The organism is Nocardia inohanensis NBRC 100128, assembly GCF_001612945.1.
Lineage (GTDB): Bacteria > Actinomycetota > Actinomycetes > Mycobacteriales > Mycobacteriaceae > Nocardia > Nocardia inohanensis.
Genome location: NZ_BDBK01000016.1, coordinates 1 through 56,137, shown reverse-complemented (window position 1 = coordinate 56,137; position 56,137 = coordinate 1). Strand labels below are relative to the sequence as shown.

At 67.7% G+C, this 56,137-nt stretch carries 54 protein-coding genes and 2 pseudogenes (1 of these 56 cut by a window edge); 22 read left to right on the top strand and 34 right to left on the bottom strand.

The features are described from left to right. The 4 genes in view from NI1_RS28365 to NI1_RS28350 are tightly spaced (at most 53 nt apart) and all read right to left on the bottom strand, a layout consistent with a single transcriptional unit that may run on beyond the window. Positions 1-673, bottom strand: the 5' portion of a protein-coding gene (locus NI1_RS28365) for an aquaporin (protein WP_067826607.1). The gene continues 107 nt to the left of window position 1, outside the view; only the first 673 of its 780 coding nucleotides appear in the window; it begins with the start codon at positions 671-673; its stop codon lies beyond the left edge, outside the window. 53 nt (positions 674-726) lie between these two features. After that, positions 727-1,569 carry a transglutaminase family protein gene (locus NI1_RS28360; protein ID WP_084523855.1) on the bottom strand — a complete coding sequence of 281 codons (843 nt, stop codon included), beginning with the start codon at positions 1,567-1,569 and terminating at the stop codon, positions 727-729. Next, positions 1,566-2,534, bottom strand: a complete 969-nt coding sequence (locus NI1_RS28355; protein ID WP_067826605.1) for an alpha-E domain-containing protein — start codon at positions 2,532-2,534, stop codon at positions 1,566-1,568. The genes NI1_RS28360 and NI1_RS28355 overlap by 4 nt, the downstream gene beginning before the upstream one ends. A gap of 35 nt (positions 2,535-2,569) precedes the next feature. Continuing rightward, positions 2,570-4,207, bottom strand: coding sequence for a circularly permuted type 2 ATP-grasp protein (locus NI1_RS28350; RefSeq protein WP_084523980.1), 1,638 nt, complete (start codon positions 4,205-4,207; stop codon positions 2,570-2,572). A gap of 211 nt (positions 4,208-4,418) precedes the next feature. On the opposite strand from NI1_RS28350, the gene rpsT reads away from it, so the two are divergent. Next, complete coding sequence (gene rpsT / locus NI1_RS28345; protein WP_067826602.1) at positions 4,419-4,682, top strand: 30S ribosomal protein S20; 264 nt, start codon at positions 4,419-4,421, stop codon at positions 4,680-4,682. Positions 4,683-4,855: 173 nt separating this feature from the next. Then, the gene (locus NI1_RS28340) at positions 4,856-5,605 is read left to right on the top strand and encodes an LGFP repeat-containing protein (protein ID WP_245663445.1); all 750 of its coding nucleotides are present in this window, start codon (positions 4,856-4,858) and stop codon (positions 5,603-5,605) included. A 53-nt stretch (positions 5,606-5,658) separates the two neighbouring features. Here NI1_RS28340 and holA read toward each other — a convergent pair whose 3' ends face one another. The 11 genes from holA to NI1_RS28285 all read right to left on the bottom strand — a co-directional run bounded on the left by holA (position 5,659) and on the right by NI1_RS28285 (position 15,349). Continuing rightward, positions 5,659-6,630: a DNA polymerase III subunit delta gene (holA, locus tag NI1_RS28335; RefSeq protein WP_067826600.1), complete on the bottom strand. Its 972-nt coding sequence runs from the start codon at positions 6,628-6,630 to the stop codon at positions 5,659-5,661. A 10-nt stretch (positions 6,631-6,640) separates the two neighbouring features. Next, positions 6,641-8,056, bottom strand: coding sequence for a ComEC/Rec2 family competence protein (locus tag NI1_RS28330; RefSeq protein ID WP_067826597.1), 1,416 nt, complete (start codon positions 8,054-8,056; stop codon positions 6,641-6,643). Between the two features lie 68 nt (positions 8,057-8,124). Further along, positions 8,125-8,403 (bottom strand): hypothetical protein, encoded by a 279-nt coding sequence (locus NI1_RS38205; RefSeq protein ID WP_157535382.1) that lies wholly within the window; start codon positions 8,401-8,403, stop codon positions 8,125-8,127. 356 nt (positions 8,404-8,759) lie between these two features. Continuing rightward, positions 8,760-9,791 carry a helix-hairpin-helix domain-containing protein gene (locus tag NI1_RS39585; RefSeq protein ID WP_245663444.1) on the bottom strand — a complete coding sequence of 344 codons (1,032 nt, stop codon included), beginning with the start codon at positions 9,789-9,791 and terminating at the stop codon, positions 8,760-8,762. A gap of 105 nt (positions 9,792-9,896) precedes the next feature. Beyond that, on the bottom strand, positions 9,897-10,949 hold the full coding sequence (gene trpS, locus NI1_RS28315; RefSeq protein WP_174564534.1) for a tryptophan--tRNA ligase: 1,053 nt from the start codon (positions 10,947-10,949) through the stop codon (positions 9,897-9,899). A 184-nt stretch (positions 10,950-11,133) separates the two neighbouring features. Then, on the bottom strand, positions 11,134-11,976 hold the full coding sequence (locus NI1_RS28310; protein ID WP_067826592.1) for a DegV family protein: 843 nt from the start codon (positions 11,974-11,976) through the stop codon (positions 11,134-11,136). A gap of 53 nt (positions 11,977-12,029) precedes the next feature. Next, positions 12,030-12,902, bottom strand: coding sequence for a diglucosylglycerate octanoyltransferase (octT, locus tag NI1_RS28305; protein WP_245663443.1), 873 nt, complete (start codon positions 12,900-12,902; stop codon positions 12,030-12,032). After that, the gene (locus NI1_RS28300; protein ID WP_067827647.1) at positions 12,892-13,542 is read right to left on the bottom strand and encodes a histidine phosphatase family protein; all 651 of its coding nucleotides are present in this window, start codon (positions 13,540-13,542) and stop codon (positions 12,892-12,894) included. Before NI1_RS28300 ends, octT begins: the two co-directional genes overlap by 11 nt. An 8-nt stretch (positions 13,543-13,550) precedes the next feature. After that, positions 13,551-13,967: a ribosome silencing factor gene (rsfS, locus tag NI1_RS28295; protein ID WP_067826589.1), complete on the bottom strand. Its 417-nt coding sequence runs from the start codon at positions 13,965-13,967 to the stop codon at positions 13,551-13,553. 4 nt (positions 13,968-13,971) lie between these two features. Beyond that, complete coding sequence (gene nadD / locus NI1_RS28290) at positions 13,972-14,607, bottom strand: nicotinate-nucleotide adenylyltransferase (RefSeq protein ID WP_084523849.1); 636 nt, start codon at positions 14,605-14,607, stop codon at positions 13,972-13,974. A 52-nt stretch (positions 14,608-14,659) separates the two neighbouring features. Continuing rightward, positions 14,660-15,349, bottom strand: coding sequence for an RsiV family protein (locus NI1_RS28285; protein ID WP_169815646.1), 690 nt, complete (start codon positions 15,347-15,349; stop codon positions 14,660-14,662). 202 nt (positions 15,350-15,551) lie between these two features. On the opposite strand from NI1_RS28285, the pseudogene NI1_RS28280 reads away from it, so the two are divergent. The 3 genes and pseudogenes from NI1_RS28280 to NI1_RS39580 form a co-directional block, all read left to right on the top strand. Next, positions 15,552-16,232: pseudogene (locus tag NI1_RS28280) on the top strand (hypothetical protein); the annotation flags it as partial. A 2-nt stretch (positions 16,233-16,234) separates the two neighbouring features. After that, entirely contained in the window at positions 16,235-17,275 is a 1,041-nt protein-coding gene (locus NI1_RS28275; RefSeq protein ID WP_067826578.1) for a hypothetical protein, read from the top strand. Continuing rightward, positions 17,272-18,045 (top strand): annotated as a pseudogene (locus tag NI1_RS39580) (hypothetical protein); the annotation flags it as partial. The gene NI1_RS28275 and the pseudogene NI1_RS39580, both read left to right, overlap by 4 nt. A gap of 861 nt (positions 18,046-18,906) precedes the next feature. On the opposite strand, the gene NI1_RS28265 reads toward NI1_RS39580, so the two are convergent. Beyond that, a complete protein-coding gene (locus NI1_RS28265; protein ID WP_067826576.1) occupies positions 18,907-19,245 on the bottom strand; it encodes an MmcQ/YjbR family DNA-binding protein in 339 nt (112 codons plus the stop codon). A 104-nt stretch (positions 19,246-19,349) separates the two neighbouring features. On the opposite strand from NI1_RS28265, the gene NI1_RS28260 reads away from it, so the two are divergent. Both NI1_RS28260 and NI1_RS28255 read left to right on the top strand, forming a co-directional pair. After that, entirely contained in the window at positions 19,350-19,550 is a 201-nt protein-coding gene (locus tag NI1_RS28260; RefSeq protein ID WP_067826573.1) for a ferredoxin, read from the top strand. Positions 19,551-19,587: 37 nt separating this feature from the next. Then, entirely contained in the window at positions 19,588-20,808 is a 1,221-nt protein-coding gene (locus NI1_RS28255; RefSeq protein WP_067826569.1) for a cytochrome P450, read from the top strand. A gap of 6 nt (positions 20,809-20,814) precedes the next feature. Here the strand turns inward: NI1_RS28255 and NI1_RS28250 are convergent, their stop codons facing one another. From NI1_RS28250 to NI1_RS28240, 3 genes are all read right to left on the bottom strand, one after another. Further along, positions 20,815-22,230 (bottom strand): vWA domain-containing protein, encoded by a 1,416-nt coding sequence (locus NI1_RS28250; RefSeq protein ID WP_067827645.1) that lies wholly within the window; start codon positions 22,228-22,230, stop codon positions 20,815-20,817. Between the two features lie 121 nt (positions 22,231-22,351). Next, complete coding sequence (locus tag NI1_RS28245) at positions 22,352-23,245, bottom strand: AAA family ATPase (RefSeq protein ID WP_067826566.1); 894 nt, start codon at positions 23,243-23,245, stop codon at positions 22,352-22,354. A gap of 64 nt (positions 23,246-23,309) precedes the next feature. Beyond that, the gene (locus tag NI1_RS28240) at positions 23,310-24,578 is read right to left on the bottom strand and encodes a glutamate-5-semialdehyde dehydrogenase (protein WP_067826564.1); all 1,269 of its coding nucleotides are present in this window, start codon (positions 24,576-24,578) and stop codon (positions 23,310-23,312) included. Between the two features lie 83 nt (positions 24,579-24,661). Between NI1_RS28240 and NI1_RS28235 the strand changes: the two genes are divergently transcribed. The 6 genes from NI1_RS28235 (at position 24,662) to NI1_RS28210 (ending at position 29,735) form a co-directional block, all read left to right on the top strand. After that, positions 24,662-26,185 (top strand): MFS transporter, encoded by a 1,524-nt coding sequence (locus NI1_RS28235; protein WP_067826562.1) that lies wholly within the window; start codon positions 24,662-24,664, stop codon positions 26,183-26,185. Further along, on the top strand, positions 26,182-26,514 hold the full coding sequence (locus NI1_RS28230) for a GNAT family N-acetyltransferase (RefSeq protein ID WP_067826559.1): 333 nt from the start codon (positions 26,182-26,184) through the stop codon (positions 26,512-26,514). The genes NI1_RS28235 and NI1_RS28230 overlap by 4 nt, the downstream gene beginning before the upstream one ends. Positions 26,515-26,531: 17 nt before the next feature. Further along, a complete protein-coding gene (locus NI1_RS28225) occupies positions 26,532-27,395 on the top strand; it encodes a ribokinase (protein WP_067826556.1) in 864 nt (287 codons plus the stop codon). A 46-nt stretch (positions 27,396-27,441) separates the two neighbouring features. Then, positions 27,442-27,972, top strand: a complete 531-nt coding sequence (locus NI1_RS28220) for a PadR family transcriptional regulator (protein ID WP_067826553.1) — start codon at positions 27,442-27,444, stop codon at positions 27,970-27,972. A gap of 128 nt (positions 27,973-28,100) precedes the next feature. Next, positions 28,101-28,964: an SDR family oxidoreductase gene (locus tag NI1_RS28215; RefSeq protein WP_067826549.1), complete on the top strand. Its 864-nt coding sequence runs from the start codon at positions 28,101-28,103 to the stop codon at positions 28,962-28,964. 24 nt (positions 28,965-28,988) lie between these two features. Then, positions 28,989-29,735: a short-chain dehydrogenase/reductase gene (locus NI1_RS28210; protein WP_067826546.1), complete on the top strand. Its 747-nt coding sequence runs from the start codon at positions 28,989-28,991 to the stop codon at positions 29,733-29,735. A gap of 1 nt (position 29,736) precedes the next feature. Here NI1_RS28210 and NI1_RS28205 read toward each other — a convergent pair whose 3' ends face one another. After that, positions 29,737-30,318 carry a TetR/AcrR family transcriptional regulator gene (locus NI1_RS28205; protein WP_067826544.1) on the bottom strand — a complete coding sequence of 194 codons (582 nt, stop codon included), beginning with the start codon at positions 30,316-30,318 and terminating at the stop codon, positions 29,737-29,739. 118 nt (positions 30,319-30,436) lie between these two features. Between NI1_RS28205 and NI1_RS28200 the strand changes: the two genes are divergently transcribed. Then, positions 30,437-32,125, top strand: coding sequence for a nitroreductase family deazaflavin-dependent oxidoreductase (locus tag NI1_RS28200; protein ID WP_067826541.1), 1,689 nt, complete (start codon positions 30,437-30,439; stop codon positions 32,123-32,125). Between the two features lie 149 nt (positions 32,126-32,274). On the opposite strand, the gene NI1_RS28195 is transcribed toward NI1_RS28200, so the two are convergent. From NI1_RS28195 to NI1_RS28165, 7 genes are all read right to left on the bottom strand, one after another. Further along, entirely contained in the window at positions 32,275-33,306 is a 1,032-nt protein-coding gene (locus tag NI1_RS28195; RefSeq protein ID WP_067826538.1) for a zinc-binding dehydrogenase, read from the bottom strand. 1 nt (position 33,307) lies between these two features. Next, positions 33,308-34,531 (bottom strand): LLM class flavin-dependent oxidoreductase, encoded by a 1,224-nt coding sequence (locus NI1_RS28190; protein WP_245663441.1) that lies wholly within the window; start codon positions 34,529-34,531, stop codon positions 33,308-33,310. A 122-nt stretch (positions 34,532-34,653) separates the two neighbouring features. Then, entirely contained in the window at positions 34,654-35,532 is an 879-nt protein-coding gene (locus NI1_RS28185; protein WP_067826533.1) for a VOC family protein, read from the bottom strand. A gap of 21 nt (positions 35,533-35,553) precedes the next feature. Then, the gene (locus NI1_RS28180) at positions 35,554-36,636 is read right to left on the bottom strand and encodes a ferredoxin--NADP reductase (RefSeq protein WP_067826530.1); all 1,083 of its coding nucleotides are present in this window, start codon (positions 36,634-36,636) and stop codon (positions 35,554-35,556) included. A gap of 236 nt (positions 36,637-36,872) precedes the next feature. After that, entirely contained in the window at positions 36,873-37,073 is a 201-nt protein-coding gene (locus tag NI1_RS28175) for a hypothetical protein (protein WP_245663440.1), read from the bottom strand. A gap of 62 nt (positions 37,074-37,135) precedes the next feature. Next, positions 37,136-38,278 carry a 3-ketosteroid-9-alpha-monooxygenase, oxygenase component gene (locus NI1_RS28170; protein ID WP_067826525.1) on the bottom strand — a complete coding sequence of 381 codons (1,143 nt, stop codon included), beginning with the start codon at positions 38,276-38,278 and terminating at the stop codon, positions 37,136-37,138. Between the two features lie 85 nt (positions 38,279-38,363). Beyond that, the gene (locus NI1_RS28165; protein WP_245663439.1) at positions 38,364-38,867 is read right to left on the bottom strand and encodes a flavin reductase family protein; all 504 of its coding nucleotides are present in this window, start codon (positions 38,865-38,867) and stop codon (positions 38,364-38,366) included. A gap of 233 nt (positions 38,868-39,100) precedes the next feature. Here NI1_RS28165 and NI1_RS28160 point away from each other — a divergent pair, with 233 nt between their 5' ends. From NI1_RS28160 to NI1_RS28145, 4 genes are all read left to right on the top strand, one after another. Beyond that, positions 39,101-39,934 carry an IclR family transcriptional regulator gene (locus NI1_RS28160; RefSeq protein ID WP_369690156.1) on the top strand — a complete coding sequence of 278 codons (834 nt, stop codon included), beginning with the start codon at positions 39,101-39,103 and terminating at the stop codon, positions 39,932-39,934. 37 nt (positions 39,935-39,971) lie between these two features. Next, positions 39,972-40,604: a PadR family transcriptional regulator gene (locus tag NI1_RS28155; protein WP_067827639.1), complete on the top strand. Its 633-nt coding sequence runs from the start codon at positions 39,972-39,974 to the stop codon at positions 40,602-40,604. Positions 40,605-40,683: 79 nt separating this feature from the next. Then, on the top strand, positions 40,684-42,402 hold the full coding sequence (locus NI1_RS28150) for an MFS transporter (protein ID WP_067826519.1): 1,719 nt from the start codon (positions 40,684-40,686) through the stop codon (positions 42,400-42,402). A 197-nt stretch (positions 42,403-42,599) separates the two neighbouring features. After that, positions 42,600-43,829 (top strand): bifunctional 3,4-dihydroxy-2-butanone-4-phosphate synthase/GTP cyclohydrolase II, encoded by a 1,230-nt coding sequence (locus NI1_RS28145; RefSeq protein WP_067826516.1) that lies wholly within the window; start codon positions 42,600-42,602, stop codon positions 43,827-43,829. 4 nt (positions 43,830-43,833) lie between these two features. Here the strand turns inward: NI1_RS28145 and NI1_RS28140 are convergent, their stop codons facing one another. Beyond that, complete coding sequence (locus NI1_RS28140) at positions 43,834-45,024, bottom strand: lipase family protein (RefSeq protein WP_067826513.1); 1,191 nt, start codon at positions 45,022-45,024, stop codon at positions 43,834-43,836. A 237-nt stretch (positions 45,025-45,261) separates the two neighbouring features. On the opposite strand from NI1_RS28140, the gene NI1_RS28135 reads away from it, so the two are divergent. Continuing rightward, on the top strand, positions 45,262-45,966 hold the full coding sequence (locus NI1_RS28135; protein ID WP_067826510.1) for a carbon-nitrogen hydrolase family protein: 705 nt from the start codon (positions 45,262-45,264) through the stop codon (positions 45,964-45,966). A gap of 1 nt (position 45,967) precedes the next feature. Here the strand turns inward: NI1_RS28135 and NI1_RS28130 are convergent, their stop codons facing one another. Then, positions 45,968-46,333 (bottom strand): MmcQ/YjbR family DNA-binding protein, encoded by a 366-nt coding sequence (locus tag NI1_RS28130; protein WP_067826507.1) that lies wholly within the window; start codon positions 46,331-46,333, stop codon positions 45,968-45,970. 181 nt (positions 46,334-46,514) lie between these two features. Between NI1_RS28130 and NI1_RS28125 the strand changes: the two genes are divergently transcribed. Next, a complete protein-coding gene (locus NI1_RS28125) occupies positions 46,515-48,818 on the top strand; it encodes a LuxR C-terminal-related transcriptional regulator (protein WP_067826504.1) in 2,304 nt (767 codons plus the stop codon). Position 48,819: 1 nt separating this feature from the next. Here NI1_RS28125 and NI1_RS39965 read toward each other — a convergent pair whose 3' ends face one another. Then, positions 48,820-50,799 (bottom strand): dipeptidyl-peptidase 5, encoded by a 1,980-nt coding sequence (locus NI1_RS39965; RefSeq protein ID WP_067826501.1) that lies wholly within the window; start codon positions 50,797-50,799, stop codon positions 48,820-48,822. Between the two features lie 104 nt (positions 50,800-50,903). On the opposite strand from NI1_RS39965, the gene NI1_RS38190 reads away from it, so the two are divergent. Together NI1_RS38190 and NI1_RS28115 are read left to right on the top strand one after the other, a co-directional pair. Then, complete coding sequence (locus NI1_RS38190) at positions 50,904-51,134, top strand: FitA-like ribbon-helix-helix domain-containing protein (RefSeq protein ID WP_157535380.1); 231 nt, start codon at positions 50,904-50,906, stop codon at positions 51,132-51,134. Next, complete coding sequence (locus NI1_RS28115) at positions 51,115-51,579, top strand: type II toxin-antitoxin system VapC family toxin (protein WP_067826498.1); 465 nt, start codon at positions 51,115-51,117, stop codon at positions 51,577-51,579. Before NI1_RS38190 ends, NI1_RS28115 begins: the two co-directional genes overlap by 20 nt. Here NI1_RS28115 and NI1_RS28110 read toward each other — a convergent pair. The 4 genes from NI1_RS28110 to NI1_RS28095 all read right to left on the bottom strand — a co-directional run. Beyond that, entirely contained in the window at positions 51,574-52,095 is a 522-nt protein-coding gene (locus tag NI1_RS28110; protein ID WP_067826495.1) for a DinB family protein, read from the bottom strand. The genes NI1_RS28115 and NI1_RS28110 overlap by 6 nt on opposite strands. Before the next feature lie 18 nt (positions 52,096-52,113). Further along, entirely contained in the window at positions 52,114-52,968 is an 855-nt protein-coding gene (locus tag NI1_RS28105; protein WP_067826492.1) for an alpha/beta fold hydrolase, read from the bottom strand. Then, positions 52,969-54,132, bottom strand: a complete 1,164-nt coding sequence (gene hsaA, locus NI1_RS28100; protein ID WP_067826489.1) for a 3-hydroxy-9,10-secoandrosta-1,3,5(10)-triene-9,17-dione monooxygenase oxygenase subunit — start codon at positions 54,130-54,132, stop codon at positions 52,969-52,971. A 128-nt stretch (positions 54,133-54,260) separates the two neighbouring features. Continuing rightward, positions 54,261-56,137, bottom strand: a 1,877-nt coding sequence (locus NI1_RS28095) for an alpha/beta hydrolase (RefSeq protein WP_439957308.1), incomplete at its 5' end; no start/stop codon positions are given.

Sequence of the window (56,137 nt, the reverse complement as noted above, 5' to 3'; positions counted from 1 at the left end):
CGCCGTCCTGGTAGAAGGCGACGGCGAGGCTGCGGGCGGGGTTGACCGAGGTGTTGTCGATCGGGATCGAGATCAGGTGGATGACCGCCAGGGTGATGCCGATCGACAGGCCCGCGAGGGGCACGTCGGAGAGCTGATCGGTGGAGGCCAGCACCACGAAGACCAGCAGCGCGGTCAGGATCACCTCGACGGTGATGGTCGCGGCGAGCCCGTAGCCGTTGATGACGATGCCGCCGAGCTCCAGCTTGGAGGGGCTGTGCGCGCCCCAGCCGTTCGCGCCCAGGCCATCGCGGGCGCGGTCGTAGGAGGGCAGGTTGTGCGCGACGGCGTAGATGGTCGCGCCCGCGAGCAGCCCGCCCACGAACTGCGCCACCCAGTACATTCCGGCCACCGCCGGCGTCACCCGTCCGAGCAGCAGCTGCCCGACCGTGACCGCCGGATTCACATGGCAGCCCGAGATCGGCCCGATGGCGTACACCAGGAACAACAGCGTGAACCCGAAGGCCAGCGCCACGCCGAGCGCGCCGACCCGGCTCCCGGCCAGCACCGCGGTGCCGACACCGCCGAGCACCAGCACGAATGTGCCCAGAGCTTCGGCGAAGAGCTTGCGTCCGAGGGACGGCGCTTGCAGATCCGCTAGATCCTCCGCGACTTCCTGTGCTGTGGGAGACATCGGTCACCTTCCGCTCAACTGGATACCGCACCGACCGAACACGGCTCGAATCCTCAGGCGAGGCGGGTGATTTCCACGACCACTTCGAGATCGGTCGAGCCGCTACCGGAGAAGATACCTTTGAGCGGTGGCACATCCGCGTAATCACGGCCCACTCCGACTGAAACGTGTTGCTCCGTGACGGGGATGTTGTTGGTCGGGTCGTAGCCCCACCATTCGCCGGTCCAGGCCTCCACCCAGGCGTGCGTCTGCCCGGCGACGGTGTGACCGACCTCGGCGGACGGGTCGGGGTGCAGGTAGCCGGAGACGTAGCGGCCGGGAATCCCCATGGTGCGCAACAGCAGCAGGGTCAGGTGCGCGAAATCCTGGCAGACGCCCTGCCTTTCGGCGAACGCCTCCACCGCGCTGGTGTGCACCGAGGTGGTGCCGGGCAGGTAGGTCATTTCGCGATGCACCCATTCGGCCGCGCGCACAACCGCTTTGGCGGGCGGCACCCCGCGCGCCAGCTGCCGGGCCACCGGGCCGAGGCGGCGTTCGCGCGGCACATACGCGGTGGGAGCGAGCAATTCGTCGAAGCGGTCGCCCACGGCATCGCCGCGCAACTCCTCCCAGGCCAGTTCCTCGGCGGGTCCGGCGAAGGGTTCGGTCTCCACCACCGAGGAGCTGGTCACCTCCAATTCGGTGTGCGGAGCGTGCAGGTCGAACGCGGTGACGATGGTTCCCCAGTAATCCAAGTAGCGGTAGGAGCGGGTCGAGGGCACCGTCTCGACCCGGTTCAGGATGACGTTCTGCCGGCTGTCGGCGCGCGGGGTCAGCCGGGCCTCGTTGAACGACCGGGTGACCGGCCCGTCGTAGACGTATCCGGTGGTGTGCACCACCCGCATGCGCCAGCTCATACCGCCTCCTCGACATGCACGCCGTTGCGGCCGTGCAATCCGGTCCAAGCCACCCAGGATTCGGCGTGGAAATACTGGAGAGCCACCGCCTCGCCGACCTCGCGGCAGGTCTGCTGCAACCACAGCAACCGGCTGGGCAGGTCCTCCAGCAGCACCGCGGCGGGCAGGAATTCGAGTTCGCTGCGGGCGCGGCCGAGCAGCCGGTGGGCTTCGTGGCGGGCGGCGAAACGACTGTTGGGGCGCTGATCCAGTTCTTGCAGACAGGTTTCGGCGACCTTCAGGGAATGGAAGACCGAGCGCGGGAAAAGCCGGTCCAGCAGAATGAAATCGGCGATCTGATTGGCGTCGAGCACGCCGCGATGGGTACGCAGATACGGGTCGTGCGCACCGGCCGAGCGCAATACCGTCACCCAGGCCGGGGAGGAAGTGCGGTCGCCGGCGCGCGAAAGCAGCAGGCGCACGGTCATATCCACGCGTTCGATGGAGCGCCCGAGCAGCAGGAACCGGTAACCGTCGTCGCGGCTGAGGGTGGAATCGGAGAGTCCGGCGAACATGGCGGCGCGGTCGGTGATGTAGTGACAGAATTCGTGCGGGCCCAGGGCGCGGGCGGCGCGTTCCGCGGCCGACAATCCGTTGTAGGTGGCGTTAAGGCATTCCCACATTTCGGTGGAGGTGACTTCTCTTGCGCCCCTGGCATTCTCGCGCGCCCTGGTGACGGCATCCACGATCGATCCGCCATTGCCGCGGCCGAAGGCGACCAGATCGGTCACCGACCAGACATCGAGTTCCCGCTCGGGCGGTTCGATGCCGAGCACCGTCAGCAAAACCCGTGAGGTCCGGTCCGGATCGACGGTGGCGTCCTCGAGCAATTGATGGACCGCGACATCCAGAATGCGCGCCGTGTACTCGGCGCGTTCGATGTACCGGCCGATCCAGTAGAGGGATTCGGCATTGCGCGCCAACATGATCGGACCTGCCTAACGCTGTATTCACCTACCGGCTACTGCTGTTGCTGCTGATTGGATCGAGTGGCGGAGGGTTCCCGGGCCTGATCGTGCTCCCGGGTGATGTGCATTTCGCCGACCAGTTGAGTGCCCGCGAGTTCACGCTCGGCGGCCGAGGTGCGCGGGGCCAGCACCCAGGTGTCCTTACTGCCGCCGCCCTGACTGGAATTGACCACCAGCGAGCCTTCCGGCAATGCCACCCGCGTCAATCCGCCGGGCAGCACGAAGATATCGTCGCCGTCATTGACCGCGAACGGCCGCAGATCCACGTGACGGGGCGCCAGGGTGCCGCCGATTTTCGCTGGGACCGTGGACAATTGGACGACCGGCTGAGCGATCCAGCCGCGCGGATCGGCACGCACCTTGCGGCGCACCGCATCCCGTTCCTTCTGGGTGGCGTCCGGGCCGATCAGGATGCCGTAGCCGCCGGACCCCTCGACCGGTTTCACCACCAGCTCGGCCAGCCGGTCCAGCACCTCCTCGCATTCGGCGGGCTCCCAGCAGCGATACGAATCCACATTGGGCAGCACGGGTTTCTCGCCCAGGTAGTACTCGATGAAAGCGGGCACATAGGTGTAGACGAGTTTGTCGTCGCCCACCCCGTTGCCCACCGCATTGGCCAGCACCACCGTGCCCGCGCGGGCCGCGTTCAGCACGCCCGCCACCCCGAGCATGGAATCCGGGCGGAATTGGATGGGGTCGAGAAAAGTGTCGTCGATGCGGCGGTAGATGACATCCACCTGCCGCTCCCCCGCCGTGGTGCGCATATAGACGACATTGTCGCGGCAGAACAGATCCCGGCCCTCGACCAGTTCCACGCCCATCTGCCGGGCCAGCAGCGAATGCTCGAAATAGGCGGAGTTGTGGACGCCGGGGGTCAGCACCACCACGGTCGGGTCGGCCTCATTGGGTGCGGCGGCGGCGCGCAACGCCTTCAGCAGATGACTCGGATAGTCGCCGACGGCCCGCACCCGATGCGAGGCGAACAGGTCCGGGAAGACGCGCGCCATGGTGCGGCGGTTCTCCATCACATACGAAACCCCGGACGGGGAGCGCAGATTGTCCTCGAGGACACGAAAGTCGCCGTGCTCGTCGCGGATCAGGTCGATGCCGGCCACATGGATACGGACACCGTTGGGCGGGATCAGCCCGGCGGCCTCGCGATGGAAATGCGCGCACGAGGTGACGAGCCGTTTCGGAATCACCTGATCGCGCAGGATGGTCTGCTCGCCGTACACGTCGGCCAGGAACGCCTCCAGGGCGCGCACCCGTTGTTTTATGCCGCGCTCGAGTTTGGTCCATTCCGTGGCGGCTATCACCCTCGGCACCAGGTCCAGCGGGAACGGCCGCTCCTGGCCCGAGAGTGAGAAGGTGATGCCCTGATCCACGAAGGCCCGGGCCAGCGCTTCGGCTCGCGCCGCCAGATCGGATGCGTCGATGGTGGCGAGCGCGGCATGAATGCCCCGATAGGCGGCGCGCGCCCGGCCGGTGGCATCGAACATCTCGTCATATGCCCGGTCGTATCGGCCTGGCCCATATCCCGCGAACACCCCGACCGCCGCATCATCGATGGCGGCGGGGCCGATCGGTGCTGTGACGGCCACGGCCGAACGCGCGGCTGCGGCGGGAGTCATGCAAAAATGGTCCATCACGCAGGGGCAACACGGGCTTCGACCGGGATAAATTTCTGGTTTCGGCCGGGCGTCGGAAGGGGCCGATTTCATACCGCGCGCCGTGTCCTGGTAATCTCGGTCGTCGGTGCTGCGCTGCCCCTCTCGTAGTGCGCACGAACAGACTTTGCATCCTGCATACACACCACTAACGAAGGAACACGAGGAAACAGGCGTGGCCAACATCAAGTCCCAGATGAAGCGGATCCGCACCAACGAGCTGGCGCGTCAGCGCAACCAGTCGGTGAAGTCCGCGCTGCGCACCTCGATCCGCAAGTTCCGCGAGGCCGCTGCGGCGGGCGAGAAGGACAAGGCGCTCGAGCTGATGCAGTCCGCTTCCAAGAGCCTGGACAAGGCCGCCTCCAAGGGTGTCATCCACTCCAACCAGGCCGCCAACAAGAAGTCGGCGCTGTCGCTGGCCTTCAACAAGCTCGGCTGATTCACCCCGGAAGTCATTCCGGACACAATGCTTCGCACAACCGCCGTGGCCACGACGACCACGGCGGTTTTCGCTGTTTCCGCACTCATGAACTTGCCTAGTCGGGGAGTTCGCAGCAGGATGGCTGGCGAACAGTCGGGGGCTGTCGGATATCACCTGCGTTGGGAGAAGTAGTGGCATCGCTGCGTAAGAACCGTTTGTCTTGGGCTCGGGGCGGGGTGGCTGCGGGGGCGGTCGCGCTCGCGCTGACTGCCGGGCTGGGCGTCGCTTCGGCGCGGCCGGTGGGGCCGTTCGAGGTGGGCGGGGCCATCGAGGTCGAGTTCGATCGGGCGGGCGGGGTGGACTTCTTCGGTGATCCGACCGGGCCGGAGCTGGATGCCGCGGGTGGGGGTAAGAAGCAGGAGTTCACCAATAACCAGTCGATCTATTGGACTCCGGCTACCGACGCGCATGCCGTGGGCGGGTTCATTCGGGACAAGTGGCGGAATCTGAGTGCGGAGTCGGGGACTTTGAAGTACCCGCTGGCCGATGAAGGGGCGACCGCCAAGCCCGGGCGGTATCAGCTGTTCCAGGGTGGGTCGATGTACTGGTCGGTGGGGACGGCCGCGCACGCTTTGACCGGTGTGGTGCTGGACAAGTACGGCAAGGTGGGCTGGGAGAACAGCCCGCTCGGGTTCCCGCTCACCGATGTGCAGAAGACCACCAAGGGCGAGGGTTTCTACACGCTGTTCGAAGGCGGGGCCATCTTCTCGACGACCAAGACGGGCACCCATGTGACGTGGGGTTCGATCCGGGACGAGTGGGTGCGCGCGGGTGCGGAGAACGGCTCCTACGGGTTCCCGACCAGCGACGAGTACGACTACCAGAACGGTAAGGCGCAGGACTTCCAAGGCGGGAAGATCACCTGGTCGCCGAACTCCTGAGTTCGTGGTGAACCGCGCACCGGTCAGCCGGTGCGCGGTTTCTCCCGTCCGGATCAGGCCGATTCGCGCAAGTCCAGAATGCGCGAAAGCGCGTGCTCCAGGGCGTAATTGGTGTCCGCGGCCTGGCCCTTCACATCACCGTTCAGCGCCGCCACCACCTGGAGGGCCTGCCCGATGGTGGCCCCGGTCCAGCCGCGTACCTGCTGCTGCGCCTTCTTCACCTTCCACGGCGGCATGCCCAGGTCGCCCGCCATCTTGAACGGATCGCCCCGTCCCGCCGACCCCACCCGCGCGATGGTGTGCACCGAGTCGGCCAGCGCATCGGCCAGCAGCACCGCGGGCACGCCGCGATCGATCGCCCACCGCAGCGCCTCCATGGCGGCCGCCCGGTCTCCCGCCACCGCCAGATCCGCTACTTCGAACCCGGTTACCTCGGCCTTGCCCGAGTAGTACTGCCGCACCGCCGCCACATCGACCTTGCCCCCGGTGTCGGCCGCCAACTGCGAACTGGCCGCGGCCAATTCCCGCAGGTCCGACCCCACGGACTCGATCAGCGCCTGCACCACGTCCGCCGAGACCTTCACATTCGCGGCACGAAACTCGTTGCGCACGAACTCCACCCGCTCGCCGCCCTTGCTCAGCTTCGCGCAGTTGTGCACCACCGCCCCCAGCTTCTGCAAGGCCGGCGCGAGCGCCTTGGCCCGGCCACCGCCGGTATGCAGAATGATCAGCACCACCCCGTCCGGCGGAGCCGAAGCGGCGTCCTGGATAACGGACACCGCATCCTTGCCGGCCTCCGCGGCCGACTCGAGCACGATCACCCGGTCCTCCGCGAACAACGAAGGACTCAACAGCTCCGCCAGTTCCGAAGTACTCGCATCCCCCGCCCGCAACCGATCCACCGGCAACGCATCCGGCTGGCTGCTGGCCGCCCGGGCCTGCGCGGTAACCGCCGCCACCGCCCGCTCGATCAGCAATTCCTCTTCACCGAGCACAAGATGCAATGGCGCAGGTCGCTGGTTCACGCCCCCGATCCTACGAGGCCCCGCCGACACTCCCGCCACCCGTGCCGCGGGGCGCTGCGCGCCGGGTGCCCGGGGACGAACTCGCGGCGCTCCGCGCCTCCGGCGGCGAGTCCGCCGGCACCGCCGACACTGATCGCGGGTGCAGTCCCGCGATGACGAGCACGCACAGCACGGCGGCCAGCATCCCGGTCCCAGGTCCAGTCGGTAGCGTCACCGACGCACCCAGCGCGGCGGCTCGTTCGGAGACGGTCAGCAGCCACCACAACAGCGGTGCGGCGCAATGCAATACGAGCTGGGCCGGCGGTGACCACAGGCAGGACAGCAGCGCACCCACCGCACCGAGCACCGTGATGGGTGCGACCACCGGTTCGACCAGCACGTTCACCGCGATCCCCACCAGGCTGAGATGTCCGGTCACCGCCACCACGACGGGTGTGGTGACGACGAACGCCGCCGTGGCGACCGCGAGCGCGTCCGCCGGGGCCCGCCACCAGCCGTGAGCCTGAAGCCAATCGGACCAGCCGGGGGCCAGCACGATCAGTCCGGTCGTCGCGAGTACGGAGAGGGCGAATCCGACATCGACCGCGAGCTCCGGGGACCAGCCCAGTAATCCGATCACGGCGGTGCACAGCGCGGGTACCGCCTGCTTCCGGCGACCGGTGCACAGTGCCAGCAGGGCCACCGCGCCCATGACGGCCGCGCGCAGCACACTCGGTGACGGTCGCGCCAGGATGACGAACATGATCAGCGCGACCCCCGCCACCACGGCCCCGATCCTCGGATCGACGGTGAGCGCCCGCATCGAAAGCAGCACAGCCCCAAGCAAGATCGTGATGTTCGCACCGCTCACAGCGGTCAAATGAGACAAATCGACCTCTCGAAAATTGTCCCGCACCTCCTCAGGCAGCCGTGCCGTATCGCCGATCACCAAGCCGGGCAACAACCCTGCCGCGTCCGGCGACAGCGCCGCGTCGGCTGCCCTCGCGAAGTCCGCCCGCACCCGCCCGGCGACCCGCTGCCACCACGGCGGCTCCCCCACCGCGACCGGCGCCCCGTCCGCCCGCAATACCGCAACGGTCAGATCCGATCGCCAAGGCCGATCCACCTTCCCCCGAAACGTCACCCGCTGCCCCGGCAGCAAGTCCCGCCACCGCGCCGCCGGCGCGAGCACCAGCACCGCTCCCCCGCCCTCGACAGTTCGCGCCCCCTGCTGAAACTCCACCAGCTCCCCGCGCACCAGCACCTTCCGCCCCCCGAACCCCTTACCGCCCACCGCCTTCGGATCATCCGTCGTCACCAAGGTGACCAGCACCCGCCCTGCCCGCACGTGCTCCCGCAACGGATGCCGCTCCACCCGATACACATCCCACGCCGCCGCCACCGCATACCCACCCCCGACCACCACCGCCGCCAGCAACACGAACACCGTTCCCCGATACCGTCCCAATCCACCCACGCCCGCACGACCCCGGCGCCTCCCCCCGAAACCCACACCTATCGAATCACTCCTGCCGAAACCCGCACCACCTCCGCCTCGCGCGCCGACACCCGCACCGCCGCAGCCGCGCCCGCCGACACCCGCACCGCCGGGGCCTTGCGCGCCCGCACCGGCGCGACCCCGCCCGTCGCGCCCGCGCCGACACGCGACCAGCAGCAATCCACCAGCGACCACACCGCATGTCGCCGCCAGCCACAATCCCGCGCGCCACCCCAGCACGATTCCGACAATCGTTGCGCCCCAACAGCACAACGCCGCCGGTACCAATCGAACATCGAGCGGCTCCGACATATCCAGAGCGCCACGTTCTTTCGCGTCGTTCGCCGACGCCCCTGGTTCGACGTTGTTTCCGCCCATCGCATTCATCGCCTCACCCCGTATGAGTTCGGCGGCGACTCACCGGGCGCGGTCGAACTGCCACATGGCGTGCCGAGTCCGCCGGCAGACGGAGTTCGGCCGTGTCCGCAAACGCCCACCGTGAGATCGGGCCCGAACCGGTGCCAATGGCCGACATCGACTGCACCGGCTGGGCGACAGCGTGATTCGTCCTTCTTCCACGTGGGTTGGCAGGTGGCGACGAGAGGCTGGGCGATCGGCCCGGTGCGCTCTGGAGCCGTGCGGCGAATGCCGGTCATATCGTCACCGCGTTTCGGAGGCGGGCGAGGCGGGTGGGGCCGATGCCGTCTATTTCGGAGAGTTGGTCGATCGAGGTGAAGCGGCCGTGTTTGGTGCGCCATTCGAGGATGGCTTTGGCGGTGACGGGGCCTACGCCGGGGAGGGCGTCGAGTTCGGATTCGGTTGCGGTGTTGAGGTTCGTCTTCGCGGCGGGGCCGGAGGGGCGGGGTTGGGCCGAGCCGGAAACGGCGGATACGGGGGTGGGGCCGTTGACTACGGTGCTGCCGATTTGCTGGACGGTGGGGCGGGATCCGGTGCGGCCGATGACTATTTGGTCGCCGTCGCAGAGGGGTTGGGCGAGGTTGAGGCCGGTGAGGTCGGCTTCGGGTTTCGGGGTGGCGGATTTCAGGGCGTCGGCTATGCGGGCGCCGGGTGGGAAGCGCAGGAGACCGCCGCGTTCGACCAGACCTACGACGCTGACGACTATTTCGGGGGTGGCGGGGTGGCTGCTCGGGGCGGCCGCGGAGCCGCCGGCGGGGTTGCTTCCCGGTGGGGTGATCGTGCCGGCTCCGGCATTCGCGGCCGGCATTCCGGGGGCCGGGCCGCCGGCTTGCGAGTCGTGTGGGCGTGCGACAGCGGGTTGTTGAGCACCGGGCGCGGTGGCCGGAGTTCCTGCTGCCGCAGGGGCTTCCGCGCCGGAGTCGATACTCGCGGCAGGGGTTATCGGTGGGACGGCTCGGACCGTGGGCTGGTCGCGCATTGCCATGGTCGCGGTCAATGCGATGACGAGGCCCGCTATGGCGGTGAGGACCAGGACGCCGCGGGGGCCGGGGTCCCAGCGGGTGCCTCGGAAGCGTTCGGGGACCAGGCGTTCGTGCCAGAGGGACAGGGGGCCGGTGGGTTCGGAGAGCCAGGCGGGTGGGGGTGGGTCGGGGCGGGGGTCGGGTTCGAGGTCGTCGAGGGATTCGTCGTCCCAACGGGGGCGGTGGGGACGGGTCTGGGTGAATTCCGGTGCGGTCGAACCAGGTTCGCGATGGGTGCGGGACATGGGTGCCACGGTAGGGACGCAGCCCTGTCCACTGCTGCGCCGACCTGGGGTTTCAGGAAAGCTGTGGATGGCGTTTCTCCTGTGGAGAAACGCCGTTCGGGCAGGTCAGTAGATGGTTCCCATGGCCGTGCGGACTTCGGTGAGGGTTCGGTCGGCGATGGCGTTGGCACGGTCGTTGCCCGCCCGCAGGATGTCGCTGACCAGGTGGGGATCGCGGGCCAGTTCGGCGCGGCGGGCGCGGTGAGCGGACAGGTAGGTGTTGACGGCTTCGGTGGTGAGTTTCTTGAGCGCGCTCGAGCCTTGGTCGCCGATCTGGTCGGCCAGCACCGTGACATCGGTTCCCGTGCATAGCGATGCGGTGGTGAGCAGGGCGGATACGCCGGGCCGCCCCTCCGGATCGAAGGTGATGCGGCGCTCGGAATCGGTTGGGGTGCGGCGGATCAGGGCCGCGGTCTCGTCGGCGTTCATCGACAGTGAGATGGCGTTGCCGTAGCTCTTGGACATTTTGCGCCCGTCCAGGCCGGGGACTTCGGGGGTGGTGGTGAGCAGGGCTTGCGGTTCGGGAAAGACCGGTCCGTAGCGTTCGTTGAACCGGCGCGCGATCACCCTGGTCAACTCGATGTGCGGAAGATTGTCCTTGCCGACCGGCACCAGATTGCCCTTACAGAACAGGATGTCGGCAGCCTGATGCACCGGATAGGTGAGCAGCAGCGCGCTCAACGCCCGCCCCGCCGCGGCATGCTCCGACTTCACCGTGGGGTTGCGATGCAACTCGGCCTCGGTCACCAGGCTCAGGAAAGGCAGCATCAACTGGTTGAGCGCGGGCACCGCGGAGTGCGTGAAGATGGTCGCCCGCGCCGGATCGATCCCCGCCGCCAGGTAGTCGAGCACCGCCCCGTGCACATTGTCCCGGACCGCCCCGAGCCCGTCCCGGTCGGTGATGACCTGATAGTCGGCGAGGATGACGAAGGTATCGACACCGAGGGCGTGCAGGCGCACCCGCTCGGCGATCGTGCCGAAGTAATGCCCGAGATGCAGTGCCCCGGTGGGCCTTTCGCCGGTGAGCACGCGATACCCGGAGGGATCGGCGGCGATATCGGCGGCCAGCGCGGTGCTGCGTTCGGCGGCTGCTGTGAAGGAATCGGATGGAATGGTCATGGTGCGGCTCTCCTGGAGTGGGGCTGCACGAAACCGGTTCCGCTGGAGTGGCATTCACGGGCTGCGTACAGCCCGCGGACATGAGTGATCGGGCTACCGGAGCAGCCGCCACCATGCCTGTCGAATGCGGATCACCGATCCACCGTAGCAGCGGACCGCCCCGAGAGCACCCGTGATCCGGCGCTCACCCGCAGCCACCGGGCACGACGAGCGCCCCGACCGCTCCCATCCCCAGGTGCACGCCCAGCGTCGGCCCGAATTCGGCCACGATGAGTTCCCGAATGCCCGGAACGAGATCCCGCAGCTGCCCCGCGATGGTGTGCGCGGCCTCCTCGGCCCCCAGATGCTGCACCGCCACCGCCGCGCCGTCCTCCCCGGCCGCGTCCACCGCCGCCGCGACGAGCTTGACGAACGCCTTGGACCGGGTCCGCGCCTTCTCCCGCAGTTCGAGCCGCCCCTCCACCATTTGCAGGATCGGCTTGGTCACCAGTTCGGTCCCGAAAAACGCTGCGGCGGTACTCAATCGCCCGCCTCGCCGCAACTGCTCGGTGCGATTGACCACGATGAACGCCCGCCCGCGCCCCGCCGCCGCGACGGCCGCGTCGTAGACGACATCCAACGCCGCACCGGTGCGGGCCCGCCGCGCCGCGGCCAGCACCGGCAGCCCGGTCCCCAGCCCCGCGCTCAGCGAATCGACCAGCCGCACCCGATCGGAGGCGTCCATATCCCGCACGGCTTGCCGCCCGGCCTCCCAGGTCCCGGAGAGCTGCCGCGAAATATGCACGGCCACAACGCCGTCGCCGCCGCTCAGTTCGAGCGCCCGCTCGTACGCTTCCCGCAGCTCCCCGGGCGACGCCGCCGAGGTGGTGACCTGCGAGGACCCGTAGTCGATATCGCCGGTGTCGATGCCTTCGCGCAGCTCCCGGTCATCGACCAGGATGTGCAGCGGCACCGCGATCACGCCGAGTTCCTCGGTGAGCGCGGCGGGCAGACTGGCCGACGAATCGGTGACAACCACCACGGCCATGGGCTAGCGGACCTCTCCGTGCCGGGGCACGACCGCTGAGAGCGGCGCAGCCCTCATGCAGTCCGGACCTGGCGGGCCGGGAGTTCGGCGAGCACCTTCACCATGGCGCGGGCGACCGCGGTGTGCCCGTCCCAGCCCCAATGGATGCCGTCCGGATTGGCGGGCCCGTTGAACACGTTGTCGTACACGGCTTCACCGATGTTCACCAGCGGCACGGAGTGCGCGTCGGCCCACTGCTGCACGGCCTGCACCATGGGATCGCGCCCACTGTGCACCCGCGCGTACGCATCGCACTGATGCACGGCGGGCAGCGTCCCGACGAACGGCAGTTCGGGCCGCAACTGCGCCAACGCGTTTCGCGCCTGCTCCAGGTAGTCCACGCTCACCGACGGCGGCAGGGCCACCGGCCAGCCGAGCGGGGACAGCCGCGGCTGCAACCAGTTGTAGGCGGTGCGCACCTGCCGCCGCAGCGACGAGGGCCGCACGTAGCGGATCATCTCGCGCAAGGCGGTGGGCAGCGGCGAGGGCAGCGAATCCATTCCACCGGTGGCGAATACGACCGCCCCGGCGCGCGGCACGGTGGCCCAGATGCGCGGATCGTTGATCAGCGCCCAATACCCGTCGCGATTGGTCCACCCGATGCGCGCCACCAGTTCGACATCCCAATCCAGTTCGGCCGCAACCAGGTTGGGCCAGATCCGGGGATGGTCGGCGGGCAGCCCGCCCTTGGGCCCGAAGTAGGAGAGCGAGTCGGCGATGACGAGCAGCACCGGCCGCTCGCCCGAACGCTCCGGCGCCGCTTCGGCTTTCGCCGCGGGCGCGCCGAACAGCGTGTCCGGCAGTTGCCGGACCTGCTTCACCTCGCTCGCCTGCCGCAGCAGCTCGTCGGAGACCTGCCGGTCGTCCGCGGGACTCTCAGAGGACATCAGGGGCAACCTTCGCCAACGCGTTCCACACATCCAAGCGCCAGCCGGGCTGCTCGAAGCTCGGACCGTGGCTGGTGAGCTGCACCCAGCTGGTATTGGCCAGTCCACCCATGGCGGGCCAATTCGCGGGCGGCAGGTCGAGCAGAGCCGCGGTCAGCGCCGCGATCAACCCGCCGTGCGCAACCAGGAGAATGGTACGGCCGGGCCAGTCCTCGCGCTCGGCGAAGAGTTCCTGCACGACGGGCAGCGCTCGCGCGCCGACCTCGAGCTTGGATTCGCCGCCGGGCGGGGTCCAGGTGGGGTCCAGCCGCCAGGCTTTGCGCGCACCGGGGTAGAGCCGGTCGACCTCGTGGTGATCCATGCCCTCCCACTGCCCGAGATCGGTTTCGCGCAGGCGCGGATCGGTGTGCACGGGCAGGGCGGCGTGATCGGCGACGGCGAGCGCGGTGTCGTGCGCGCGCTTGAGATCCGAGGACACGATGTGGATCAGGTCGTTGCACGCCATGTCCGGGGCGCAGTCCTTGGCCTGCCGCCGGCCGATTTCACTGAGTTCGGTGTCGATCTGGCCTTGCATGCGGTCGGAGGCGTTCCATTCGGTCTGCCCGTGCCGCAGCAGGATCAACCGGCGGACGCCGGCCATCTTGCTCACTATTCGTCCCCGGCCTCTTCGTCTCCGGTCTGGGTCTCGTCGGCGGGCCGCGGCGTGCCGAGTCCCTCGACGGGCACCTGCGGGCAGTCCTTCCACAGCCGCTCCAGGCCGTAGAAGTCGCGCTCGTCATTGTGCTGAATGTGGATCACGATCTCGACGTAATCGAGCAGCGCCCAACGCCCTTCGCGGGTGCCCTCGCGGCGCACCGGCTTGTATCCGGCCTCGCGCAGCTTCTCCTCGACATTGTCGACGATGGCGTTGACCTGACGTTCGTTCGGCGCCGACGCGATCACGAAGCAGTCGGTGATCACCAGCTGCTCGGAGACGTCGAGCACGACCACGTCGGAGGCCAGCTTCTCGTCGGCCGCGAGTGCGGCCACCTTCGCCATCTCCAGAGCTTCGACCGATGCGCTCACCCTGCTACACCTTCCCGTTGCGACCCGGCACGTAGAGGTGCCGTTTCGATATGTATTGCACGACCCCGTCGGGGACGAGGTACCACACCGGCCGGCCTTCGCCCGCCCGCCGCCGGCATTCACTCGACGAGATGGCCAGGGCCGGGATCTCGATCATGGTGACGGCGTCGGCGGGGTAGTCGCGAAGGTGGTCGGCCAGGTGGTCGATGTTCAATTCGTACCCCGGACGGCTCACTCCGACGAATTTCGCCAGCTGGAACAGTTCGGACCAATCCTGCCAGGTGAGGATGCTGGCGAGTGCGTCGGCACCGGTGATGAAGTACAGATCCGCGTCCGGATGCAGTTCGGCCAGGTCACGCAGGGTGTCGACGGTGTAGGTCTCCTTGCCGCGGTCCACGTCGGCGCGGCTGACGGAGAAGCGCGGATTGGAGGCGGTGGCGATGACCGTCATGAGATAGCGGTCCTCGGCGGGTGAGACGGACCGATCCGCCTTCTGCCAGGGCTGGCCGGTCGGTACGAAGATCACTTCGTCCAGCTCGAAGCGATGCGCGACCTCGCTGGCCGCGACCAGATGCCCGTGGTGGATGGGATCGAAGGTACCGCCCATCACCCCCAGTTTGCGGCGCCCGTTCGTATGCACGAAACGCGAGCTTACCGGGGGCGATGGGCGGCGTGTCGGAGCGCCGGGCCGGTCAGGCGCCGAGCACGGTCTTCATCTGCGGCTTGAGCAGGTTGCCGAGCTCGGACCACGGGACGGTGACGACGATATTGCCCGCGGCGTGCGAGACGACCTCGCCGAGGTAGATGCGCAGACCATCCTTCGAGACCGTCCAGTTCTGGAAGTTCGATTCGGTGGCCGCGATGCCCGGCGACCAATAGCTGCCCGCGCCGTACTTCGCGTCGAGGGTGGCCTTGGCGTAGTCGGAGAGCTTGTCCAGCCCGCTGTTCAGATCGGTGAACAGATCCGGCAGCGTAATCGCCTGTCCGGTATCGGTACTCGTGTTGTGGGTGACGTACTCCTCGGACGGATGCGCCCCGTGCGTGTACATGAAGTTCACGCCCAGCTTGGCGCTCAGCACGTGAGCGCCGATGTAGACGTAATTGCTGGAGGTATCGCCCCGCAGATCGCTCGCCGTCCGCAACGCGTACACGTCGGCGTAGGCGCGCATGGCGGTATCGAACTCCTCCCGGGCCAGGTAGTACGGCCCGTCCGCGCCGTCGATATCGACGTGCGGGACCTGGATCTTGTAGTGGGCTCCCTCGATGACATAGCTGGTATCACGGAAGCCGTTGGGCGTGGCGCGGGCGATGACGGAACCGGCGGCGGTGGCGAGGATCACCAGCAGGCCGGCGAGGAGTGCGTGGGCGAGCGGACGCTTCATGCCCATGACGATCCGGCTGCGGCCCAACGCTTTTCTAATCGGCGGCTAATGGCCCGTGCGGATCCCGGGATATTCGCTGATTTTCCCGGATTCGATTCACCGTGACCGCAAACGGCGACTTCACCGCCGACTCGAGTTGCCATGTGTGTGCTGTCCGAAAAGTTGGAGTAAATCAGCACCGAATCAATCGAGGGATCACGTCATGGGACGGAATTCGTACCGGTTCGCCGCGACCTTGGCCGCATTGGGCCTCACCGCTTTGACCGCGCCCGCCGCGCAGGCCGACCCCGCGCCGCTCGACGGCCTGTTCGCGCTGTCGCCGGGTGTGTGCGCGAACGGAGCGGTGACCGGGAGTTTCTTCCGGATGATCCTGCCCACCGGCGATGCGAGCGGGCCGTATCTCCAGAACAGCGATTCGGGGTGCAGCGATCAGACCGTCACCCCGTTGTCGGCGGGGAGTGACGGCGGGCTGATCAGCGGCGGTTACCAGCCGCAGCCGGCCGCGGCGTTCGACGGCGCGGGCAATGCGGTCTCGGGCCGGGTCACCACGCCGGTGCGTTTCTACGGCGTCGATTTCGCGACCGCCACCAATCCGACCGATCCGCAGACCGGGTCCGGGACTTCGGTGCCGCGATTGTTCGCCGAGAACGGGCGGCTCTCCGGGGATTTGAGCAGTCTCGGCGTCACCTGGAACAACCAGGTCTTCAATCAGGGAGCACCGAAACCGGGCGGCGGATTCCCGGGCAAGACCGGTCAGATCAATGGAACCATCGACGCGGCAGGCAATTTCGTCATCGAATGGACGAGTCAGATCGTCGGGGGGCCGTTCAATAATTTCACCGGGCGGTGGCATCTGGCCGGGCAATATCGCGGCGGTAGCCCGAGATGACGAGCGCGCCGGTGTCGGGGCTGCCCGCCTACCGCGAATTCGTCTCGAGTATCGAGCAGGTCGAGCTGCCGGTTCGGCGAGTGCGGCGCTGGCCGTTCGCGGCGCTGATCGTGCTCGGGCTGTTGCTCGTGACGGCGCCGATCGTGAGCGGGATGTTCCCGCGAGCGGTCCGGGGCGAGGCCATGATCGATGCTTTTCAGCCGTATGTGACGCAGCAGCGCATCGACGGCTATCGCGATGATCTGCGCGTGCTCGAGGCGGCGCGAGCGAATGTGCTTGCCTTGCAAGCGAACGGGCAGCAGCCGGGGAGCTTCGAGCGGGTGGATCGGTTCGTACGGGAGTATCCGGGCATCCAGACCGATATCTCCGGGATGCTGACCGCCATCGACGGCAATCGCGACAACTACCGGAAGCTCTCGGACACCACGTCTTTCGGAGCCCTGCCGTGGCTGCTCACGCTGCCCGGGCTGGCGTTGCTCGTCGCGGGCGGGCTGGGGCTGCGCGGTGCGGCGCACGGGAAGCGCGGCATCGCCTGGTACGTGGTGGCGGCGCTGGCCGGCGCCGGGCTGCTCGTGGTGCCGTCGACGGGCGGGCTGTTCCAGGCCGCGCCCGCCGCGCAACCACTGCTGGACGGTTTCTCGCCCATCCTCACCCATGACCGAGTGCGCGTGGTGCAAAGCTATTTCGTCACCCTCGTGGCCGCCGACGGCGAGCTGAACAGCCGCTACGTGGGCGCGGTGCGGGCGGCGCACCCGGACGCCGACCTCGCCGGAGTCACCGCACTGGAATCCCGCTGGCAGCCCATGACCGCACGCTTCGCGGGCCTGGTCGGCGTGATGAACGACAATGTCGGCAATTTCGATGCGGTGGTGGCGCTGAACGATTCGACCACCCCGCTCGGCTTCACCGCCTTCCGCGGACTCGGCTGGGGATTCGTGATCCCCGGTGTGCTGAGCCTCGCGATCGCCGCCGCCGGGCTGCGACCCGGCCGAAGTTCTTCCCGTACCGCCGAATCCGTGGCCGGAGAGCCCTCATGAAACTGATCAGATCGACCACCCTCGCCCTTGCGGCGACACTGACGGCCACGGCGGTCCTCGCATCGGGCTGCGGCGATGCCGAATCCGGTGAAACCGGCAGCGCCCCGGAGCAATTGGTGGGCCTGTTGCGGCTGACTCCGGGTGCGGTGCACGGAGATGCCGTGTCCGGCACCTGGTTCCGTATGGTGCAGCCGGGTGGCACGCCGGAGAACGGCCCGTACATGCCCAATGGCGACTCCCCGGCGCAGGGCGGTTCGACCACGCTCCTGGAGCCGGGTACGGCGGGCGGGCTGCGGGTCGGCGGGTATCAGAGCGAACCGGAACCCGGCTTCACCCAGGGCAATTCGCTCGCGGCGTCGGTCACCAAACCGACCAAGTTCTTCGCCGTCGAGTTCGGGGTCTCCACCAATCCCGTCGATCCGCAGACGCGGCGTTCCGTGCCGCCGCCGACGGTGGTGAACGATCACGGCAAGCTCACCGCCGACCTGTCGGCTTGGGCCGCGTCCTGGAACGATCAGGAGTTCAACCAGGGCGCACCGAAACCGCCCGAGAAGCAGGGCGCGCAGATCGCGGGAGCCGAACAGGTGCAACGCGTCTGGGATTGGGTATCCCAGCGCTGGTTCGACCGCCCCGCCGCCGATGCCGCGCAGGGGCCGTCGGCCACCGGCACCTACGACCCGCGGACCCGGGCCTTCACCCTGCAATGGACCAGCCTCATCAACGGCGGCCCGTTCAACGGTTTCACCGGCGTCTGGCATCTGGAGGGCGTGTACGAGCCCGCGGCAGCGGCCCCCGAGGCCGGAGCCGAGCCGGCGACCACCACCGCCCCGGCCGCGAATGGTGTTCCCTCCGCGGCTGTTCCACCCGGCCAGGGTCCCGCGCCTGCCGCCTCGGTCCCCATCGGCCAGGGCCCGGCGCCCTCGGCATCCGTACCGATCGGCGGAGGCGCGGCCCCGGCGGCGTCGGTGCCGATCGGTCGAGGAAGCGGCCCGGCCGCTTCGGTGCCGATCGGTAACGGGACCGGACCGGCCGCGTCGGTCCCCATCGGCAACGGGTCGGGACCGGCTGCGTCGGTCCCGATCGGACCGGGCGCCGCACCCGCGACCTCTGTACCGCTGACCTCGGGTAACCCGTTCACCACGGCGCCCGTGAACACCCAGCCCGCCTGCCCGCTGGGTTGGCCCGCACCGAAACAGCAAGGCGGACTGGCCTCTTTGATCGGCCTGGCTCCGCTGGCGGGTCCGTTCTCCTCGGAGGCGTTCGCGCTCGGCTCGGTCTATCAGCCGATCCTGCAATTGGCCGGGCCGCTGCTGGCCGAGATCTCGCCGGTGATCGCGCGGAACCAGCCCTGGATCGATCCGATCATCGCCCGGGTGCAGGCGGTGGAAGCCGTTGTCCTGGAGGCGATCCTCCCGTATTACGGCCCGTATCGCGCTCAGCTGATCGCGGCCGAAGGGGAGTTCGCCAGGCAGCTCGCGCCGATTCTGAACAGTGTCTACAACAGCGAGGCCGCCTCCTGCCTGGTGGCATGGCAGGGGCAGCTCATCGATCAGGCCGAGGGCGGGCGTATCACCGTCGCCTCGCTGGCGCATCCGGGCACCGTGGTGGAGCTCGGCCCGGAAGAGTGAATCTCAGGACGGCCGTTTGGATTTCGGGAGTTTGCTGACGATCGCATCGTAGGAGAGGTCGATGAGCTCGCGCAGTTCGTCCTCGGGCACCTTGCCTCCGCGCCGGATGCTGTTCCAGCCGTAGCGTCCGATGTAGGCGGAGGCGGAGACGTCCTCGGGGTACACGCGCACCAGCTCGTCGGCCTCTTCGCGGTTCCGCCCGCATTTGAGGCCGATGGACTCCCCGGTGCTGCCGAGGAACGCGAAGATCTTGTCGCCGACCTTGGCGACCACATCGCCTTCCCACGGTTCGTCCTGCCACGCGCCGGGCTTGGCGAGGCAGTAGGCCAGTAGCTCGTCCATGGTTCCTTCCTACCTCGAGCACCCTGATCAGGGCGAACAGGGCGCTGATACCCGTGTCAGGCCGGTGTCAGGTCCGTATCAGCCGACCTCGCGATGGTATTCCCATGAACCGCACCGCAATCGCAGTCGACCGGGACCGCTGCATCGGCGCCGGCATGTGTGTCTGGACCGCCCCCGATGTTTTCGATCAGGACGACGAGGACGGCCGCGTACTGCTGCTGCGCGCCACACCCGGCTCCGATCAGGAGGCGCTGGTCCGGGAGGCCGTGTCGGCCTGCCCTTCCGGCGCGATCTCCTTCGCCTGACCCGTCTGCCAAAGCCTCAGCCCCGAAAGGCAATTCGATGAGCACCACCGTTCCCGTCCCGCACGGCCTGCCCATGCACCGCGATGCCGGCCCGTTCGATCCGCCGCGCGAGATCACCGAGCTGCGCGCGGCACGCCCGGTCAGCCCCCTGATCTTCCCCGATGGTCACGAGGGCTGGCTGGTCACCGGCTACGACGCGGCCCGCCAGGTGCTGTCCGACACCCGGTTCAGCTCCCGCCAGGACATCGGCATCGTGCACGTGCCGTACGAGACGCCCGGCATGCCCGCCGCGACCGAGCCGTCGCCGCAGATCCCCGGCCTGTTCGTCGCGATGGATCCGCCGGACCACACCCGCCTGCGCCGCAAACTGACCGGCGCGTTCACGGTCAAGCGCATGAAGGAGTTGCAGCAGCACATCATCGACATCACCGAACAGCAGCTGGATGCGATGGCCGCCCTGACCCCGCCGGTCGATCTGGTCGAGGAGTTCGCGCTGCCGGTGCCCTCGCTGGTGATCTGTGAGCTGCTCGGCGTCCCCTACGCGGACCGCGCGACCTTCCAGGTCAACTCCGCCAAGTTCCTGGTCAAGGATCAGGAACTGGAGGAGAAGATGGCGGCCTTCGGTGCGATGACCACCTTCCTGGCCGGTCTGGTGATCGCCAAGCGCGCCGAGCCCAGCGAGGACATCCTCTCCGACCTGGCCCAGGACGCGGATCTCAGCATCGAGGAGCTGACCGGCATCGCCTTCCTGCTGCTGCTCGCCGGCCACGAGACGACCGCGAACATGCTGTCACTGGGCACTTTCGCCCTGCTCGAGCATCCGGACCAGCTGGCCGTCCTGCACGCCGATCCGGACCTGATCCCGGACGCCGTCGAGGAGCTCCTGCGCTTCCTGTCGGTCGCCGATATCTTCTACCGCTACGCCACCGAAGACCTCGAGGTCGGCGGCGAACTGATCCCCGAGGGCTCGACCGTGGTCATCTCACTGGCGGCCGCCAACCGCGACCCGCACCGCTTCGCCGACCCGGACGCCCTGGATGTCCAGCGCGGCGCCCGCGGCCTGGTCGCCTTCGGGCACGGCGTACACCAGTGCCTCGGCCAGCAGCTGGCCCGCATCGAAATGCGCGCCGGTTTCGCCGGCCTGCTCCGCCGCTTCCCGACCCTGGAACTGGCGGTCCCCGCCGACCAGGTCCGCCTGCGCACCGATATGAATATCTATGGCGTGCACGAACTCCCGGTCACCTGGACCGCGCGGTAGCGCCGATCACACCGGCAGCAGCCGGCCGACCACGGCCGTCAGCTGTTTGGCGGAGCGGCATTCGTGCATCTCGATGATGTCGGCGTAGCGGTTGGCGGCGGAATCGCCGGTGCCCCACATCTTTTCGGATTCCGGGTTGAGCCAGTGGGCGTGCTTGGCGGTTTCCACCAGGCGTTGCAACGTCTCGAGTGCCGGGTCGCGGTAGTTGGTGCGGGCGTCGCCGAGGATGAGCAGGGAGGTGCGGCTGGTGACGGCGTCGGGGAAGTTCTCGGCGAAGCCTTCCAGGGCCGAGCCGTAGTCGGAATGGCCTTCTATGCCTACGACTTCGGTTTCGGTGAAGATGCGGCGGGTGATCTGATCGAGGGGGGTGACCGAATCGAAGATGGGGGTCACCTCGTCGGTCTGGTCGACGAAGGCGAAGATGCGGACCCGGGAGAACTGTTCGCGCAGGGCATTGACCAGCAGCATGGTGAAGCTGGAGAAGCCGGCAACCGAACCCGAGATATCGCACAGCAGGACGAGATCGGGGCGGCCGGGGCGCGGCTTGCGGGTGACCAGGTGGACGGGGACGCCGCCGGTGGACATGGATTTGCGCATGGTTTTGCGCAGATCGATCTCGCCGCGGCGGGAGCGGCGGCGGCGAGCGGCCAAGCGGGAGGCCAGGATTCGGGCCAGGCGCTGACTGCTGCGGCGGAGTTCGTCGAGTTCGCCCTGGGAGATGCGCAGGAAGTCGGCGTCTTCGGCTTGCCGGGCGACGCCGTAGGTGGCGACGCGTTCGCGGCCGATGCGCTCGGCGACACGGCGGCGGGTTTCGGCTTCGACCGTGCCGCGGAAGGCTTGAATACGTTGCCGGGCAGCGCGTCTGGCGACCTCGGTATCGAAGTCGGAGTTGTCCATGCCCTGCGCGAGACCGGCGAGCAGCTTGCTGACCAGCAGTTCGGGTTGGAGGTCCTTCATGGCCTGATACGCCGAGAAGGACGGTCCGCTGCCGGACTGGTACTGCCCCATCTGTTCGACGATCTGCGCGGCCAGGTCCTGCAACTGCTGGGCCTGTTCACCGGAGGGATCCTGGGCGAGCAAGTCGGCCAGCATCTTTCGCAGTTCGAGGATGTCGACGGTGCCGTCCGCGCGGCGCGGCAACTCGACCTCGTCGGCGCTCACCCGTTCCCCGAGCGCGGCGGGGAACCAAAGATCGAACAGCCCGTCGAAGGTCTTGCGCTGGGTGGTGCGGCGCAGCAGCGAGCAGGCCAGCCCTTCGCGTACGGCTTCGCGGTCCATCAGGTCCAGGACCGTGAGCACCTGTGCGGCGTCCACGGTTTCGGACGGGCCGACCGAAATACCCCGGCTGCGCAGGGCTTCCACGAACCCGACCAGATGCCCGGAGATCCCGTGCTCGGCCGTCGGACTCTGCGGGGCGGGCATACCGGGTCGTGCGGGGCTGCCGCCGCCGGTCACCGCCCGCACGGCCGCCGAGACCAGCCCGCGCGATCCGCGTGCCCCGTCGGAGCCGCCGCGCGGAATATTCGGTCCGCCGCTCATGGCGTCAGGCCAGCTTCAGCTCGGAGAGCGCGCGCACATGATCGGCCTGATGCTTGAGCACCACCCCGAGCGTCGCCTTCACCGTCTTGTCGTCGAGATCCTTTGCGCCCAAAGCCAAGAGCGTGCGCGCCCAGTCGATGGATTCCGCCACCGACGGCAGTTTCTTGAGCTGCATACCGCGCAGCACGTGCACGATCCGCACCAGCTGCGCCGCCACCGCCGGCTTGAGCTCGGGCACCCGGCTGGCCAGGATGCGGCGCTCGAGTTCCTCGTCCGGGAAGTCGATGTGCAGGTAGAGGCAGCGCCGTTTCAACGCCTCCGACAGCTCGCGGGTGGCATTGGAGGTGAGCACCACGAAGGGCTTGCGCGTGGCCTCGATGGTGCCCAATTCCGGCACGGTGACCGAGAAGTCGCTCAACACCTCGAGCAGCAGGCCCTCGATCTCGACGTCGGCCTTGTCGGTCTCGTCGATGAGCAGCACGGTCGGCTCGGTGCGCCGGATGGCGGTCAACAGCGGGCGCTCGAGCAGGAACTCCTCGGTGAAGACGTCGGCTTTGGTTTCGGCCCAATCGTTCTCCGAGGACGCCTGGATGCGCAGGATCTGCTTGGCGTGATTCCACTCGTACAGCGCCCGCGCCTCGTCGACGCCCTCGTAGCACTGCAAGCGCACCAGTTCCGCGCCCGCCACCTGCGCGACGGCCTTGGACAGTTCGGTCTTCCCGACGCCCGCCGGCCCCTCGATGAGCAGCGGCTTGCCCAGCCGATCGGCGAGGAATACCGAAGTGGCGGTGGCCTTGTCGGCCAGGTAGCCGGTTCCGGCGAGACGCTCGATCACGTCGTCGACCGACGAGAAGATCGGCTCCTGAATAGGTGCGGAGCTAGGAGCCACGACCTGCATCCCTTCTTCGGGGGTTCGGGGGTTGTCGGCCCCCGAGACCCCATCTTTACTGGTCCCGGCCGGTTTACACCGGACGGATCTGCCCGTCGCCCCACACGATCCACTTGGTGGAGGTCAGTTCCGGCAGGCCCATGGGCCCGCGCGCGTGCAGCTTCTGGGTGGAGATGCCGATCTCCGCGCCGAAGCCGAACTGCTCACCGTCGGTGAACGCGGTGGAGGCGTTGACCATGACCGCGGCGGCATCCACCCGATTGGTGAATTCCCGGGCGGCCTTCAGATCACCCGTCACGATGGCCTCGGTGTGCCCGGTGCCCCAGTGATTGATGTGCTCGACGGCCGCATCCAGATCATCGACGACCTTCAACGCGATGTCGAGAGACAGATATTCGTCGGCCCAATCGGTCTCGGTGGCGGGCACCAGACCCGGCAGATCGCCGTGGATGGTGACCGACGCGCCCTCCAGGGCCTTGATCAGGCGCGGCACCGCGACATCCGCGACGGCGGCATCGATCAGCACGGTCTCGGCGGTATTGCACACGCTCGGCCGCCGCGTCTTGGCGTTCAGCAGAATCGATTCCGCCATGTCCAGGTCGGCGGCGCTGTGCACGTACACGTGGCAGTTGCCGGTCCCGGTCTCGATGGTCGGCACCGTCGCATCGCGCACCACGGCATTGATCAGCCCGGCCCCGCCGCGCGGAATCACCACGTCCACGAGCCCGCGCGCCTGGATCAGATGGGTGACGCTGGAGCGATCCTCGGCGGGCAGCAACTGCACCGCGTCGGCCGGGATATCCTGCGCCGCAAGAGCTTCCCGCAGCACCTCGACCAGCGCCGCATTGGAGTGCGCCGCCGAGGACGACCCGCGCAGCAGCGCCGCGTTACCCGACTTGAGCGCCAGCCCGAAGGCATCCACGGTGACGTTCGGCCGCGCCTCGTACACCATGCCGACCACGCCCAGCGGCACCCGCACCTGGCGGATCTCGAGGCCGTTCGGCAGCGTCTTGCCGCGCACCACATCGCCCACCGGATCCGGCAGCCCGGCCACCTGCCGCAGCCCCGAGGCGATCCCCTCGATGCGCGATTCGGTCAGCCGCAGCCGATCCAATTGCGCGTCGGCGGTCCCGCCCGAGCTGGCGATCAAGATGTCCTCGGCATTGGCGGCGAGCAGCGCGTCCTTGGCCCCGAGCAGCGCGTCGGCGGCGGCGTGCAGCGCCTGATCCTTCTGCGCGGTGGTGAGCTGGGCGAGCGTGCGCGACGCCACCCGGGCCCGGCGCGCCGCCTCGTGCACCGTCTCGCGGACGTTGTCCAGTTCGGCGGCTGGTGAAGCAGTCATGGGTACAGCCTACTGACCGGTCATAACCCGCCGACGGCGTGGATGCCCTGTCGAATTGTCCCGGTCGGTCTACCGTGAGGCGCATGACTGTCCGGGTGTCGTCCGGTTCCGGGCGTTGGGTTCTGCTGGCGACCGTACTCGGTTCGGGTATGGCCATGCTGGACGCCACCGTGGTGAATGTGGCCCTGCCGCGCATCGCCGAGGATTTCGGGGCGTCCATGGCGGGTCTGCAATGGACCGTCAATGCCTACACGCTGACCCTCGCGGGGTTCATCCTGCTGGGCGGATCGCTCGGCGACCGTTACGGGCGGCGCAAGATATTCCTGATCGGCGTGGTGTGGTTCGCGCTGGCCTCCGCGTTGTGCGGGGTGGCGCAGGACATTTCGATGCTGATCGCGGCGCGGGCGCTCCAAGGCGTCGGCGGTGCGCTGCTGACGCCGGGCTCGCTGGCCATCATCCAGGCTTCGTTCGCGCCGCGGGATCGGGCGCGGGCGGTGGGCGCGTGGTCCGGATTGGGTGGCGTGGCGGGCGCGATCGGCCCGTTCCTGGGCGGCTATCTGGTGGATGTGGCGGGCTGGCGCTGGGTGTTCCTGCTCAACCTCCCGCTGGCCGCGGTGGTCATCCTGGTGACGATCCGGCATGTGCCCGAGACCTTCGACGAGGAAGCACACGGCAAATTCGATGTGCTGGGCGCGGTGCTGGCGGCGCTGTGCCTGGCCGGAATCACCTACGCGCTCACCGAAGCTCCCGAGCGGGGCGCGAACACGCCACTGGTCGTGGGCAGCGCGGTGGCGGGTGTGGCGTGCGCGATCGCCTTCGTGACGGTGGAACGCCGGCGCACCACCGCGACCGACGGCCCCTCGGCCATGGTGCCGGTGGATGTGTTCGCCTCCAAACAATTCAGCTCGATCAACGCCGTCACCTTCGTCATGTACGGGGCGATGAGCGTGGTGTTCTTCCTGCTGGTTCTGACCCTGCAATTGGTCTCCGGCTTCAGCCCGATCGCGGCGGGCACGGCACTGCTCCCGGTGACGCTGCTCATGCTGCTGTTCTCCGCCCGCGCCGGACAGCTGGCCCAGCGCATCGGCCCGCGGCTGCCCATCACCGTCGGCGTGCTGCTCAGCGCCGCGGGCATGCTGCTGATGGCCCGCATCGGCGCCGATGCCTCCTATGTGCGCGACGTCCTGCCCGCCGCAGTGGTTTTCGGCCTGGGGCTGTCGCTGGCGGTGGCCCCGCTGACCGCGACCGTGCTCGCCTCCGCACCCGAGCGGCACGCGGGCGTGGCCAGCGGCGTCAACAATGCGGTGGCGCGCGCGGCGGGTCTGCTCGCCGTGGCGGCGATTCCGCCGCTGGCCGGGCTGACCGGCGACGCCTACAACGATCCGTCGCGCTTCGAGCACGGCTTTCGCATGGCGCTGCTGTCCTGTGTAGTACTGATGGTGGCCGCCGCCGCGCTGGCCTTCGTCACCGTCCGCAACGACACGCTGGCCACCGCACCGCCGGAGGCGACGCCGCAGTGCAAGGTGAACTGCCCGGTCGGCGCGCCGCCGCTGGAACCGGCCACCGCCGCAGCGCATCGACCGAATACAGGAAGTGAGCAGTCATGACCGAACCGATCGTCACCCAGCACACCGAGAAGCTGCCGAACCGCTACGAGATCACCGTGGACGGCACCCTCGCCGGGCAGACCGACTATGTGGACAGCGGCGCGCAACGCATCTTCTTCCACACCGAGATCGACGACGGCTTCGCCGGACAGGGGCTGGCGAGCAAGCTGATTCGCGCCGCCCTCGACGACACCCGCGCGCAGGGCAAGCGCATCGTGCCGGTCTGCCCGTTCGTGAAGGCGTTCGTGGAGAAGAATCACGAGTTCGACGACATTCTCGACAAGGTGACCCCGGAGTCCATCGCCACGGTCGAGGCCGCCCTGAACTGATCGGAGAGCATGCGGCCATGGCGCGAATCGTGGTGGTGGGCAGTATCAATATGGATCTGGTGACGACCGTGGCGGTGCGCCCGGGGCCCGGCGAGACGGTGGCCGGGGAGGGCTTCGCGCTGGTGCCCGGCGGCAAGGGATCCAATCAGGCGATAGCGGCGCGGCGCGCCGGCGCCGAGGTGGATTTCGTGGGCGCGGTGGGCACCGATGTGTTCGCCGACGGGCTGCGCGGCGTGTTATCCGATGCGGGCGTGGGTGTTTCGCGGTTGCGCACCGTCGAGGGCCCGAGCGGGGTGGCCACCATCGTGGTCGACGGCTCCGGTGAGAACACCATCATCGTGGTGGGCGGAGCCAATGCCCGGCTGACCGAACTCGACGACGCCGATCTGGCGGCCATCGCCGCGGCCGATGTGCTCATGTGCCAGTTGGAGATTCCGGTGCGCACCGTCCGCGCCGCCGCCGCACATGCGCGCGCGAGCGGCACCGTGGTCATGCTGAATCCCTCACCGGTGCGCGAACTTCCGGCCGAGATGTGGGCGGATGTCGATGTGGCCGTGGTCAACGAGGGTGAGGCGGCCCGCTTCGGCGCGGCCCTGGCCCCCGTCCCGCATGTGATCACCACGCTCGGTTCGGCGGGTGCGGCGTACCGGGATCCGGACGGGCGCATCCTGACTCAGCTCGGCCTGCCGGTGGAGGTAGTCGACACCACCGGCGCGGGCGACACCTTCACCGGCGCGCTCGCCGCCCACTGGCACGAGGGCCCGGATACCGCGCTGGCCTGGGCTTGCACGGCGGGTGCGCTGGCCACCACCAAACTCGGGGCCAGCGCCGCCATTCCGACCGGGGAGGAGATCCGGGCCGCACTCGCCGGAATCGCCTGAACGCCGGGTGTGATGATGGGGTCCGGGTTCGAGGAAAGGTTCCGACATGTCGCTGCGGCACGGTCTGCTTGGTTTGCTCGCCGAAGGCCCGGCCAGCGGCTACGACCTGGCTCAGCGTTTCCAGGAGGCACTGGGGCCGGTGTGGCCGGCGCGGCACCCCAAGATCTACTCCGAGCTGGCGCGACTGCTGGACGCGGAGCTGATCGAGCTGGAGAGCGAAGGGGCGCGCGGGCGCAAGTCGTATCGGATCACCGCGGCCGGGCTGGCGGAGGTGCGGCGCTGGCTGGGCGAGGACGAGGTGGATCACACGCTGCGGCTGGAACCGCTGTTGCGCTCGTTCTTCTTCTGGTTGATGGAACCTTCGGCGCTGGACGAGCATCTCGAGCGCGAGGCGAAGTTCTTCAGCGATACCGCGGCCATGTACCGCGAGCTGGCCGATGCCAAGGATCGCGGTGATTTCGGCGCCGAACCGCACAACAAGTCCAAGCGGATCGCGATCGAAGCCGGGATCCGGTTGTACGAGGCCCTGGCGGAGTGGGCCGAATGGGCGCGCGACGAAGTCGAGGGGAAGCCGTAAAAGGCTGGTTTCCATGGGGTTTCGCGACCGGTTCGGGCTCACGCTCACCTTGACATGTCCCAAGGGACATGTACCCTGATTCATGTACCCGGGTATGCGTAATGGCACCTACTCGATCCGAGGTTTCCATGACCACAGCCACTCCCCCACGCGCGATCCTGCTCACCGGCGCATCCGGCGGTATCGGCACCGCTTGCGCACAAGCCCTGGCCGACAAGGGTTTTCACGTCTACGCCGGAGTCCGTGCGGCCACGCCCGCACTGGATGCCACCGGCATCACCCAGATCCCCCTCGACGTCACCGATCCGGACAGTGTCGCCACGGCCGCCACGGAAGTGGTGAAACGCCAGGACGGCGCGGGCCTGTACGCGCTGATCAACAATGCCGGAGTACTGATTCAGGGCCCCGCCGAACTGGTTCCGCCGCAGGAATGGCAGCGGCAGTTCGAGGTGAACGTGCACGGCGCGGTGCGCGTGACGCAGGCATTCCTGCCCGCACTGCGCGAAGGCGGCGGGCGGATCGTGAACATCAGCGCGGCCAGCGCCCGGGTGGCGCTGCCCTTCCTCGGACCGATCGCCGCGAGCAAGGCTGCGCTGGAATCGATTTCGGACGCGCTCCGGGTCGAGCTCGCACCGTGGCGGATCCCGGTCTCGGTGATTCAGCCGGGCGCGATGCGGACCACCATCTTCGACAAGGCCAACGCCGCCGCCGAAGCCGCACTGGCACACAGCGATCCGCGCTCCGTCGCGCTGTACGAACAGCAGCGCATCGCCTTCGAGAAAGCGGTCGCCGGGCAGCGTTTCTCGCCCGTCGAGAAGGTCGTGACCGTCATCCGGAAGGCCGTGGAGGCGCGCCGCCCGAAGGCGTACTACACCGCCGGACCCGATGCGCGGCAGGCGGTTTGGCTCGCCCGCATCCCGGCTCGGCTGCGCGATCGCCTGCTCATCGGCGCACTCGGCCTGTCCGGGATCGAACCGGCCCTCGCTCACTGATCTCCCTCGAAGGACAATCGCATCATGGATCTCGGACTCACCGGCCGTACCGCGCTCATCACCGGCGCGTCGGCGGGCATCGGCGCGGCCATCGCGGAGGTGTTCGCGGCCGAGGGCTGCCACCTGCATCTGGCGGCCCGCAGCAAGGAACGACTGGACGAGCTGGCGGGCCGGCTGCGCGCCGCGCACGGCGTCGACATTCACACGCACCCAACGGATCTGCGGCGCGACGACGAGCTGCGGCGGCTGGCCGAGGTGGTCGGCGCACCCGACATCCTGGTCAACAATGCCGGGGATATCCCGGGCGGGTCGATCGAGACCATCGACGATCCGGCCTGGCGGCATGCCTGGGATCTCAAGGTTTTCGGCTATATCAACCTGACCCGGCTGATCTACGCGGCGATGAAGGAGCGCGGGGCCGGCGTCATCGTCAACGATATCGGGGCGGCCGGGCAGCGCCCGGACCCGAATTACATTGCGGGCAGCGCGGGTAACGCCGCACTCATGGCCTTCACCGAAGCGCTGGGCAGTCAGAGCTGGCGGGACGGCATTCGGGTGGTGGGCATCAATCCCGGGCCGGTGGCTACCGCACGCATCAGCCAGCTCATCGACACCAATGAGCGGTTCCGGGCCATGGCGGCCGAATTCCCGTTCGGCCGACCGGCCAGTCCACGCGAAATCGCCGATGCCACAGCATTTCTCGCCTCCGAGCGGTCGGCTTACACCTCAGGCACCATACTCACCATCGACGGCGGCCTGAGCGCCTCCTGAATCAGGCGACAGCGGTCGGCTTCGTCCCCGTGTGCAGGGCGACGAGGTCGGCCATCTGTTTGCCCGCACGTTCCAGGGGCGCGATCGAGCGGGACGCCAGGGACATGACGACCGCGCCCTCCACGGCGGCCACGATGGTGGTGGCCAGCGAGCGCGCGGTTTCCGGTGCGACATCCTCGGCTTCGAGGCGCTCGCTGAGGATGTCTTCCCATTCGCCGAAGGTCTCCCCGGCCACATCCGCGGCCTCGGGGGATTCGGAGCGGCCGAGCGCGGCGGCGACGATCGGGCAGCCGGCGGTGAAGTCGCTCGACACCAGCACCTCACGCCACATACCGGGGAAGGCGGCGATGGCGCTGGCGATATCGGTGGTGCCGGTGACGGCCCGCATGAGCGCGCTCGATGCCTGCCCGGCGGTGCGGGTGGCCTCGGCGACCAGTTCGGATTTACCGCCGGGGAAGTTCAGGTACACCGAGCGCCGGGAGATGCCGCTGTGCTCGAGCAATTGCGCGATACCCGTCCCGGCGATGCCCTGGCAGCGCATGAGTGCGATGGCGCTGTCGATGAGGCGGTCCCGGGCTCCCATGAAGTCTCTCCTCCTTGTCGTATACCGATCGGTGTACTACCGTTTTCGATATACCGATTGGTCTACCTTTGAAGTGTAGCCCGCCGCCCAACCCATCGACGAGGAAACCGGGGCCCAGATGCCGACCCTGCACGATCCCCTGCCCCTGGCCAGCGGTCAGGTCCTGCCCAACCGACTGATGAAATCCGCGCTCAGCGAGGGCCTCGGCAATGCCGACATGGCGCCGGACGAGCGCTTGCAGCGACTGTACGCGCGCTGGAGCAGCGGCGGGTACGGCTTGATCGTCACCGGCAATGTGATGGTCGACCGGCGGCACTGCGGGGAACCGGGCAATGTGGCCATCGAGGACGAACGGCATCTGGATGCGCTGACCCGCTGGGCGAAGATCGCCAAGGAGGGCGGGAGCAAGGTCTGGGTGCAGCTGAACCACCCGGGGCGGCAGGCCAATCCGATGGTGACGCGGAACCGGGCGGTCGGGCCGTCGGCCATCGGGGTGGGCATTCCGGGCTGGCCCGCGCCGCGGGCGCTCACCGAGGACGAGATCCTCGACATCATCCGGCGGTTCGGTACGTCGGCGCGGATCGCGGAGGCGGCCGGGTTCGACGGCGTGCAGATCCATGGCGCGCACGGATATCTGGTGTCGCAGTTCCTGTCTCCGCTCTCCAACCAGCGCACCGATGCGTGGGGCGGCGACGCGGAACGGCGGCGGCGGTTCGTGATCGAGGTGGCGCGCAGCATCCGGGCGTCGGTGAGCCCGGACTTCGGCGTGGGCATCAAGCTGAACTCGGCGGACTTCCAGCGCGGCGGATTCACCGAGGACGAATCGCGCGTGGTGATCGAGAAGCTCTCCGCCGAGCAGGTGGATCTCATCGAAATCAGCGGCGGCAGTTACGAATCCCCGGCGATGTTGAACCGGGCCCAGGTGTCGGAGCGGACCCGGCAGCGGGAGGCGTACTTCCTGGACTACGCGGAGACGGCCCGGCAGGCGGCGGGCGCGGTGCCGATCGCGGTCACCGGCGGATTCCGGTCGCGCACCGGCATGACCGAGGCTGTCACCGGCGGTACCTGCGATGTGGTCGGCCTCGGCCGTCCGACAGCCGTATTCCCCGCCGCCGCGGCCGATCTGCTGAGCGGACGCACCGACGAGCTGCGCCCGCCGCTGGTCACCCTGGGTCTGCCGCCGCGACTGGCGGCCAACAAGAACCTGAAGTCGGTCGAGGGCGCCCTGGACCTGCAATGGCACACCGACCAGCTCGCCCTGCTGGGCGCGGGCGGCGATCCCGATCCGGACCGCTCCCCCTGGCTGACCGCCGCGAACATGCTGCGCCACCATGGAATCGATGCCTTCCGCAGCAAGCGCGGGCAGTCGGGCGCGGAGCGGGACAAGGCCGCCCGCAAGTTCCAGCGCGAACGGGCCGTCGGCCGCTACGTGATGAACCCCTTGGTACGCGGCCTGGACAAGGTCGGCGTGCGCACCGCCTTCGCCACCGAGATCGAGACCATCGGCCGCAAATCCGGGCTGCCGCGGCGGGTTCCGGTGAGCGTGCTCTTCGATGGAGATGGCGCGTGGGCGATCTGCCAGCACGGCACCCGATCGGGGTGGGGGCTGAACCTCACCGCGAATCCGAGTATCCGTGTCCGCCAGGGTGATACCTGGCGCAGCGGGACCGCGGAGTTCCTTCCCGACGACGATGTGGTGGCTCGTTCCCGCACCTTCGCCCCGCATCCGCTGCTGGCGCCCTTGGCCCGCGGGATGTTCGCGGCCTTGGAGACGACCCCCGTCACCGTGCGAATCACCTTCGCTTGAACGAACCGTGGTAGCTTCGCCTGCCGCCCCCGACTGTGGCCCCCAGCTGCATAGGAGACCGTTCGGTCAGTGGGAAATGGTTGCGGGGTTTGACGGCGTGTCGCCGCAACCAAGTCCCACTGACCGTTGGGTCTGTTTTTTTGGGGGTGCTAGAGGTGGGGGCGGACGAGGATTTGGATGTGGTCTTCGGGGTTTCGTAGGGATTCGATGGCTCCGGCTACGCCGTCGAGGCCGACCTCGTCGGTGATCAGGGAGGCCGCGTCCACTGTGCCGTCGGCTATGCGGTGCAGGGTTTTTGCGTACTCCTCGTGGGGGTAGACCATGCACATCTGGAGGGAGATGTCCTTGTAGATGCCTACGATCGGGCGGATGACGTCGTCGGTCATGACGGCGCCGATCTGGAGGATCGCGGTTTCTCGGGGGACCTTGTACATGAGGTCGTTGAGGAGGCCGGGGACGGAGGCGCAGACCCAGACGTGGAGTTTCTGGCCTGGGGAGGCCAGTTCTTGCCAAACCTCCACCGGGTCTTCGGTGTTCGGGTCGACGACGCGGTGGGCGCCTAGGCGGAGGGCGGCTTCGCGGCGCATTTTGGAGGGGTCGGAGGCGACGATGGGGGCGACGCCGCGTTCGGCCAGCGCCGCTACGGCGCCCAATCCGACTGGACCGCAACCGATTACGATGCCGGTGCCCTCGGGGCCGATGCCGGTGCGCGCCACATTGCCGAAGCCGACTGCGAGGGGTTCGGTCATGGCGGCTACGTGCGGGGGTACGTGTTCGGGGATGGGTTCGAGGGCCATGGCCTGCAACACCATTCGTTCCCCGTAACCGCCGGGGAAGTCGTTGGAGTAGCCGACGCCGTGGATGCCGCCGGCCGCGTCCAGTGCCCAGGGCAGGGCTACGACGTTCTGGCCCTCGGTGAAGGGGGTGTCGGGGCCGGCGCCGATGACGCGGGCGGCGAGTTCGTGGCCCATCACCAGGTCGCGGTGGGGATCGAACATGAAGGTGGGGATGCCGCTGTCGCGGGAGGCCTGGAGGAACTCGTCGGTGTAATCCAGGGCCTGTTTGTCGGAGCCGCAGACACCGCAGGCGATGGTTTCGACCAGGACCTGGCCGGGGCCGGGGACCGGTTCGGGGACCTCGTCCACGACCAGCTTCCGGTCGCGCATGACTACCGCGCGCATGTCAGTTTCCTTCCTCGGGGGCGAAGGCGGCCTGGAGGGCGGCGGCGTGGCGCTCGAAGGCGGCTTCCACGCCGGCGCGCATGCCCGACATCAGCCGTTCACTGTTGGCATTGGCCCAGTCGAGCGAGGCGACGCGATTGCGGTTCGCACCGGTGAAGTGCGGGATCACGTGCTCGGCGAAGAGTTTCATGGAGCGCTGGGTGGCGTCCCAGTCGGCGATGTTCAGCGCCAGCACCAGGAAGGTACCGAAGCCGCCGGACTGCTGCGCCAATGCCTCGATGGCGGCGATGGCATCGTCGGGGGTGCCGATGGTGGCGCGGCCGAAGGCCGGGAAGCCGGGACCGGTCCACTGCTCGACGGCTTCGGCGGCGGTGTCGCCCCACGGCACTTCCATGCCGGAGAGGCGCTTGATGTAGTCGACGAGATGCCCGACGCCCCATTCGGCTTCGCGGCGGGCCTGCTCGCGGGTCTCGGCGATGTGCATGGGCGCGACCAGCCGCCACTTGGCGCGATCGACGGTGAAACCGTTGTCGCCCATGGTCTTCTCGTAGATCTTCCAGTTCGGCAGCAGGGCGTCGTAGCCGCTGGGGTCCGAGGCGGCGAGGGACAGCAGCCCCGCACCGTGGCGACCGGCCAGCACCGCGCCCGAGGGCGAAATAGTCGAGGCCACAGCCATTTCCAGGCCGTCTTGCTGATACGGCAGCAGTTGCAGCCGGGCTTCGTTGAGCTCGAACCAATCGGTCTTGGCGCTCACCACGTCGCCGCGCAGCAGTTGCGCGAGCACATCCATGGACTCGTGCATCATGTCGCGCTGGCGCGGTTGCGGAACGCCCATCATGGAGGCGTCGGAGGCCAGCTGGCCGGGGCCGATGCCCATCATGACGCGGCCCTTGGTGAGATGGTCGAGCAGGCACAGTCGGTCGGCCAGCATCATGGGCTGGTGGTAGGGCAGGGAATTGACGCCGGTGCCCAGGCGGATCTGCCGGGTGCGCTCGGCCGCGGCGGCCAGGAACACCTCGGGCGCGGCGATGATCTCCATACCGGCGGAGTGGTGTTCGCCCACCCAGGCTTCGGCATAGCCGAGTTCATCGGCGAGCTCCACCAAGCGCAGATCGCGCTGGATCTGCAAGGTGGGGTTGCCGGTGAGCGGGTGGTACGGGGCGATGAAGAAACCGAAACGGGTCGGTCCGGCGGCCACGTGGGAACTGGGGTCGGGCTGATTCAACTTGGTTCGCTCCTTTGCGGGTTTATTCAGTTGTGCTCCGAGCTGCCGCGCCGCCCCATCGGCTCTGAGTGGCGGCGTGACGCGGCCCGCTGTCGTCGCGTTATGACAGCGGGCCGGTTCTGTCAGCCTCTAGCCCACTCGTGGCCCCAGTAGCTATCGGCTGTCATTTCCTCCGCCACGTAGTCCGCGCCGACCAGCATTCCCTCGCAACCGAATTCGAGGTCCCAGCCGCCGGGGGTACGGACGTAGAAGGAGATCATCTTGTCGTTGGTGTGCCGGCCCAGCGTGGAGGACAGGTGGTAGCCCGCCTTGTTCACGCGATCCAGGGCGCGGCCGACATCGTCGAGCGCGTCCACTTCGACCATGATGTGGACGATGCCGGGGCCGTCCGGACGGCTGCCCGGGATCAGCGCCAGGCTGTGATGGCGCGGGTTCACGCCCATGAAGCGAATCCAGATGGGATGCTCCGGCGGGCCCACGCGGAACGAGCCGCGCGAAGCGAAACCCAGTACCTCGGTGTAGAACCGGCGGGCTTCCTCGATATCGCGCACAGGCAGCACCACGTGCCCGAGACCGAGATCGCCGGTGACGAAACGGTTTCCGAACTTGCCGACGACCGGCGTGTGATCCAGCAGCGGACCGTGGAAGACCTCGATGGTGAAGCCGGACGGGTCGACGAAGCTGATGGCCTCCTCGACGTGCCGGTTCACCGCTTCGGCGACCGACAGGGTGGCGACCGCGACGCCCGCCTTCTCCAGGGTCTCGCGCACCAATTCCAGGGAGTGGCGATCGGCGACCTGCCAGCCCACCGCGATCACTTCGTCGCGTTCGCCGGGCACCAATTCCAGGCGGTAGGTGTGCTCGTCCACCCGCAGATAGATCGAATCGGGGTTCGGGCCCGACCCTTCGGCGAATCCGATGGTGTCGAAGGCGAACTTGCGCCAGGCGTCCACATCGGCGATGCGGGTGCGGACGTAACCGAGCGAAGCGAACGCGGCCATGGTGATACCCCTTCGGAGATTTCAGGAATAGGTGACGGAGACGTCGTCGGTGACCGGAACGGCCTGGCAGGCGAGGACATAGCCGTCGGCGATGTCCTCCTGCTCGAGAATTTCGTTGCGGCGCATGGTGACCTCGCCGGAGACGACCCGGCAGACGCAGGCGCTGCACGCGCCTTCCTTGCACGAGTAGGGAGCATCGAGGCCCTTGGCCAGCAGCACATCCAACAGGGTCTGCTGTCGCGGCCAGGTGACCTCGTGGTTCTCGCCGTCGAGCTCGACCTGGACCGTGGCGTTGTCGCCCGCGGCTGCGGCGGCCTCGATATCGGCTGCGCTGGTGTCGATTTCGAATGGATTGCCCGAGAGCGAGACGAACTTCTCCATATGCACGCGCTTGCGATCCGCGCCGAGCGCCGTCATGGCATTGCCGACGGCGTCCATGAACGGGCCGGGACCGCAGACGAAAACCTCCCGGCCCGCCCACGGGCGTGCCAGCGCGGCCAGCTGTTCCACACTGGGCAGCCCCTGAACCGACTGGAGCCAGTGCAGGACCAGCAGCCGATCAGGGTGTGCGGCAGCCAATTCCGCGAGTTCGGCCGCGAAGATGACCGAGTTCTCGTGCTGATTGGCGTAAATCAGAGTGCAATGCCCAGAGCCCTGCGCGAGCACCGACTTCAGGATGGACAGCACCGGCGTGATGCCACTGCCGCCCGCGAACAGCAGCAGATCGGTATCGAGCGAACCCGGCACGAAAATGCCCGAGGGCGGCAAGACCTGCATGATCAAGCCCTCGGCGGCGTTGTCGCACAACCAGTTCGAGCCGTAACCGTCTACCGTGCGCTTGACCGTGACCTTGAGCGGACCGCCTTCGTGGGGTGCGCTCGAGAGCGAATAACACCGGCTGACCGAGCCGGTCAGATCGCTGGGGATGCGCAGGGTCAGGAACTGACCGGGCTTGTAGCCGAACCGATCCGCGTGCGCCGCTTCGGGGGTCAACTCGATGGAGACCGCGTCGTCGGTCTCACGGACCACACGCACGATGCGCATGATCGCGACGCCTGCGGCGGCGAGTTCCGCCGTATCGGGCTCGATATCTATGACCGTCATCCGTTCCACCAGTCCTGTAGCTCAAAGTCTTTCGGCCCTTCGGGCCGGGGTAGAGGGGGTGGGGGCTAAGCCCCCAAACCCCCTTAGCCCTGCGGGCGGGGCCTCGGTTCGTCGGAGCCGGACCCCGACCCCTACGCCCCGCGGCAGACAGGGCCTCGGTTCGTCGGAGCCGGAGCCCTACGCCCCGCGGCAGGCAGGGCCTCGGTTCGTCGGAGCCGGAGCCCTACGCCCCGCGGCTAGGCGAGGGTTCGCCCGCGGGTGCGGACATCCACGTCGCGGGTGCTGACGCTCACCTTGCCCGCTGCCACTGCCGCATCGATGCTGTCGCGCAGGGCGTGGCAGGTGTGGGCGCCCGCGCGGCCGGACAGTTCAGTGCATGCCGCTCGTGCGGCGGCGTTCCACTGCACGCTGGTGTGCTGGTCGCTGAACTTCTCCACCAGCACACACGTTCCGCACGAGCGGCATGAAACCTTGTCCATCGCAATGCCTCTCAGGCGTTTCAGGGGTTCGCTTCGGCGCGCTTGGCGAGGTTCTCGGCGACCTCGGCCTCCCAGGCGGTGACGGCGCGGGTGGTGTCCACCTCGTATTCGAAGCGGTCGGTCATTTCTTCCTTGACCTCGGCGACGTCGGTGTAGAACTGCTCGTACCAGCGGCGCAGCTGGTAGACGGGGCCGTCCTCTTCGCAGAGGAGCGGGTTGTTGATGCGCGACTTGCGCTTCCAGATGGCCGCGTCCTGCTCGAAGCCCTTGCCCAGGCCGCCCACGAACTTCTCGGCGATCTCCCGCGCCTGTTCGGGCGAGACGCCCTCGGGCTTCTTGGCGATCGCGCCGTACATGAGCACGAACTGGTTCTCGTTGATCGGATAGTGGCAGTTGATCAGGTAGCCCTCGACGACGAGACCGTTCGCGCTCTCGCTCTTCAGGTAATCGATCATGTAGGAGGGGCCGTAGTAGGACGCCTCGGATTGCAGCACGTTCTTGCCGCCCAGCGCTTTCGCGGTCTCGCCCATCATGTCCTCGCGCGAGACGGAGGTCATGAACTGGCTGGCGGTGTGGCCCTCGAAGACGTTCTTGAAGAAGGTCGGGAAGCCGTAGTGCACGTAGAAGAAGTGCGCCATGTCCACCACGTTGTCGACGACCTCGCGGCAGTTGGCATCGACGATCATGGAGTTCCAGGTCCAGTCGGTCCACTGGTCGTCGAAGGCGGCATCCACGCGCGGGATGGCGAGCTCGGCCGGCGGCTGCTTGTTCTCCGGGTCGTGCCAGACGAACAGCTGCTTGTTCTCCTCCATGGTCGGCCACGCCTTGGTGCGGGCCAGCGGGGGAACGCGCCGCGCGTAGGGAATGCCGGTGCACTTGCCCTTGCCGTTCCAGCGCCAATCGTGGAACGGGCAGGCCAGCGAATCGCCCTTGACGGTGCCGTCGGCCAGGTTTCCACCCATGTGCGGGCAGTAGGCGTTCAGCACATTGAGCTGCCCGTCCGCTGCCGCGAAGACCACGATCTCGGTCCCGAAGGCCTTGATGGCGTGGGGTTTTCCGTCACGGAAGGAGTCGGCCAGGCCCAGGCAGTGCCAGCCGCGCGCGAATCGGGTGGGCGGGGCGCCCGCGTCGATGACACGCACTTCGCTCTCCGTGGTGGTCATGTGAATTCCTCTCCCTTGCCTTGCTTCGATGGTTGCGGCCGATGTGACGCCGACGACAATGGCTGTCCCACTGGCCGGGAGGTAGCTACTGGTGTGCGAGACGCCCGAAGGCCGCGCGATAGAACAGCAGCGGGGCGGCCTCGGAGTGCTCGTTCAAACCGCTCACCCGGGCGATCACGATGGTGTGGTCACCACCGTCGACCTCGTCGTAGAGGTAGCAGTCGATGGAGGCCATGGCACCTGTGAGCAGCGGAGACCCGTTCTGCGACGGAGTCCATTCGACGCCGGCGAACTTGTCCGGGCCCGGCCGGCCGAGCTGGCGGCAGATCTCGTTCTGATGATCGGCCAGAATGTTCACGCAGAACTTGCCGACCTCTCGCATGCGCGGCCAGGTGGTCGAGGTCCGCGCCGGGAAGAAGCTCACCAGCGGCGGGTCGATGGAGAGCGAGGCGAAGGACTGGCAGGCGAAGCCGATGGGTTCGCCCTCGTCGATGGCGGTGATCACGGTGACGCCCGACGCGAAGCGCGCGAGGACGGTTTTGAAAGCGGTCTCGTCGATCGCCGGGGCTTGGGTCAGCACCGGTTCCACGGGGCCTCCTTATTTCGATCCGAAATATAGCTGTCAGTCATGACAGCAGGTCGCGGCCGGGAGGCGTCAATATCCGGGTTCGGTGACCGAGACATGGATCCGTAGAACCTACGTAGTTCTCCCGATTTCTCCGGGTGTGGGCCAGGGCACTGTGATGGGTAGCACAAGGTCCGGCTTCGTCACATGCCTAGTCGGAATACTCCTAGACTGGATATGAACCATCGGAGGTACATATGTCCGTCGCTCTACTGCCTTCGGCGGAGACCCGTAAGACCCACACCCCTATGCGCGCCAAAGACTCTCGCGCCGGCGCCGAGGTCCCCGTCTCGATGATCGAGCGAATGACCTTGATCCTGGACGCTTTCGACGCCTCGACCCCCACCCTCACGCTGCTCGGTCTGGTCGAGCGCACCGGGCTGCCGCGCTCCACCGTGCACCGGATCCTGGACCAGATGATCAAGCTGCGCTGGCTGGCCCACACCTCGGGCGGTTACCGCCTGGGCATGCGCGCCCTCGAGCTCGGCGGACTCACCGCCGACCACAACGAGATTCGCGATGCCGTGAGCCCGCTGCTGCACGAGCTGAGCCAGCGCACCGGCATGGTCGGCCACCTGGCGGTGCTCGACGGCCGCGACGTGGTCTACCTGGACAAGGCCGGCGGCCGTTTCGCCGCCAGCCTGCCGACCCGCCTGGGTGGCCGGATGCCCGCGCACGCAACGGGTGTCGGCAAGGCCATGCTCGCCTGTCTGGAGCCCAATATCGCCGAGGCCGCGCTGCGCGTGCGGCTGCCGCGGCTCACCCCGCGCACCATTTGCGAGCCGGAAGCCCTGGCCCGTGAATTGCAGCAGATCCGCATGCGCCAGGGCGTTGCCATCGACCGTGAAGAGGCCGTCGTCGGAATCGCCTGTGTCGCCGCGCCATTGCGTGGTCGCGGCACCGCACCGGCCGCGCTGTCGCTCTCGGGTCGCGCCGACGGCATGAGCTACGACCGCCTCGCGCGGGTCGTGCTCGAGGTCGCGCACGAGGCCGGCCGCACCCTGTTCCCGCGTCGTGCGCACTGGCGTTGAGGAGAGCGGGAATTTGCGGGGGCGATACAGTTCGATGATGACCGATGGTGTCGCTGAATCCGACGCGATTCCGGAGCTGCCCACCACGGCCTGGGCCGTTCTCGGAATGCTCTCGCACGCAGAGGAACTCTCCGGCTACGACCTGAAGAAGTGGGCCGACTGGAGTTTGCAGTTCTTCTATTGGAGCCCGTCGTTCAGCCAGATCTACGCCGAACTCAAGCGGTTGGAGAAGCACGGTTTCGCCATTTCGCGGACCGTGGTCTCCGAGGACGGCATGCGCGGCAAACGCATGTACGCCATTACCGAGAGCGGCCGGGACGCCGCCGCGCACTGGGTGAATCATTCACCGGTGGAGGCGCCGGTGCTGAAACACAGTGTGATGCTGCGGGCCTGGCTGGGGCATCTGGCCGAACCCGAGCGCATGCGCGAGATCCTCACCCAGCACATCGATTACACCGAGAAGATGCGCCGCCGCGCGCAGGCCGACGCCGACGGCGCCGAGGCCAACCCGGACTGGGCGTATCCGAGCGCGGTATTGAAGTGGTGCGTAAAGCACTACGAGGCGGAAAAGGAATTCGCCGAGGACTTGCTCGCCGATATGGAAAGGCTGGCCAGGAAGCGTAGCCGCCGAAAAGCCGTTGGCAAGCAGAATTCGGAAGATTCCCACTGAACGGACATGGTCATAGGCGGCTAAACGTGGTTGTGACACGGTTCACGAATCGTGTTACCTACCACCTGGAGGACGCCACATGTCCACCTCCGTCGATACCTCGCCGCCACCCGGCGTAACTGACGTCGATACCGGCCGGCTCGACGGCGCGTCGAAACTGCGGATCTTCTCCGTGCTCGCCGTGATCGTGCTCTTCACCGAAGTCGCGCCCATGCAGTACGTCATGGTCTCCGCGGCTTTGCGGCAGATCGCGCCGACCTTCCCCAGCCACGGCGCGAACATCAACTGGGCCATCATTATTTTCGGCGTCATCGGCGCCGCGGCCTCCCCGCTGATCGGCAAGCTCTCCGACATCGTCGGCAAGAAGCGCATGTTCCTGGTCTGCGGTGTGCTGTTCATGATCGGCTGCGCCATCTGCGCGGTGACCAGCAACTGGATGTTGTTCCTGGTCGGCCGCGGTTTGCAGGCGACGGCCATCGCGACGGCGGTCATCTCCTACGGTCTGATCCGAGACCTGATGCCGCGCAACCTGGTTCCGGTCGGCCTGGGCATCGCCTCCACCGGTCTGGGCGTCTCCGCGCTGGCGGGTCCGCTGCTCGGCGGCTTCATCGTGGAGCACTACAGCTGGCGGGCCATCTTCTGGTTCCTGTTCGGCTTCACCGTCATCATGATCCCGCTGGTCATCGCGATCGTGCCGGAGTCGAAACTGCGGGTGCCGCAGAAGCTGGACTTCATCGGCGCGGCGCTGCTGGGCGCGGGCCTGGTGCTGACCCTGGTGTACCTGGACAACGGGCAGGCGTGGGGCTGGACCGAACCGTCCTCGATCGCCTACCTGATCGGCGGCCTGGTGCTGCTGGCGCTGTTCCCGGTCGTGGAGATGCGGGTCAAGCAGCCGATCATGGATATGAAGCTGCTGTTCACCCCGCGCGTGAGCGTGGTGCTGTTCATCGCGCTGCTGGCCTCCTTCACCATCGGCTACCAGTCGTACGCGGTCGGTTACATGACCCAGTCGCCGCCCTCCTCCGAGGTGGTCGAGCAGGTCAAGGCCGCCACCTGGGAACAGGTGAAGACCGGTGCGCTGCAACAGGCGCAGGCGCAGGCCGAGGCCGCCGCCAAGGCGCAGTTGCCGCCGGGTGTGCAGCTGCCGCCGGGCGCGGTGAAGGTGCCCGAGGAGATGGTGCTGTCGCAGTTGCCGCCGGACATGGTCAAGGTGGATATGAATCCGGGCTACACCTACGGTGACGGGTTCTCGCTGCTGAAGTTCGCTACGCATATCGCGCTGGTGCAGGCGCTCATCTCGATGGTGATGGGTTTCCTGGGTGGCCTGTGGATCCGGCGCTCCGGCGCTCGCGGACCGCTGGTACTGGCGCTGGTGATCTTCGTCGGATCGAGCATCGCCTACGCGGTGCTGGGCCACACCTGGGGCATGCTGGCGGTGATCAGCGCCGTGTTCGGTATCGCGTTCGGCCTGTACTACGCGGCCACCCCGAACCTCATAGTCGAGGCGGTGCCCGCGGAACAGCAGGGCATCAGCGCGGGCATGCTGGGCGTCATGCAGGCCATGGGCGCGGCGGTCGGGCTCGCGGTGGCCACGGCCTTCCTCAATGCCAATCCGGTCAAGGTGGATGTGTCGGTGACGGGTGCGCCCACGGTCACCAAGGAGATCCCACTCCTGTACGCCGACAAGGGTTATGAGATCAGCTTCTACTTCATCGCCGCGGCCGCGGTGGTGGCGCTGATCGGCTCGATCCTGATGAAGGCCGGCCGCACTCCGGCCACGGGCGGCACCGCCTACTGACCCTCTCGTCATTCCGGCGTGCTTTCAGCCGGAATCCACCGTGAGATCCCGGCTGAAAGCATGCCGGGATGACGGGGAGGGTGAAAAGGCCCGGAAGCTTTGCTTCCGGGCCTTTTCCGTACCGGTGAGCGGGACCCCACCTCGTTGTTCTCCCTCAGTCATATTTCGATTAGAAGTACTGAAGGAGGTGGTCGACGATGACCGGTGAACTCGACGACATCGCAACCGCGGTGGCCGCGATCGCACGCGGCGAGATGGTGCTCGTGGTGGACGACGAGGACCGCGAGAACGAGGGTGATCTGATCCTCGCCGCCGAGCAGGCGACGCCGGAGAACATCGCCTTCCTGGTGCGGTACACCAGCGGCGTGATCTGCGTGCCCATGACGGGCGAGGATTGCGACCGGCTCGGCCTGCCACCCATGACCGCCGTCAACGAGGACCCGAAGGGCACCGCCTACACCGTGTCGGTGGACGCGGTTTCCGGTGTGAGCACCGGCATTTCGGCCGCGGACCGGGCGCGCACCATGCGGGTGCTGGCGGATCCGCGCACCACCTTCGGCGACCTGTCCCGGCCGGGGCATGTGTTCCCGCTGCGCGCCGACGCCCGTGGGGTGCTGGGGCGGCCGGGCCATACTGAGGCCGCCGTCGACCTCATGCGATTGGCCGGACTGCGCCCCGCCGGGGTCATCGCCGAGGTCGTGAACGACGACGGCACCATGGCGCGACTCCCCCGGTTGCAGGTCATGGCGCGTGAGTTCGGGATTCCGCTCATCTCCATCGCCGATCTCATCGAATACCGGAAGCGGTTGGAGCACGGCATTTCCCGCGTGGTCGAGACCAAGCTGCCGACGCGGTTCGGGGAATTCCGGGTGGTCGGGTATTCCGACGAGCACTCGGGGGCGGAGCATCTGGCACTGGTGTACGGCGAACCGTCCGGCGCGGACGTGCTGACGCGGGTGCACTCCGAATGCCTCACCGGCGATGCCTTCGGCTCACTGCGCTGCGATTGCGGCGAACAGCTCGACGCCGCACTGGAAGCCGTTGCGGCGGCAGGCCGCGGCGTGATCGTCTACCTGCGCGGGCAGGAGGGCCGCGGCATCGGACTGCTGAACAAGTTGCGCGCCTACGAACTTCAGGACGACGGGGCCGACACCGTGGACGCCAACGTCCGCCTGGGCCTGCCCATCGACGCCCGCGACTACGGCGCGGCGGCCCGCATCCTGCTGGACCTGGGCGTGAATTCGGTTCGGCTGCTGAGCAACAACCCCGCCAAGCAATCCGGGCTGACGGCGCACGGCGTCACCGTCACCGACCGCGTTCCACTGCTCACCCAGCCCACCGAACACAATGTGCACTATCTGCGCACCAAGCGTGATCGGATGCGGCACGAGCTGACCGAAGTGGAGGTCGCGGTCGGCTTCCGGTGATCGATCAGCAGGTGGTCGGGACCGGATCGCCGCGGAAGCGGGCCTCCACGTACTCCCAGGCTTCCGGGAAGCCCGCGACCGCCGTCGTGAGGTGCTCGGCGATGTCATAGGGGCGGAAGGTGAGCGGCACGCCACCGGCGCAATAGCGTTGCGCCACTTCCTCGACCGGTCCGAAGAAGGTCATGGTGTCGAAGCGGCCCTGCCAGAAGAAGGTGGGCACCGTCGGCAGCAGATCCGAGTAGCGCAGGCTGTTCTCGCGCAGCACGGCGTGGGCTTCGGGGCTGCTCATCATGTCCCGGGAGGCGGCCAGCTGCGCCGCGTTCCGGGTGATGCCATGGAACAGCAGGAAGCGACGGCAGGCGTCCTTGGTGAAATCGCGGAACCAGAGGCCGTCCTCGTTGAGCTGATCGGACACCGGTAGTCGGTCCGGGTATTCGCGTTCCAGGCCCATCGCGGCGGCGAAGGCGAGGCCGAAGCCGGGGTGCGGATCGAAGCCGAGGGCCAGGGCCATTTCCCGCAGATCGGCCGGGATGCCACCCGCGACCACGGCGGTCAGCTTCAGATCGGGCGCGTAGGTCGGTTGCAGCGCACCGGCCCACGCGGTCGCCATGCCGCCGCCGGAGTAGCCGGCCAGCACGGTGGGCACGTCGGTGAGGCCGAGTTCGCTGACCTGTTTGACGGCCTTGACGCTGTCCAGGGTGACCATGCCGCCGAGTTTGGCGGCGCCGTAGGCGACCGTCGGGCCCAGGTAGTCGGGCATGGAGATGGCCCAGCCGCGGCCGATCGGCAGCATCGCGCCCGCCGAATCCTGGAGCTCGCCGTTGAACAGCGAACGCGACGGACTGCATTGGGTGCCCAGGGAATTGATCAGCGCCTGGTAGGTCACCAGCGGCGGATTCTTCACGCCCTGCGGCATGAGCACCGTGGTGATCCCCAGGATCGCATTGCCGGCGGAGTTGGTGGAACGGAAAGCCACCTGCCAGCCGTCGGTGTGAACGTAGAAGCCCGGGTCGATGCGGCGCACCCGCACCACGTCACCCGGCTTCTTCTCGGCCAGATCACTCGGCGCCTGGAAGAACGGGTCCGGATCGGGGGTGGGATAAAGCGGATTCGCGCCGGCGGGCGCGCTCAGCAACCCGGCGGATGCGACAACGGTCATTACCAAGATCAGAATCTTGATAGCGGATCTCAACATGCCAACTCTCGAAAAGAACAGGAACACGTAGGGGGACTAGCGATCCCGCGCACCGAGCGGCAGTGACCGGCGCAACAGGTCGCAGTGAAAATAGCGTTCTTCTCTCAGGAGTCCCAATCCAGGGGGCAAAGCCCGGGCAACAAGACAATGAAAGGCGGGCGACGATGTCATCGTTCACAACGGCACCACGCCGGGAGCCGCCTCGATCGCGCGCGGTGCATCGTCTATCTTTCCTGCATGAGAATCGCAGTAGCCCAATTGTCCTGCGTTCCAGTCGACCTCGACGCCAATGTGGAACGGATGGCGGCCCTGGCCAAGGAGGCGGCGCAGCTCGGGGCCGAGCTGGTCGTCTATCCGGAGCTGGCTCTCACCGGTTACGAGCCCGACGATCTGGCACACGATCCGACGCGATGGACCTATCCGGGCGATCCGCGATTGACGCCGCTGCGCACGGCCGGCATCGCCACCGTCGTCAATGGCGTGGCCGCCTCCGAAAACGGTCCCGCCATCACGAGTTTCGCATTCGGGCCCGAGGGCGATCTGCTGACCACCTATCGCAAACAGCACCTGTACGCGGAAGAGCGCTGGGTGTTCACGCCCGGCGACACCGACGGGCGCTTCGAATTGGGCGGCATCCGTTTCGCTTTGGCGACTTGCTACGACAATCACTTCCCGGAATTGACGGCGCGGGCGCACGAGGACGATTGCGACGTACTGCTGGCCAGCTCGCTGTACGGGTCGGAGGCCGGGGTCGCCGAGCGCGCGAGCATCTATCCCGCCATCGCGGAACGGGATTGGCTGTACGTGGCGCTGGCCAACCACGTCGGCGCGGCCGGGGAATGGATCGGATGCGGGCGTTCGGCCATCTGGGCGGCCGGCGGTGAACTGCTGGCGGAGGCGGATGCCGAGAGCTCGATGGTGGTCGTCGCCGATATCGGCTGAATCAGCGGGCCGGGTGCTCGGCCAGCCACTTGCGGCCGCGGGTGGCCGAGGCGCGCGTCAGCCAGGCATCCTGCACGACCTCGGTCAGCTCGTCGAGGGACACCTGCCCGACGTGCGCGCCGCGCAACAACACCGAGAGGTGGCCGTCGAAGTGCGGGGTGGTGAAGAACGGCGAGTCCGGGTCCTGGGTCAGCGCCAGCTTGTCGGCCTCGGACGGGACCCAGAAAATGATGACGTCGTCCCAGCGTTCGCCGGTGACGGGGTCGGCGGCGTCCTTGCTGGGCGCGCGGAAGTAGACGAAGGACTTGCCGCCGACCTGATAGATGGGATTGCCCTTCGGACCATGCAGCAGCGTCACGTGCGGCATGCCCTCGGCTAGCTCATGCACGTCGTCGAGGCGGGCCCGGCGTGGTCTCGGCACGGTGTCGAGTTTAGGACGACGACGGGTCCGCACCAACGGCCGGTTATAGCCGTCGAGCATTGTTGTAAAGGGCGTTTCGCGCCGAGGCGCTGGCCTGAATCCGGGCAAATCACATAGGTTGGAGCACATGGCGCGGCGTGGCACTGGAAACCTCCCGGAAGAGGTCACTAGCTTCGTCGGCCGCCGTGACGAGCTGGCAACCGCCAAGCGACTCTTGCCGACGACCCGGGTGCTGACCCTGCTGGGGCCCGGCGGCATGGGCAAGACGCGGCTCTCGCGGCAGATCGGGCAACTGGTGTCGCGGGCCTTCCCGGACGGGGTGTGGCTGGTCGAGCTGGCCGATGTGCAGGACCCGAATCTGGTCACCCTGGCCGTGGCCGAGGCGCTGCTGCTGCGCGACGAGTCGACCGCGCCGCTGCCCCGGCTCACCGAATTCCTCGCCGACAAGCGGCTGCTGCTGATTCTGGACAACTGTGAGCATCTGATCGATGCCTGCGCCACGCTAGTCGGGCGCATCATCGCCACCACCCCCGATGTGCGGGTGCTGGCGACCAGCCGTGAAGTGCTCGGCATCCCCGGCGAACAGGTGATGCCGGTGCCGCCGCTGTCGGTGCACGACGCGGCCGCCGGGGAGGACAGCGACGCGCTGCGATTGTTCGTCGAACGCGCCAGCGCCGCCAATCCCGGGTTCACCGCGACCGCCGCGAACAAGGCCACCCTGGACGAGATCTGCCGGCGGCTGGAGGGCATGCCGCTGGCGCTGGAGCTGGCGGCGCTGCGGTTGCGGGTGTTCACGCCCGAGCAGATCGTGGCGCGGCTCGACGACACCATGGACCTGCTCAGCGCCGGGCCGCGCACCGCGCCGCAGCGGCAGCAGACCATCGAGGGCGCGATCCGGTGGAGTTACGACCTCTGCACGCCCGCCGAACAGCAACTGTGGGAGCAGCTTTCGGTCTTCGCGAGCGGTTTCGACATCGACGCCGCCGAAGCCGTCTGTGATCTGGGCGGGGCATCGCTGATGGAGGCGCTCACCGGGCTGGTCGACAAATCGGTGCTGATGGCGCGCTATGACGATGCGGTGGGCCGGTATTCGATGCTGGAGCCCATCCGCCAGTTCGGCGGGGACCGGCTGGCCGAACGCGGGAACGACACCGCCACCCGTGCCCGGCATCACGAGCATTACCGGCAGCTCGCGCTGCGCGGCAATAACGCTTACCCCACCGGCGACGATGTGGTCTGGTTCCGCGATCTGACCCGCGAGCACGCGAATCTGCGTGCGGCACTGCGCTCGGGGCTCGCCGACTCCCCGCTGACCGCCATGGAGATGGCCTCGGTGCTGCGGCCGTTCTGGGAGCACAATCGCTTCCTGTCCGAGGGTTATCGCTGGCTGACCGAAGCTTTGGAACGCAATCCGGAACCGACGGCCGAGCGTGCCCGCGCACTGTCGTCGGCGGCGTCGCTGGCAGCACTGCTCTCGGATGTGGAATCGGCCAGCGCCCTGCTCGTCGAATGCGTGGAACTCGGTGCCTCGGTGGGCAATACCGAGATCATGGCGGAGATGACCCTGGACGAGGCGCTGCTCGCCTTCTCCGAGGACCAGCCGGTTACCGCCTTGGAGCTGACCCGCAATGCCATTCGCTTCGCCGCCGACAACGGGCAGCTGGCCATCGAAATGGACAGTCTCGCTTTCGCTTTCATGTGCGCGCAGATCACCAAGGCCGCCGACGCGCACGAGCTGGCGGAGCGGTTCCTGAAGCTCACCACCGCCTCCGGTTCGCACCTGCTGGGTGGGCTGGCGTTGTGGACGGTCGGCATCGACCATTGGCGGCGCGGTGAGTACGACGTCTCCGCCGACTTCCATACCCGCGCAATAGAACAGCTGGCGTTGTTCGAGCGCTGTATCTGGCTCGCGTCGGCCTTCGAGGGGCTGGGCTGGACCGAGGCCGCGCGCGGTGACCTGGAGCGGGCCGCCCGGTTGATGGGCGCGGCCGAATCCCTGCAACGCAGCACGGTGCGGTTGGCCCACTCCATCACCGGCGTGATCGCCGACAAGGAACGGCAGCGCGTGCGGGAAGCCTTGGGTGAGAAGGCATTCCTCGAAGCCTTCGGCATCGGCGCGAACCTGCGCTTGGAGGAGGCCATCGATTACGCGCTGCGCCGTGAATCGGTCGCCCCCGATCCCGCACCGGCTGCGGCGCGAAAGTCCGTGCGCGCCAAGCAGTCCCTTTCGCCTTCGACCGCGGACGTGCTGACCCGCCGCCAGAAGGATGTGGCCCGGCTGGTGGCCGCCGGGCACTCCAACAAGCGCATAGCCACCGAACTGGTGATCTCGATCCGCACCGCGGAGACCCACGTCGAGCACATTCTCACCAAGCTAGGCCTGACCTCGCGCACCCAGCTGGCCGCCTGGGCGCACGAGCACGACCTCTGATTCAGCGGGCTCCGGTCGCGAGATTCTCGACGGTGACCGGCTCGATCTTCTCCTCGTCCGGCAGTTCGAACCCGAATACCTGTGCGTAGAAGCTCAATTCGGAGTCCAGGGCCGTGCGGATGTTCTCGGCCCGCCGGAACCCGTGCTGCTCACCCGGGAAGAGCAGATAGGCGACCGGGATCCCCCGCTCCCGCAAGGCATCGACGATCATCTCGGATTGATTGGGCGGCACCACGGCATCCTCGCTGCCCTGCAAGACGATCAGCGGACTGCGGAACCGGTCGACGTGATGGATCGGGGACAGCTCGCGGTAGCGGTCCCGCTCGGCCGGGTAGGCGCCGATCAGGCCGTCGAGGTAGCGGCTCTCGAACTTGTGGGTCTCGGCGGCGAGGGCTTCCAGGTCGGCAACGCCGTAATGGTCCGCACCCGCCGCGAAGGGGGTGTCCTCGCGGGCCAGCGCGGCGAGCGTGGTGTAGCCGCCGGCCGAGCCGCCACGGATGGCGAGACGCTTCGGATCGACGCGGCCGTTGTCCGCCAGCCAGCGCGCTGCGGCGATGCAGTCGGCCACGTCCACCACACCCCAGGCGTCGCGCAGCAGTTCACGATAGGCGCGGCCGTAACCGGTGGAACCGCCGTAATTGACGTCCACGACGGCGAATCCACGATTGGTCCAGTACTGGGTGCTCGGGGAGAGCACCGGCACCGCGTGCGCGGTGGGCCCGCCGTGGATCATGACCAGCAGCGGCGGGAGTTCGCCGTCCGGACCGCGATACCGGGTGCTGGTGGGCGGGTAGAACAGCGCGTGCGCGGTCCGGGGTGCACCCGTGCGATCCGTCGACGGGAACGAGATCGGCTCGGGGGCTGAGACATCGGCGGGTTCGATCCCGAGATCGCGTGGCGCGCGCAAGGTTTCGACGGCCGTATCCGAGCCGACGAATTCGATGCGGTAGATGCCTGCCTCAGCGGTGGGCGCGCCCGCCACCACGATCACCGCATTGTCGCCCGCACGCTCGATCGCGGCGATCGCCGAGAAAGGCAGCGCCGGCTCCGCCACCGACCCGTCCGGACGACGCACCGCGAGCCCGTCGTACCCGTCACGCCAGCGCGCGAACACGATGCTCCGATCACCGAGCACCGCATACCGCGAGGAACCCAATTGCCAAGCGGGAACCCCGATCTCGGCCTCCACCTCGATGACCGCCTCGACCTCACCACCCGGCGTCCACCGATACAGATTCCACCACCCGTTCCGATCCGACAGGAACAGCAACGTGCCGTCCTCCTGCCAGCGCGGCTCCCCCACCGACTCCCCCGGCCCGCCCGCGACGACGGTATCCACCCCGGTAGCCAGGTCCCGCACCCGCAGCACGGTGTCATCCCACGGCATCGACGGATGATCCCAAGTGACCACCGCCAGCCGCGCCCCATCCGGACTCACCCGCGGCGAAACAACGAAATCCGTTCCACTGAACAGACTCTCCGGCTCCGAGGATCGATCCGCGGCCAACCGCACAATCTCATTGCGCACATCGATCGCCCCACGCCCACCCTCCGGATGACGCTCCCGCACTGCGACGATCGCCCCATCCGGCCCGAACGCCCCATCCCCATACCGATCCCCCCGCGCCACCACCGGCTCCGGCGTCAACGCGACCGCCGCCCCACCCGCCTCGATCCGATAAACCCGCTGATCCGCCCAATTGACGAAATAAACCACCCCACCCCGCACCCACCAAGCGGCCCCACCATATTCATGCACAGCGGTCCGCGCATCCATCCCCTCCGGCAGCAGATCCACCCGCTCCCCATCCGCCCCGAGCCGCACGATCTGAGTCCGCCCACCTTCACTGGGCCGCCCCTCCGCCCAGTACACCTCGCCCCCATCCACCCGAACCTCGCCCAGCCGCACCGCAGCACTGACAACGCTCTCGGAGGTGATGGAGGTCGGCCACGACCCGAACGGCAACTCGCTGATCGTCATCCGCCCAGGTTAATCGGGTGGGTGACAGCGGGCGAACGACCATAGAACCACGACAACCTCGGATTTCCCTCGCTCGATGGTAGCGATAGCGCTAGCATTAATGCATGGCCGCTATTCATATCCGCAATGTGTCGGAGCCGACGCTACGTGCGCTACGCGAGCGCGCGCATCGGCATGGGCGGTCCATGCAGCAGGAACTCCTCGAGATTATCGAGGCCGCAGCCTCGGAACCCGTCGCCGGAGAAGCGCCCGAACCGATCGAGCTAGCAACAGCGCATACCTCGGGAACTAGCACTTGGCGACGGGAGGAGATTTATGACGAAGACGGGCGCTGATCACGTCATTGTCGATACGAACATTCTGCTGGCCGCCAGCGACACCGGACGCGCCGATTTCACAGCCGCCCGCAGGGTCCTCGAAACATGGCCCGCCGCAGGGGTCACGCTGTATACGAGTGGTCAGATCTTGCGGGAATACCTCTGTGTCGCAACCCGGCCCGCTGATCGGAACGGATTGGGTCTCAGCCGGAGCGACGCAATCGCCAATACCAACGTATTCGGTAGCCGCCTGAGGTTTCTCGATGAGACGGCCCGCGTCCATCACCGTCTCGTCGAACTCGTGAACGAGTCGCCTTGCGCGGGAAAGCAGGTCCACGATGCGAACATCGTCGCGACGATGCTTATCCACGGTGTCGGTACGGTCCTGACCCTCAATATCGGCGACTTCAAGCGATTCGAAGAGCACATCCGCATAGTTGGCCCGTACGACCGAGATTCATAGACCCGTAGCGCCGTCGATGCGTTCGCGGAGCAGGTCGGCGTGCCCGTTGTGCCGGGCGTACTCCTCGATCATGTGCAGGTAGATCCAGCGCAGGGAGAGGTCCAAGCCGCTGCGCGGGTGGATAACGGTGTGGTCGAGCGGGAGGGCGGCGACGGCTTTGTCGCAGAGCCGGATCTCCTCGAGGTACGCCGCGTAGTCGGCTTCGGCGGCGGCCGGGTCGAGATTGTCGAAATCGCCGTCCGGGTCGGCCTCGCTCGTATAGACGTACGGGAGCTGCTCGCCTGCCGCGCGAGAGCGGAACCAGCCGCGTTCGGTTTCCGTGAGGTGCCGAATCAGCCCCAGCAGGGACATCGACGACGGTTCGACGCTGCGGGTGGCGAGCTGAATCCCGTTGAGGCCCTGGCACTTCACGAGCAGGGTGTCCCGGTGGTGGTCCAGGAACGACTGGAGCATGGCGCGCTCGCCGCCGACCAGCATGCGCGGAGTGCGGTCGGGTTCCGGTGCGCGCCAAGTCATTCCTGGACTCTATCCCTCCTAGAGCCCGTGGCCCAGGAAGTCGATCACCGCGCGCTCGAAGGCGTCCTTGCGCTCCACCTGCACCCAGTGGCCACAGCGGGAGAAGATGCGCAGGTCCGCGTTCGGCAGCTGCCGGGCGGGGAAGAGCGAACCCTCCACCGGCGTGACGCGATCGTCACGGCCCCACAGCATCAGGACCTCGTTGGTGAGGCCCTTCAACCGCGCCCACAGCGGGAGCGGTTCGGCGAACTTCGGATTGTAGAACGTCGCGTAGGCGTCCCGCACGGCGGCGATGGCAGCCGGATCCGAAGCGGTACGCAGGCGCTGCTCGACCAGTTCCTCGGTGAGCACCGCCTGATCGAAGACCATGGTCTTCAGCCACGCCAGCACCCGCTCCTTGGTGGGGTCGGCATTGAACTCCATGAGCCGCGAAATGCCTTCGGACGGTTCGGGTCCGAGCACATTCACCCCGACGCCGCCGGGCGCCATGAGCACCAGGCGATTCACCCGGTCCCGATGCTCGAGCGCGGTCAAAGTCGCGACCGCGCCGCCCATCGAATTGCCGAGCAGATGCGCCTTCTCGATACCGAGCTCGTCCAGCACACCGACCACCGCATCGGAGGAGATGCGCAGGTAGTTGCGGTCGTACACCTCGGCGCGACCGCTCTCCCCGAACCCGGGCTGATCCACCACGATGCAGCGGAAATGCTCGGCCAGCACCGGCAGGTTGTTGCCGAAGTTGGCCCAGCCGGTGACACCCGCACCCGAACCATGAAGCAGGACAAGGGTTTCGCCCTGCCCAGCCTCGTGGTAGCGGATCTTGTGACCGCCGACGGTCACGAAGCGGGTGGTGTTCTCGGCGGTGAGGGTCATCTACAGCATCCGATCCGTGACGGTCAGGCCCATCGCGCCCTTGCCGAACATGGCCAGCGCGCGCTCGACATCGTTGATGGCGTGGACGCTACCGGCATGCGCGTCCCGCCAATGCCGTTCGATCGGATTGGGGCGGCGGATGGCATGCCCGCCGGAGTTCTTGAACAGCAGATCGATTGCCTCCAAAGCCCGTTCGGTACCGCGCACCTGATCGCGACGCGCGCGCAGCCGGGACTCGAACGGAATCTCCTCCCCCGCTTCGGCGTAACGCAGCTGCTCGGAGATATTGCGCTCCATTTGGAGGATCGCGGCGTCGATCTCGCTGGCGGCGCGGGCGATTCGCACATGCGCGAACGGATCCTCCGACACCTTCTGCCCGCCGTAGGAGATGCGGACGCGCTCGCGCTGCCGCTCCAGATGCGATTCGTAAGCCCCTTCGGCCGCCCCGATGATGGGCGCGGTGATGGTGTTGGAGAACACGCTGCCGAACGAAATCTTGTACAGCGGAGCGGTATTCACCTCCTGGCCGGGACCCACCAGGTTGGCCTGATCGGAGGCGCTGTAGGTGCGGTAGGCGGGGACGAACGCCTTCTCGATGACGATGTCGTTGGAGCCGGTGCCGGACAGGCCCGACACGTTCCACACGTCCTCGATCACGTAGTCGGTGCGCGGCACCAGGATCGTGTAGTAGTCCATGCCGCCGTTGCCGTTCGGCGTGATGGCGCCCAGGAACACCCACTGGGCGTGATCGCAACCGGAGGAGAAGCTCCAGCGGCCGGTGAGCTCGTAACCGCCCTCGACCACGGTCAGCTTGCCGGTCGGCGCGTACGAGGACGACACCAGGGTGTCGGGGTTCTCGCCCCACACGTCGGCCTGCGCGCGATCGTCGAACAATGCCAGCTGCCACGGGTGCGCCCCCAGCACCGAGGTCACCCACGCGGTGGACGGGCAAGCCGTCGCGACGGCGCGAACCACCTGGTAGAAGTCCACGGGAGAGGCTTCCGCACCGCCGTAGCGGGCCGGCTGCAACATCCGGAACACCCCGGCCTCGGTCAGCTCGGCAATGCTGGCGTCCGGCACCCGCCGCTGCTCTTCGGCCTGTACGGCCCGTTCCCGGATCGCGGGCAGCAGATCCCGAACCCGATCGAGCACCTTGTTAGTCATGCGGGTGTTCCTCCTCTTTGCGGTTGCCCCTGCGTTCGACGCTAGGAGCGTTGGGAGCCCGCGATCCGGAAAAGTCCCGGTCAACGGAATCGCGATCCCACCGCGAGGAGGAAACGAAGGGCGCACGGCTATTTGTGCGCGTACTCCCAGTCGATGTCCTCGTCGAGGGCTTCGCGGATGCGCTCGGCGAGCTCGGGACTCCACTCCGCCGGCTGAGCGACCGCCACCCAGCCGTCGAGCACGAGGGTGCCGTAGCGATGGCCGTGGCCGGACGGCACCTTCTGGGCGTGCGCGAGGTCGGCGCTGACCTGCCAGAAGGTGACGATGGGCCACCAGCGAATCGACTTGGACACATCCGAGCCGCGCGGTTCCCGCAGCCAATCCGGTTGCTCGAACAGCAGATCCGGCGACCACCAGACGATCGGATCGGAGGCGTGCTGAAGGTAGACGATGCGCGGATTCACCCACGGCCGGTCGGGGCGTTGCAGATCCGGTGCGGAACCGGCGAACCGAACGATCAGCCCGTCGGCATAGATGGGCAGGATCTCGGGCGTGCCGGGATCACGCCGCTCCTCCAGCTGAGTCCAGATCCGATTGGAGTTCGGCGGTCCCACCCACAGCACACCGTCGACAAGGGTGCGGATGTCATCGAGCCCCGTGAATGCACCTTCGGACCCCTGCGACCCGAGACTCTCCCCATAAACCAGGAACTTGGGCCGCTGATCAACGGGCAGCGTCGCCCATTTGGCATGGACGGCGTGAATCACCAACCGCCCGGCCTCGGTAGCTTTGGCCTTGTCCGACAGGAACGACAGCACACTGGGCAGATACGAGTACTGCGTCGCCGCGATAGCACTGTCCCCGCCATACATGTATTCGATCGACGCCGCGGTCGTGGAATCCACCCACCCGGTCCCGGTCGTAGTCACCACGACCAGCACCTTCCGCTCGAAAGCGCGGGTACGCTCCAGCTCCCGCACCACCAGATCCGCGATATCCTCCGGCGTCTCGGCCGATTCCAGCCCGGCATACACCCGAATCGGTTCCCGCGCAGGCTTTCCCGTCACCCCCGCGATCCGATCCGCACTCGGCGCATTCGCCACGAACCAGCGCCCCTCCGACCCGAGCGTGTCCCACCCCGCCAAGGACATGGGACTGCCGGACCGCTCCGGAATCTGCGGCTGCACCGCAAACTCCGAGGTCTTCCCGTTCCTGAGGCTGAACGCCGAATTGGCCACGGAGAAGAACGCATTCGCCAGCACACCCTGGAACAGCAGCACCGCCAGCACGACCACCACCACGGCCGCCCCCGGCACCGCGACCACCCGCGGAATCCGCCAATCGATATTGAGCACCCGAATCACGGTGCGCAGCAACCACCGAACCACGCGATAGAGCGCGATGACGAACGCCAGCGTCCCCGCGGCGACCAGCTCCGTCCGCAAATAACTCGACGTCGTATCCGGCACCATCCCCATCAGGATCTCCAGATCCCGCTGCCACCGCGCCGACCGCGCCAGAATGGCCGCCGCCAGCACGGGCAGAGCCACCAGAATCACCAACCGGCTGATCTCCCTGACCCGCAGCGGCGGATGCCAGAACTTCCCGATCGCCCCGGCCTCACGCGGAAACCGCGGCAGCACCCACTTCTGCACCGCCCACGCGATCACACACCCCACGCCGTACCCGATCGCGGCGCTGATCCCACTGACCAACCCCTGGAAAATCCAGCTACGGGGCACCAACGAAGGCGACACCGACCAAGCGAAAAATACCGCCGCGACCAGCAATCCGGGATAGCTGGGCCGCAACTTCCGCTCGGCCCGCAGCACCGCGCCCCATGCCCGCGCGCGCCCCGACAGATGCATGTCGGCGGGTGCGGGTTCCGTGTCGGCGGTGGACTGTGAATCGCCCGGGTGCGGGTCGTTGTTCATGAGCTGAGTGTTATCGGCGGCGTTGGTGAGAGGGGCCAGCGACACGCGTTGATCGTTTGCCTTGCTGGGGG

Coding starts and splice junctions, on each gene's coding strand:
- NI1_RS28360 (WP_084523855.1), bottom strand. CDS start 1,569: ATGAGCTGGCGCATGCGGGTGGTGCACACCACCGGATACGTCTACGAC.
- NI1_RS28355 (WP_067826605.1), bottom strand. CDS start 2,534: ATGTTGGCGCGCAATGCCGAATCCCTCTACTGGATCGGCCGGTACATC.
- NI1_RS28350 (WP_084523980.1), bottom strand. CDS start 4,207: ATGACTCCCGCCGCAGCCGCGCGTTCGGCCGTGGCCGTCACAGCACCG.
- NI1_RS38205 (WP_157535382.1), bottom strand. CDS start 8,403: ATGTTCGATTGGTACCGGCGGCGTTGTGCTGTTGGGGCGCAACGATTG.
- NI1_RS39585 (WP_245663444.1), bottom strand. CDS start 9,791: ATGTCCCGCACCCATCGCGAACCTGGTTCGACCGCACCGGAATTCACC.
- trpS (WP_174564534.1), bottom strand. CDS start 10,949: ATGACCATTCCATCCGATTCCTTCACAGCAGCCGCCGAACGCAGCACC.
- NI1_RS28310 (WP_067826592.1), bottom strand. CDS start 11,976: ATGGCCGTGGTGGTTGTCACCGATTCGTCGGCCAGTCTGCCCGCCGCG.
- octT (WP_245663443.1), bottom strand. CDS start 12,902: ATGTCCTCTGAGAGTCCCGCGGACGACCGGCAGGTCTCCGACGAGCTG.
- NI1_RS28300 (WP_067827647.1), bottom strand. CDS start 13,542: ATGGCCGGCGTCCGCCGGTTGATCCTGCTGCGGCACGGGCAGACCGAA.
- NI1_RS28285 (WP_169815646.1), bottom strand. CDS start 15,349: ATGAAGCGTCCGCTCGCCCACGCACTCCTCGCCGGCCTGCTGGTGATC.
- NI1_RS28275 (WP_067826578.1), top strand. CDS start 16,235: ATGACGAGCGCGCCGGTGTCGGGGCTGCCCGCCTACCGCGAATTCGTC.
- NI1_RS28265 (WP_067826576.1), bottom strand. CDS start 19,245: ATGGACGAGCTACTGGCCTACTGCCTCGCCAAGCCCGGCGCGTGGCAG.
- NI1_RS28260 (WP_067826573.1), top strand. CDS start 19,350: ATGAACCGCACCGCAATCGCAGTCGACCGGGACCGCTGCATCGGCGCC.
- NI1_RS28255 (WP_067826569.1), top strand. CDS start 19,588: ATGAGCACCACCGTTCCCGTCCCGCACGGCCTGCCCATGCACCGCGAT.
- NI1_RS28250 (WP_067827645.1), bottom strand. CDS start 22,230: ATGCCCGCCCCGCAGAGTCCGACGGCCGAGCACGGGATCTCCGGGCAT.
- NI1_RS28245 (WP_067826566.1), bottom strand. CDS start 23,245: ATGCAGGTCGTGGCTCCTAGCTCCGCACCTATTCAGGAGCCGATCTTC.
- NI1_RS28240 (WP_067826564.1), bottom strand. CDS start 24,578: ATGACTGCTTCACCAGCCGCCGAACTGGACAACGTCCGCGAGACGGTG.
- NI1_RS28235 (WP_067826562.1), top strand. CDS start 24,662: ATGACTGTCCGGGTGTCGTCCGGTTCCGGGCGTTGGGTTCTGCTGGCG.
- NI1_RS28230 (WP_067826559.1), top strand. CDS start 26,182: ATGACCGAACCGATCGTCACCCAGCACACCGAGAAGCTGCCGAACCGC.
- NI1_RS28225 (WP_067826556.1), top strand. CDS start 26,532: ATGGCGCGAATCGTGGTGGTGGGCAGTATCAATATGGATCTGGTGACG.
- NI1_RS28220 (WP_067826553.1), top strand. CDS start 27,442: ATGTCGCTGCGGCACGGTCTGCTTGGTTTGCTCGCCGAAGGCCCGGCC.
- NI1_RS28215 (WP_067826549.1), top strand. CDS start 28,101: ATGACCACAGCCACTCCCCCACGCGCGATCCTGCTCACCGGCGCATCC.
- NI1_RS28210 (WP_067826546.1), top strand. CDS start 28,989: ATGGATCTCGGACTCACCGGCCGTACCGCGCTCATCACCGGCGCGTCG.
- NI1_RS28205 (WP_067826544.1), bottom strand. CDS start 30,318: ATGGGAGCCCGGGACCGCCTCATCGACAGCGCCATCGCACTCATGCGC.
- NI1_RS28200 (WP_067826541.1), top strand. CDS start 30,437: ATGCCGACCCTGCACGATCCCCTGCCCCTGGCCAGCGGTCAGGTCCTG.
- NI1_RS28195 (WP_067826538.1), bottom strand. CDS start 33,306: ATGCGCGCGGTAGTCATGCGCGACCGGAAGCTGGTCGTGGACGAGGTC.
- NI1_RS28185 (WP_067826533.1), bottom strand. CDS start 35,532: ATGGCCGCGTTCGCTTCGCTCGGTTACGTCCGCACCCGCATCGCCGAT.
- NI1_RS28180 (WP_067826530.1), bottom strand. CDS start 36,636: ATGACGGTCATAGATATCGAGCCCGATACGGCGGAACTCGCCGCCGCA.
- NI1_RS28170 (WP_067826525.1), bottom strand. CDS start 38,278: ATGACCACCACGGAGAGCGAAGTGCGTGTCATCGACGCGGGCGCCCCG.
- NI1_RS28160 (WP_369690156.1), top strand. CDS start 39,101: ATGTCCGTCGCTCTACTGCCTTCGGCGGAGACCCGTAAGACCCACACC.
- NI1_RS28155 (WP_067827639.1), top strand. CDS start 39,972: ATGACCGATGGTGTCGCTGAATCCGACGCGATTCCGGAGCTGCCCACC.
- NI1_RS28150 (WP_067826519.1), top strand. CDS start 40,684: ATGTCCACCTCCGTCGATACCTCGCCGCCACCCGGCGTAACTGACGTC.
- NI1_RS28145 (WP_067826516.1), top strand. CDS start 42,600: ATGACCGGTGAACTCGACGACATCGCAACCGCGGTGGCCGCGATCGCA.
- NI1_RS28140 (WP_067826513.1), bottom strand. CDS start 45,024: ATGTTGAGATCCGCTATCAAGATTCTGATCTTGGTAATGACCGTTGTC.
- NI1_RS28135 (WP_067826510.1), top strand. CDS start 45,262: ATGAGAATCGCAGTAGCCCAATTGTCCTGCGTTCCAGTCGACCTCGAC.
- NI1_RS28130 (WP_067826507.1), bottom strand. CDS start 46,333: ATGCCGCACGTGACGCTGCTGCATGGTCCGAAGGGCAATCCCATCTAT.
- NI1_RS28125 (WP_067826504.1), top strand. CDS start 46,515: ATGGCGCGGCGTGGCACTGGAAACCTCCCGGAAGAGGTCACTAGCTTC.
- NI1_RS39965 (WP_067826501.1), bottom strand. CDS start 50,799: ATGACGATCAGCGAGTTGCCGTTCGGGTCGTGGCCGACCTCCATCACC.
- NI1_RS38190 (WP_157535380.1), top strand. CDS start 50,904: ATGGCCGCTATTCATATCCGCAATGTGTCGGAGCCGACGCTACGTGCG.
- NI1_RS28115 (WP_067826498.1), top strand. CDS start 51,115: ATGACGAAGACGGGCGCTGATCACGTCATTGTCGATACGAACATTCTG.
- NI1_RS28110 (WP_067826495.1), bottom strand. CDS start 52,095: ATGACTTGGCGCGCACCGGAACCCGACCGCACTCCGCGCATGCTGGTC.
- NI1_RS28105 (WP_067826492.1), bottom strand. CDS start 52,968: ATGACCCTCACCGCCGAGAACACCACCCGCTTCGTGACCGTCGGCGGT.
- hsaA (WP_067826489.1), bottom strand. CDS start 54,132: ATGACTAACAAGGTGCTCGATCGGGTTCGGGATCTGCTGCCCGCGATC.